At 52.9% G+C, this 57,671-nt stretch carries 46 protein-coding genes (2 of these 46 running past the window's edge); 32 read left to right on the plus strand and 14 right to left on the minus strand.

Annotation, left to right across the window (positions count from 1 at the left end; translation table 11 throughout):
- Positions 1-225: the 5' portion of a glycoside hydrolase family 2 protein gene (locus AC0LWF_RS15480; RefSeq protein WP_474652430.1), read on the minus strand. Its footprint begins 2,088 nt before the window's first position; only the first 225 of its 2,313 coding nucleotides appear in the window; it begins with the start codon at positions 223-225; the stop codon falls past the left edge of the window.
- A gap of 173 nt (positions 226-398) precedes the next feature.
- On the opposite strand from AC0LWF_RS15480, the gene AC0LWF_RS15485 reads away from it, so the two are divergent.
- The 3 genes from AC0LWF_RS15485 to AC0LWF_RS15495 are packed head-to-tail and all read left to right on the plus strand — an operon-like array spanning position 399 to position 4,167.
- Positions 399-1,940, plus strand: a complete 1,542-nt coding sequence (locus AC0LWF_RS15485; protein ID WP_474652431.1) for a spore germination protein — start codon at positions 399-401, stop codon at positions 1,938-1,940.
- On the plus strand, positions 1,937-3,031 hold the full coding sequence (locus AC0LWF_RS15490; protein ID WP_474652432.1) for a GerAB/ArcD/ProY family transporter: 1,095 nt from the start codon (positions 1,937-1,939) through the stop codon (positions 3,029-3,031). The genes AC0LWF_RS15485 and AC0LWF_RS15490 overlap by 4 nt, the downstream gene beginning before the upstream one ends.
- Positions 3,028-4,167 (plus strand): Ger(x)C family spore germination protein, encoded by a 1,140-nt coding sequence (locus tag AC0LWF_RS15495; protein ID WP_474652433.1) that lies wholly within the window; start codon positions 3,028-3,030, stop codon positions 4,165-4,167. Before AC0LWF_RS15490 ends, AC0LWF_RS15495 begins: the two co-directional genes overlap by 4 nt.
- 172 nt (positions 4,168-4,339) lie before the next feature.
- On the opposite strand, the gene AC0LWF_RS15500 is transcribed toward AC0LWF_RS15495, so the two are convergent.
- Positions 4,340-6,277 (minus strand): glycoside hydrolase family 36 protein, encoded by a 1,938-nt coding sequence (locus tag AC0LWF_RS15500; RefSeq protein WP_474652434.1) that lies wholly within the window; start codon positions 6,275-6,277, stop codon positions 4,340-4,342.
- 271 nt (positions 6,278-6,548) lie between these two features.
- Between AC0LWF_RS15500 and AC0LWF_RS15505 the strand changes: the two genes are divergently transcribed.
- The 5 genes from AC0LWF_RS15505 to AC0LWF_RS15525 all read left to right on the plus strand — a co-directional run bounded on the left by AC0LWF_RS15505 (position 6,549) and on the right by AC0LWF_RS15525 (position 12,346).
- Complete coding sequence (locus AC0LWF_RS15505) at positions 6,549-7,322, plus strand: creatininase family protein (protein ID WP_474652435.1); 774 nt, start codon at positions 6,549-6,551, stop codon at positions 7,320-7,322.
- A complete protein-coding gene (locus AC0LWF_RS15510) occupies positions 7,295-9,208 on the plus strand; it encodes a DUF8034 domain-containing protein (protein ID WP_474652436.1) in 1,914 nt (637 codons plus the stop codon). Before AC0LWF_RS15505 ends, AC0LWF_RS15510 begins: the two co-directional genes overlap by 28 nt.
- Before the next feature lie 17 nt (positions 9,209-9,225).
- The gene (locus tag AC0LWF_RS15515) at positions 9,226-10,176 is read left to right on the plus strand and encodes an aldo/keto reductase (RefSeq protein WP_474652437.1); all 951 of its coding nucleotides are present in this window, start codon (positions 9,226-9,228) and stop codon (positions 10,174-10,176) included.
- A gap of 13 nt (positions 10,177-10,189) precedes the next feature.
- Positions 10,190-11,275: a Gfo/Idh/MocA family protein gene (locus AC0LWF_RS15520; protein WP_474652438.1), complete on the plus strand. Its 1,086-nt coding sequence runs from the start codon at positions 10,190-10,192 to the stop codon at positions 11,273-11,275.
- Between the two features lie 324 nt (positions 11,276-11,599).
- The gene (locus AC0LWF_RS15525) at positions 11,600-12,346 is read left to right on the plus strand and encodes a phytanoyl-CoA dioxygenase family protein (protein ID WP_474652439.1); all 747 of its coding nucleotides are present in this window, start codon (positions 11,600-11,602) and stop codon (positions 12,344-12,346) included.
- A 275-nt stretch (positions 12,347-12,621) separates the two neighbouring features.
- Here AC0LWF_RS15525 and AC0LWF_RS15530 read toward each other — a convergent pair whose 3' ends face one another.
- Positions 12,622-12,909, minus strand: a complete 288-nt coding sequence (locus AC0LWF_RS15530; protein ID WP_474652440.1) for a hypothetical protein — start codon at positions 12,907-12,909, stop codon at positions 12,622-12,624.
- A 190-nt stretch (positions 12,910-13,099) separates the two neighbouring features.
- Here AC0LWF_RS15530 and AC0LWF_RS15535 point away from each other — a divergent pair, with 190 nt between their 5' ends.
- The 3 genes from AC0LWF_RS15535 to gntK all read left to right on the plus strand — a co-directional run bounded on the left by AC0LWF_RS15535 (position 13,100) and on the right by gntK (position 16,941).
- Entirely contained in the window at positions 13,100-14,536 is a 1,437-nt protein-coding gene (locus AC0LWF_RS15535; RefSeq protein ID WP_474652441.1) for a serine hydrolase domain-containing protein, read from the plus strand.
- Between the two features lie 139 nt (positions 14,537-14,675).
- Positions 14,676-15,383 carry a DNA alkylation repair protein gene (locus tag AC0LWF_RS15540; RefSeq protein ID WP_474652634.1) on the plus strand — a complete coding sequence of 236 codons (708 nt, stop codon included), beginning with the start codon at positions 14,676-14,678 and terminating at the stop codon, positions 15,381-15,383.
- 22 nt (positions 15,384-15,405) lie between these two features.
- Positions 15,406-16,941: a gluconokinase gene (gene gntK / locus AC0LWF_RS15545; protein ID WP_474652442.1), complete on the plus strand. Its 1,536-nt coding sequence runs from the start codon at positions 15,406-15,408 to the stop codon at positions 16,939-16,941.
- Here gntK and AC0LWF_RS15550 read toward each other — a convergent pair.
- From AC0LWF_RS15550 to AC0LWF_RS15560, 3 genes are all read right to left on the minus strand, one after another.
- Complete coding sequence (locus tag AC0LWF_RS15550; protein ID WP_474652443.1) at positions 16,938-17,483, minus strand: hypothetical protein; 546 nt, start codon at positions 17,481-17,483, stop codon at positions 16,938-16,940. The two genes, gntK and AC0LWF_RS15550, sit on opposite strands and share 4 nt — an antisense overlap.
- A 913-nt stretch (positions 17,484-18,396) precedes the next feature.
- A complete protein-coding gene (locus AC0LWF_RS15555) occupies positions 18,397-19,470 on the minus strand; it encodes a M42 family metallopeptidase (protein WP_474652444.1) in 1,074 nt (357 codons plus the stop codon).
- 107 nt (positions 19,471-19,577) lie between these two features.
- The gene (locus AC0LWF_RS15560) at positions 19,578-22,145 is read right to left on the minus strand and encodes a sigma-70 family RNA polymerase sigma factor (protein ID WP_474652445.1); all 2,568 of its coding nucleotides are present in this window, start codon (positions 22,143-22,145) and stop codon (positions 19,578-19,580) included.
- Positions 22,146-22,298: 153 nt separating this feature from the next.
- Here AC0LWF_RS15560 and AC0LWF_RS15565 point away from each other — a divergent pair, with 153 nt between their 5' ends.
- The 4 genes from AC0LWF_RS15565 (at position 22,299) to AC0LWF_RS15580 (ending at position 26,693) form a co-directional block, all read left to right on the plus strand.
- On the plus strand, positions 22,299-23,180 hold the full coding sequence (locus AC0LWF_RS15565; protein WP_474652446.1) for a GyrI-like domain-containing protein: 882 nt from the start codon (positions 22,299-22,301) through the stop codon (positions 23,178-23,180).
- Between the two features lie 452 nt (positions 23,181-23,632).
- Complete coding sequence (locus tag AC0LWF_RS15570; protein WP_474652447.1) at positions 23,633-24,856, plus strand: enolase C-terminal domain-like protein; 1,224 nt, start codon at positions 23,633-23,635, stop codon at positions 24,854-24,856.
- A gap of 3 nt (positions 24,857-24,859) precedes the next feature.
- Positions 24,860-25,720 carry an NAD-dependent epimerase/dehydratase family protein gene (locus AC0LWF_RS15575; protein WP_474652448.1) on the plus strand — a complete coding sequence of 287 codons (861 nt, stop codon included), beginning with the start codon at positions 24,860-24,862 and terminating at the stop codon, positions 25,718-25,720.
- 232 nt (positions 25,721-25,952) lie between these two features.
- A complete protein-coding gene (locus AC0LWF_RS15580; protein WP_474652449.1) occupies positions 25,953-26,693 on the plus strand; it encodes a Bax inhibitor-1/YccA family protein in 741 nt (246 codons plus the stop codon).
- Positions 26,694-26,971: 278 nt separating this feature from the next.
- Here the strand turns inward: AC0LWF_RS15580 and AC0LWF_RS15585 are convergent, their stop codons facing one another.
- A complete protein-coding gene (locus AC0LWF_RS15585) occupies positions 26,972-28,699 on the minus strand; it encodes a response regulator (protein ID WP_474652450.1) in 1,728 nt (575 codons plus the stop codon).
- Positions 28,680-30,491, minus strand: a complete 1,812-nt coding sequence (locus AC0LWF_RS15590; protein WP_474652451.1) for a sensor histidine kinase — start codon at positions 30,489-30,491, stop codon at positions 28,680-28,682. The genes AC0LWF_RS15585 and AC0LWF_RS15590 overlap by 20 nt, the downstream gene beginning before the upstream one ends.
- 309 nt (positions 30,492-30,800) lie before the next feature.
- Between AC0LWF_RS15590 and AC0LWF_RS15595 the strand changes: the two genes are divergently transcribed.
- The 5 genes from AC0LWF_RS15595 to dgoD all read left to right on the plus strand — a co-directional run bounded on the left by AC0LWF_RS15595 (position 30,801) and on the right by dgoD (position 36,671).
- Positions 30,801-32,291, plus strand: coding sequence for a sugar ABC transporter substrate-binding protein (locus tag AC0LWF_RS15595; protein ID WP_474652452.1), 1,491 nt, complete (start codon positions 30,801-30,803; stop codon positions 32,289-32,291).
- 91 nt (positions 32,292-32,382) lie between these two features.
- On the plus strand, positions 32,383-33,294 hold the full coding sequence (locus tag AC0LWF_RS15600) for a carbohydrate ABC transporter permease (RefSeq protein WP_474652453.1): 912 nt from the start codon (positions 32,383-32,385) through the stop codon (positions 33,292-33,294).
- A 48-nt stretch (positions 33,295-33,342) separates the two neighbouring features.
- Complete coding sequence (locus AC0LWF_RS15605; RefSeq protein WP_474652454.1) at positions 33,343-34,695, plus strand: carbohydrate ABC transporter permease; 1,353 nt, start codon at positions 33,343-33,345, stop codon at positions 34,693-34,695.
- Between the two features lie 9 nt (positions 34,696-34,704).
- A complete protein-coding gene (locus tag AC0LWF_RS15610; protein WP_474652455.1) occupies positions 34,705-35,481 on the plus strand; it encodes an SDR family NAD(P)-dependent oxidoreductase in 777 nt (258 codons plus the stop codon).
- A gap of 56 nt (positions 35,482-35,537) precedes the next feature.
- Positions 35,538-36,671, plus strand: a complete 1,134-nt coding sequence (gene dgoD, locus AC0LWF_RS15615; protein ID WP_474652456.1) for a galactonate dehydratase — start codon at positions 35,538-35,540, stop codon at positions 36,669-36,671.
- 308 nt (positions 36,672-36,979) lie between these two features.
- Here dgoD and AC0LWF_RS15620 read toward each other — a convergent pair whose 3' ends face one another.
- Positions 36,980-37,534, minus strand: a complete 555-nt coding sequence (locus AC0LWF_RS15620; protein WP_474652457.1) for a DUF402 domain-containing protein — start codon at positions 37,532-37,534, stop codon at positions 36,980-36,982.
- Between the two features lie 151 nt (positions 37,535-37,685).
- Between AC0LWF_RS15620 and AC0LWF_RS15625 the strand changes: the two genes are divergently transcribed.
- From AC0LWF_RS15625 to AC0LWF_RS15645, 5 genes are all read left to right on the plus strand, one after another.
- A complete protein-coding gene (locus tag AC0LWF_RS15625) occupies positions 37,686-38,099 on the plus strand; it encodes an acyl-CoA thioesterase (RefSeq protein ID WP_474652458.1) in 414 nt (137 codons plus the stop codon).
- A gap of 107 nt (positions 38,100-38,206) precedes the next feature.
- Positions 38,207-39,586 (plus strand): class II fumarate hydratase, encoded by a 1,380-nt coding sequence (gene fumC / locus AC0LWF_RS15630; protein WP_474652459.1) that lies wholly within the window; start codon positions 38,207-38,209, stop codon positions 39,584-39,586.
- A gap of 146 nt (positions 39,587-39,732) precedes the next feature.
- A complete protein-coding gene (locus tag AC0LWF_RS15635; protein WP_474652460.1) occupies positions 39,733-40,698 on the plus strand; it encodes an aldolase catalytic domain-containing protein in 966 nt (321 codons plus the stop codon).
- A 167-nt stretch (positions 40,699-40,865) separates the two neighbouring features.
- A complete protein-coding gene (locus AC0LWF_RS15640) occupies positions 40,866-41,663 on the plus strand; it encodes a phytanoyl-CoA dioxygenase family protein (RefSeq protein WP_474652461.1) in 798 nt (265 codons plus the stop codon).
- Between the two features lie 156 nt (positions 41,664-41,819).
- Positions 41,820-42,425: a hypothetical protein gene (locus AC0LWF_RS15645; protein ID WP_474652462.1), complete on the plus strand. Its 606-nt coding sequence runs from the start codon at positions 41,820-41,822 to the stop codon at positions 42,423-42,425.
- An 82-nt stretch (positions 42,426-42,507) separates the two neighbouring features.
- Here AC0LWF_RS15645 and AC0LWF_RS15650 read toward each other — a convergent pair whose 3' ends face one another.
- Entirely contained in the window at positions 42,508-45,438 is a 2,931-nt protein-coding gene (locus AC0LWF_RS15650) for an MMPL family transporter (protein ID WP_474652463.1), read from the minus strand.
- 265 nt (positions 45,439-45,703) lie between these two features.
- Here AC0LWF_RS15650 and AC0LWF_RS15655 point away from each other — a divergent pair, with 265 nt between their 5' ends.
- Positions 45,704-46,282: a TetR/AcrR family transcriptional regulator gene (locus AC0LWF_RS15655; protein WP_474652464.1), complete on the plus strand. Its 579-nt coding sequence runs from the start codon at positions 45,704-45,706 to the stop codon at positions 46,280-46,282.
- A gap of 882 nt (positions 46,283-47,164) precedes the next feature.
- On the opposite strand, the gene AC0LWF_RS15660 is transcribed toward AC0LWF_RS15655, so the two are convergent.
- Positions 47,165-47,467, minus strand: coding sequence for a hypothetical protein (locus AC0LWF_RS15660; RefSeq protein WP_474652465.1), 303 nt, complete (start codon positions 47,465-47,467; stop codon positions 47,165-47,167).
- Positions 47,468-47,625: 158 nt separating this feature from the next.
- Here AC0LWF_RS15660 and AC0LWF_RS15665 point away from each other — a divergent pair, with 158 nt between their 5' ends.
- From AC0LWF_RS15665 to AC0LWF_RS15690, 6 genes are all read left to right on the plus strand, one after another.
- Positions 47,626-49,038 (plus strand): vWA domain-containing protein, encoded by a 1,413-nt coding sequence (locus tag AC0LWF_RS15665; RefSeq protein ID WP_474652466.1) that lies wholly within the window; start codon positions 47,626-47,628, stop codon positions 49,036-49,038.
- Between the two features lie 184 nt (positions 49,039-49,222).
- On the plus strand, positions 49,223-49,909 hold the full coding sequence (pxpB, locus tag AC0LWF_RS15670) for a 5-oxoprolinase subunit PxpB (protein ID WP_474652467.1): 687 nt from the start codon (positions 49,223-49,225) through the stop codon (positions 49,907-49,909).
- An 11-nt stretch (positions 49,910-49,920) separates the two neighbouring features.
- Entirely contained in the window at positions 49,921-50,979 is a 1,059-nt protein-coding gene (locus AC0LWF_RS15675) for a 5-oxoprolinase subunit C family protein (RefSeq protein WP_474652635.1), read from the plus strand.
- A gap of 28 nt (positions 50,980-51,007) precedes the next feature.
- Positions 51,008-51,805 (plus strand): LamB/YcsF family protein, encoded by a 798-nt coding sequence (locus tag AC0LWF_RS15680; RefSeq protein WP_474652468.1) that lies wholly within the window; start codon positions 51,008-51,010, stop codon positions 51,803-51,805.
- Between the two features lie 63 nt (positions 51,806-51,868).
- A complete protein-coding gene (locus AC0LWF_RS15685) occupies positions 51,869-53,995 on the plus strand; it encodes a putative bifunctional diguanylate cyclase/phosphodiesterase (protein WP_474652469.1) in 2,127 nt (708 codons plus the stop codon).
- Positions 53,996-54,020: 25 nt separating this feature from the next.
- Positions 54,021-54,434 (plus strand): gamma-glutamylcyclotransferase family protein, encoded by a 414-nt coding sequence (locus tag AC0LWF_RS15690; protein ID WP_474652470.1) that lies wholly within the window; start codon positions 54,021-54,023, stop codon positions 54,432-54,434.
- A gap of 14 nt (positions 54,435-54,448) precedes the next feature.
- Here AC0LWF_RS15690 and AC0LWF_RS15695 read toward each other — a convergent pair whose 3' ends face one another.
- From AC0LWF_RS15695 to AC0LWF_RS15705, 3 genes are all read right to left on the minus strand, one after another.
- Positions 54,449-55,189 (minus strand): hypothetical protein, encoded by a 741-nt coding sequence (locus AC0LWF_RS15695; protein WP_474652471.1) that lies wholly within the window; start codon positions 55,187-55,189, stop codon positions 54,449-54,451.
- Between the two features lie 334 nt (positions 55,190-55,523).
- Complete coding sequence (locus AC0LWF_RS15700) at positions 55,524-56,561, minus strand: ribonucleotide-diphosphate reductase subunit beta (RefSeq protein WP_474652472.1); 1,038 nt, start codon at positions 56,559-56,561, stop codon at positions 55,524-55,526.
- A gap of 199 nt (positions 56,562-56,760) precedes the next feature.
- Positions 56,761-57,671, minus strand: the end of a protein-coding gene (locus AC0LWF_RS15705; protein ID WP_474652473.1) for a ribonucleoside-diphosphate reductase subunit alpha. 1,315 nt of this gene lie beyond the right edge of the window; the window shows 911 of its 2,226 coding nt (coding positions 1,316-2,226); its start codon lies off the right edge, out of view — the gene reads right to left on this strand; the stop codon is at positions 56,761-56,763.

Below are 57,671 nucleotides of genomic sequence, written 5' to 3' on the forward strand. Positions count from 1 at the left end.
CCATTGATAATATTCATATTTGCTATAGCGATACACGTTCTGCCCGAAGAACGGATCTTCCTCGACTTCGGCTCTAACCAAATCGAGTTCCACATTTCCAGGTACAGACGCCTCTATGACCGGCCAATGGAGTGCTTTGACATCCGCTAGTACTGCTGGCATCTCACCTTCTTCCAAGCCGTAGTGCAATTTCCATTTTCCGTTTAACGTTACGCTTTGGTTCATTACGATCCTCCTTGAAATGTAAGCGGTTAATTCTAGTTTTATATTACAACAAATTCAGTCTTTAAAGGCGGAATGATTGCTATCAGTCAACGGATCATAGGAAATGCATAAATTATCCATTCCAAAGCACACTAACTGAAGCGCAGACTATTTTTCGAGGAGGTGATACGGCAGTGGGATTCTTTCGCAGCATTCTGAGAGGGAAGCGCCGTCCGCGTAAACCGTCATCACTTCCGCCTGCCCAGACGCAAGCGGTCCAGCCGCTCAGCACGGAAATGGAAAGAGATATTAAGGAGCTGCAGGCATGTCTCAGCCAGTCGCCTGATTTAGTTACTCGCCGCTTTCCGATCAAAGCGACCGGTGACCGGGCCGCTCTCATCTATCTGGATAGCTTAACGGACAAGGTAGCCATCAATCATGATGTGCTTAGGCCTCTTATGCATGAAACGGCGGCCGACCCCCAAATCGAGAATATCGTCACCGTTGGCCGCATCAAGCAAGCAACGGATCTCAATCAAATCGAGAAGGACATTCTGCAGGGAGCAAGTGTCTTGTTCGTTGAGAATACGGGAACTGCTTATCTATTAGATACGCATGGATGGCCGCAGAGGGCAATTGAAGATCCGCAATTGGAGGCTTCGCTCAAAGGCGCTCATCAAGGCTTCGTGGAAACAAGCGGCCAAAATATCGCGCTCATCAGACGATATATTCAAAACCGGGAAATGAAAACAATCGAAATTCAAGTCGGGGAACGAGGGCTGACCACGGTCAGCATCTTATATTTAGCGGACGTGGCGAATCCGGAAGTGCTGCAGGAATTGGTCGATCGGATTAAGCAAGTAGATATCGATGCCATTCTGTCTACCGGAGAGCTTGAAGAATACATCGAAGATAATCCGTACTCACCGTTTCCTCAATTCACGACAACCGAGCGTCCAGATTCCGTCGCTTCGCAAATTTTGCAGGGCAGGCTAGCGGTGGTCGTGGATAAGTCGCCAGAGGCGCTGATAGGTCCGGCTAATTTTGCAATGTTCTTCCAAAGCATTGATGATTACAGTATTCGGTGGCAGGTTTCATCGTTTATTCGGCTCCTTCGGTTTGCGGCGTTCTTTGTCACCATATTCCTGCCTGCTTTCTATATCGCAGTCATTTCCTACAATTTCGAAGTTATTCCTCTTAAGCTGCTGTTGTCGGTAGGACAATCGAGGCAAGGCGTTCCGTTTCCGCCGATCATTGAAGCATTGATTATGGAGCTCACGCTCGAAATGCTGAAGGAGGCTGGGATTAGACTTCCGGCGCCAATCGGGCAGACTGTTGGCATCGTTGGCGCGATCGTTATCGGACAAGCGACCGTACAGGCGGGAGTTGTCAGCAATATCATGGTTATCGTCGTATCGCTGACGGCGCTGTCCTCGTTTATTATTCCGAATAATGATATGTCCGCGGCGATCCGTTTAATCCGCTTTCCGATGATGCTTGCCGCATTCTTATACGGGCTTCTGGGCGTCGGCATCGGCATGCTCCTGGTGCTCACACATTTAATCGCACTGGAATCGCTCGGCACCCCTTATTTTGCTCCTTTCAGTCCGCTCCGGTTCGCGGATATGAAGGATACGCTCATTCGGCTGCCGATGTGGAAAATGCTGAAGCGGCCACTCAGCTCGAGAGCGATTCAAAGGCGCAAGCATGGCACAAATCGAGGTGGAAACGGTTGAAGAAATACGCATTGAATGATGTCACGCTTTTTCAATACATCTTTATGATCCATGGCTCGCAAGTGGGGTTCGGCCTGATGTCTCTTCCGACGGTATTAGCCAAGAGTGCAGGAACGGCTGGCTGGATATCTCTCCTGTTTGGATGGGCCATTGCCGTCCTTGCCAGCTTGGTCATCACTCATGTCATGAAGAAGCATCCCGATCAAACCGTGTATGATCTAATCCCCTGCTACTTCGGCAAGGTGCTCGGCGCCATCATGAATGCCGTAATCATTGCGTACTTCATGTTCGGTTTTTGTATTGCTTTTATGGCATTGGTCGGTTTTTTCAAAGTCGAGCTGCTCGCGAATACGCCGAACTTCTTGATGGCGCTGCTGTTCTTAGTGCCAACATACAACCTTGCACGCAATCAAGTGCGCATACTCGGCAGGTACGCGGAAATAAGCTTCTGGGGCTTTTTGTGGCTGCTGCTTATCTACTTGTACCCATTGAAGAATTCCCATTGGCTGCATATGCTGCCGATTCTTAAAGAGGGCTGGGGGCCTGTGCTGCAAGGCGTCCATACGACAGGGCTTTCCTTCCTTGGTTTTGAGATCAGCTTCGTTCTGTATCCCTTCCTGAAGCATAAAGAAAAAGCAGCTTTAGGTATTGTCATAGGGAACAGTATTACGCTGCTCCTTTACTTAATCGTTACCATTATCTCCTTTTTATTCTTCTCGCCCGACGATATACTCTCGTATCAATATCCGACGTTGAAAGTATTGAAAGTAATGGAGTTTCGCTTTCTGGAGCGCGTCGAGATTGTTGTTCTCGTGGCTTACGTTTTCTTGGCAATTAGAGTGTGGACCCATTATTTGTTCGCAGCGACATTCGGGCTCAGCAGGCTGGCGGGGAGGGATGACCATGTACCATACGTGAAGCTAATCTCCATCGGAATGCTCCTGCTCTTAATGTTCTACAAGCCATCGTTTCAAGAGTTGAAGCTGTTTTTGGATTGGTTTGGCACATCGGGCTGGATCATCGCTTTTGCTTTTCCGGTCTTCCTGCTCGGTTATACAAGTATTGTCGGCCGTAAGGGAGCGATGAGATGAATCGGCTTTACCAAATCGGACTTGTCCTGTTATGTATGCTGCTGCTGCCCGGCTGTTATGATCAGATGAATTTGGAGGATGCCTCGATCTCCCTCATGATGGGGCTCGACGTGGATAATAACGGCCAGCTATTGGTTTATGTGCAAAGTCCTGTTTTTTCCCGAGAGGCAAAGGAAAAGACGGAGACGGTAGCTGTAACTGCCGATACGATACGGCTTTCACGCGCCAAATTCAATGCGGTACTAACCGGGATTACGACCGGAGGGAAGCTGCAGACGATCTTAATCGGCAAGCGGCTGCTTCAGCAGAAGGACTGGTTTACCTTATTCGATATCTTCTATCGCGTTCCGAAGCTGACGGAAACGCCGAGGGCAATCGTCGTTGATGGATCTGTAAATGAGATTTTTGAATTTAAGCCTGCGGATAAGCCGCGTCTCTCCTTGCATATGAGCAAGCTGATCGATACATCGAACCAGACGAATATCACCGTATTAACGAACTTGCAGGAGCTGCGTCGGCAGATGAAAGAGAAGGGCATGACCCCTTCCTTATCGCTCATAAAGAAAGAGAGGGATAATATCTTCGTAACGGGAACCGCGCTCTTAAATAAGAAGGATGCGATGGTGGATCAGCTTTCTCTTCAGGAAAGTATGCTTCTGTTGATTTTACAAGATCAAATCCATGGCATACCTTCAATGGTTATCGTTCTGGGTTCTGCCAAGGATGAGGAGGACAGCGACAAAGTAGCTACGATTAAGGACGCCATTGCATTCGATGTGGCCTCGTACAAGAGAAAAGTGCGTACCGCGGTAGTGAACGGGAAGTTCCAGTTTGATATTGATTTAAAACTCAACATTGTCATCACTACATTGCAGATGGTGAATCTTAATCTTACTAGGAATAACAAATCCGAAATTGAGAAAATCATTGCAGCCGAGCTTACGAAGCAATTCGAAGCGTTAATCCGTAAATGCCAGACAAGGAAGGTCGATCCGTTTGGATTCGGACTCTACGCACGGGCATATCAATATAAAAGTTGGAAGAACGTTCAGAATGAATGGGAGAATGCGTTCGCAGATGCGGATGTCCGTATTCATGTGAAGCCGGATATTAAAAGCATCGGCGTCACGGAATGATGGGAAGGCAATTAACCCCGTCACCGCTTCACCGCGGAAAAATGACGCTGAGAGAACAAATATGCTCTCTCAGCGCCAAAACCAACTCGAAAAACTGCCGAGAGAACCTATACATTCTCTCAGAGCAGGTCAAACCCCGCTCGCCGCGGAAAAATGACGCTTATTATATGCATTATTGCTTCCGATAAAAGTACAGCTTGCTCTGCCTGTATTGCCCGATCTCGACCTGCAGTGATTGCAGCGCTGCCCCGCGAATGACTTGGATCTCATTGCTATCCGCGTCCTCCAGCTCGTAATTCGCCTCCGCATCGATGCCATGCAGCTGGAAGCTCGCAGTTACAAAAGGGCTCTCCTGCCTGCGAAAAGCAGCGACGATACCTTCTCCCAAGTCCGGACGGTCCATCTGATACGCCAGCCATACCTGCGGGGAGATCGAGCAATCCGTGAACGGATAGAAGTCGCCTGCGAAATAGGCTCTTGCCCGGCTAAATTCTTGCAGTCGATCGCGAAGCTCATCGACAGGGAAATCCGGTACGACCGTACCATCGGCTTGAAAATACGGAGATAGGCCAACGGCGGCAGAGAGAATGCTTCGCGCGTCATAGGCCGCCGCTGATCGAGCCGCTGTTCCGCTGAGCGGGATCCAATACGATAATCCGAAGCCATGCGTTTGCGCGGCGATCGGGTCGGATGGGACGCACTGCACATCGCTTCGCCAGAGCGGGATGCTGCGTGAAGTCGTCTCGATATCAATTCGGCGTCCGCCGCTTGCGCAGTTGTCGATGATGAGGCCCGGGTGTCGACGCAGCAGCTCATCCCAGAACGTGTACAGCCCTTGTACATAATGCGCTTCCGCAGCGCCGATACGATCCGGCGTGTCGAGGCTCTCCCAATAGGGGAGCGGGTTGAAATTGAAATCCTGGCGGAACAGATCAATGCCGTGCTCCGCTATAAGACCCGAAATCATCCCAATCAGCCATTCCAACGCTTCCGGCTGCCCAAGGTTGAGCAGCAAGCTTTCTCCCTCCACCTTGTTGCCGACATACCACTCCGGATGCTCAAGCGTAATCGGTTTGCCGTATATCGCGCGCTCCGGCTCCATCCACAGCAGGAACTTCATGCCGGCCACGCGAGCTGCATCGCTCACTACTTTGATGCCCTCCGGGTAATACTTCCGGTGATAGTTCCAATCGCCGGCTTGACGATACCATTCTCCGGTAAACTCGTCGGAGGTGTCGCTGTCCGCAGCGCCGTACCAGCCTGCATCGACCCAATAGTAGTTATAGGGCAATTCCAGCTCCTTCACGGCGCGAATCCGTTTGAGGTGAACAGCCGTCTCCGTTCCGCCCCATGAGCCGACCGTGATCGGGCCTGTAATCGGCTCGCCGTTCACCTTCGGCGTTTTGTGCGACATTATAAAACGGCGAAGCTTGTTCTGTCCGTCCATTCGGCTGCTGCCAGACCATGGCACGAGAACGATGCTCGGCAAGCGAATCTCTTCCCCTGGCTGCAAGGAGAGGCGAAGGTGCGCTTGACCGGCGCGAATGGCAAAACGGTTATGAGCGGGACAAGTCAGCTCCGCCGACCATTGCCCCGACCAACCAATCGCGATGATGAGTCCTTGATCCTCCTGCTGCAGATTGAAGAAGGGCAGGACGCCATTCGAAGAGCGACCTCCTACGGGCGCGAATCGATGGAGCTCGCGGTCTTTCATTTGGACACGCTGCGGCATGAAGTCATCATATTGATTGCTTGAGCCTTTCGAATAATGCAGAATCGCGTCACTGGAATAAGGCAGCTCATATTGCAGGTCAATTGCTCTTACTTGCTCGAGAATCGGCAAGCTCTTGTCGGAGCAGTTGCGGAAGTAAACAACCCATTCGCTAATTCCGCCGTCATAGCTTTTGCTTGCTACTTTGCATTGCAGCCCCGTCATCCCATCGTCGTACAAACGCTCATTTACTGTAACCCCGTCGCTGTTCGTCGTCTTCTCGCTCATCGTAAACCGTTCCATACAGATCTCCGACGGCTCGCCGCCATAAACGAACGAGAAGGGCATCATACTGCCGCTGAAATATTCGGTAATCGGACTGCCTAGCTTTCGCTTCACGCCTGTAACCTCCCTCACGATTGGCCAAATTCTCCACTAGTGTAAACGTAATCATTCGCATAGACAAGATATTTTGTTAACAAATATTTTGAATGGTAAACATTTTATCGAAGTAGCTGCAAGTGGCTTAAACGCACTCGAATCGCACCGTTGCAGCCGAATGTGCGCTTAAGACACTTATGTAACAAAGAGTGACTATCGCCGGCTTAGGGGCTAGCGCTATAGTGTAATCGCGAGGAAGCTTGATTACCAGTTGAAAGGGGAGCAGGCGATGTATTTGACACGTATGCGGCCAGAGCAAGTACGTGAAGCGGTGCGGGAAAACCTGCCGCTCATTATGGGCTCGGGCGTCGTGGAATATCATGGACCGCATCTGCCGATTGGGACGGACGCGATGATCGCGAGCCATATTTGTACGGAAGTGGAGAAGCGAATCCCATGCGTCGTGGCACCGCCGATTGCGTTCGGTCCGACGATGTCGTGGGCAGCCGGACCGGAAGATGGGGAGATCGACTTCGACCCGGCGCCTTTTGAAGCCTATGCGAAGGAGCTGCTGAAACGGCTGCGGATGATCGGCTTTAAGCAGATTTATATTATCCAGCATCACCAAGGCATGGATGGATTGCAGGCGCTCAGCCTGAGGCATGCGGCTGCGGAGCTTACGCGCGAAGAGGCACTTAGCTGGGGTCACTCTTGGGGCTGGCGGGATCCGAGCACGCTGCCGAACCCGAATATTTTCGGGACCATTCAGGTTGCAGGCATTGATACGTATTTGCGCTATCCGGCGGACAATCCTGGACCGATGCCGATCGGCCATGCCGGCAAAGGAGAAACGCAACTCATTCAGCATATCGATCCCGAGACGGTGCGTATGGAGGCGCTTGGTACGATTGAACCCTCGACGCTGCCGGAATGGATGATGGATGCGAAGGAAGCGAATGCGGATGAAGCGAAGTACTGGCTCGAACTCTGTGTAGAAGGCTGGATTCGCCATATCACTAGAGCAGGAGGAGAAGGATGGACAGACGCGCACAAACGATTGTAGCTGATTTGCCATTCGGCCAGCCGCCGAAGTGGGCGCTCCTGGAGCGTCAGTTGATTGATCTCATGAATGCGGCGATCGATCCGCTGCTGGAGAAGTATGTTTATTCAGACGGCACGATCATGTGGCCGACGAAGGAGGATCACGTCGGAGTCGACGCGCTGGATGATGCGTACGAGAGCTTCCACAATTGGCCGCTTTTCTACTTGCTGGGCGGGGCAGACCGGTTTCTGGATCTGTCGCATAAGGAGTTCGACGCGATCACCGAGCAGTTCACGAGATATGATAGCGGGCACGGCCACCCGATGGTCGTGAAGGAATATGAGCAAGGCTACGACTGGTTCCATCAGGGTGAAGGCTATCTGTTCTTCTACCTGCTCTGTCTCGCAGATCCTTCGAATGCGCAGAACATTGAGCGTGCAAAAAGGTTCGCCGGCTTCTATATGAACGAGGACCCGGATGCGCCGAACTATGACGAGAAGCATAATATTTTGCGGAGCGCGCATACCGGCAGCAAAGGACCAGGCCATCGGAACTTCTCCGGCGAACCGTGGCATTACGATGATTGGAAGAAATGGTACGGTCTCCCGTTCCTCGACGTGCCAGGCGTGGAGACGGTCGATGACTTGAAGGAGCATGACAAGGCGGCGCTCATGGGCGCGGCGATGAAGGAGCGGCAGGCTTACGGAGATGTTGCGGTTAATTTGGCGGTGACGACGATGCTTGCGAACGCCTATCTGCTGACCGGCGAGGAGAAGTACAAAGCTTGGATTCGCGCCTATGTGGACGGTTGGGTAGAGCGGACTGCTGAGAACGGCGGCATTTTGCCGGATAACGTCGGGCTGTCTGGCGAAGTGGGCGAACATAACGGGGGAAAATGGTACGGCGGCTACTACGGCTGGACATGGCCGCATGGCTGGGAAACCGTCGGCGATGCGGCAGTTATCGCGGGTCAGAATGCGATGCTGCTGTTCCAAGATGCCAATTATCTCGATCTGCCGCGTTCGCAAGTCGATCAACTGATCAAGCTTGGTGTCCGGGACAATGGAACGCTGTACGTACCGCATAAGAAGGGCGATCCGTTCGAGCGGCCGCCGTACAAATGCGAGCCCGCGCTGAAGAATGAGCAGGGCGAGGTATACAGCAATGACGGCTGGTTCGAGTACTTGCCGATGGACTCCCGCTATATCGCCCATCTGTGGAACATGTCGCGGGACGACGCGGACCTCGCGCGACTAGCGACGATTCGCAATAGCACAGCGCGGGACTGGGAGCGGGTGAACATGCTCCGCAAGAAGGATCAAGGCGGGCATGAGCAGGCGTGGATCAGCTACTTGCAAGGCGACTATCCCGAGTATCCGGAAGAAATTCTGATGCACAATATCGAACAAGTATATGGACGGCTCCAATTCATGAGAGACGACACGCAGGATCCGTCCACATATGGCGACTGGTATTTGCAGGTACGCAATCCGGTGACGGCGGAAGGGCTGACGCAGCTGACGCTTGGAGCGCCGCTGCCGGATTATAACGGCGGTCTGCTCATGGCAAGCATCAGATACGCGGACTTAGAGCGCGGTCGACCGGGCTTGCCGGCAGATGTCGCCGCGCTCGTCGAGCATATGGATGCGGAAGGGCTGACACTCAAGCTGGTCAACCTAAGCGTGTCGCAGAAGCGGGAGCTGGCGATCTATGCCGGGGCGTTCGGGGAGCACCAGTTCACAACCGCTGCGTACCGGACGCGGAGCACGGATGGCGACGGTATGGAGGAAGCCGTTATTAAAGCTAACGTGCTTGAGGTGACGCTTCTGCCGGGCAGCGAGATTACGCTGCATCTCGGTGTGAAGCGGTTCGCGCTTGATCCTTCCTATTCAGTGGGCAGTCAGTAGAGGAGTTGAATAGAAGCATGGACATGGCGGCAGAAACAGGCCAGTTCAAACAAACAATAAGCCGGTACTGGCTGCAAACAGCAGCCGGCAACCGGATTCCCTATGGCGTTGGCTGCGCGTGGCTCGGCCGCGGCGCGATGGATACGGAGACGATGGACCGCGAAGCGGCGGTGCTGAAGCTTGCATATGATAGCGGCATTCGCTATTTCGATACCTCGGTCGCTTACGGCGAGAGCGAGCGTATCGTCGGCCATTTTCTCGCTCAGGCGAAGCGGGAGTCGCTGTTCCTCGCCTCGAAGGTGCGCGTGCGCGAGGATGTGACGGTGAAGGAAGCGGTCGCGCTTGCAAAGCTTAGTCTGGAGCAAAGCCTGCTTCGCCTGCGAACGGATTATATCGATCTCTTTCAGGTACATGATCCGAACGTGTTAACGAATGTGCTCGCAGAGGAAGGCGTGCTGCACATGCTGCTTGAAGCGAAGGCGCGCGGCGTGATCCGAAATATCGGTCTCGCGACAAGACAGCATGATCTGCTTGCGGTTGCCGCGTATCACGGCGAGTTCGATACAATCTTGACCTATTCGGACTATACGCCGGTTGATCCGACCGCAGCGTCGGTAATTGCCGAGGCAAGCGGCCTTAAGCGAGGCGTCATTAATGCTAGTCCGCTCTTGACAGGCTTGCTCTGCGGATTGCCGCCGATGGAGGTCGACATTCCACGCGGCGTTCCCGAGCTTGCGCAGCGGCAGAGGCGGGCGAGCGAGTTGTATGACCTATGCGCTGCGAATGGCGTATCCATAACGGACGCCGCGCTGCAATTCCCGGTGCGGCAGCCGCAGATTGATATTACGCTGTCGGGACCGAGCATCGCCGCGGACGTGACGAATACGATTGCATCACTGGAGCGGCCGATACCGGAGTCGTTCTGGCAGCAGGTCGAGCAGTGGTACAATCAGCTGCCGCAAGAGTAGGAGGATGTGAGGAATGGCCATGGAGAGGGGTGCGCAAACAGAGCAATCACAGCAAACAGAGCACGGCAAGGGAGCCGCGATGCCTTCGAAACGAATACTCGTGCTCGGCGCGGAGAAGCTTGGGGAATGGAGCAGGCGGCCCTACTTGGAGGTGGCCGGTGTCGTTGATCTGTACGGCGAGAGAGAGCGGCTTCCTGCTGAAGATCGGATCTGGCTGGACCGTTATCCGGTCTATCCGGATGTGGACACGGCGCTGGCACAGTCTGCGGCAGAGCTCGCGGTCATCATCGTGCCGAATGATTGCAAGAATACGATCGATGCGGAGCGAAAGGTGCTGGAGCGGGGGCTAGACTTGGTCGTGCAGAAGCTTCGGCTCGATAGCGCCGAGGATATGTGGGAGCTTGTTCAGCTTAGCCGCCGCAGCAGCAGTGGAGGTGGAGGCGGCAAATTTATCGTCGGTGAATTTTACCGCTATCTGGCGAGCATTCGGACGATAAAGGCGCTGCTGCAGGACCATTCCGTCGTGGGCAAAGTCGAGTATGTCGTCTGGACCTGCACACTGCCGCTCACTTCGAATGTGCATAACCGATGGATGTCGAGCTACAAGCATGTGACGCTGGAGGACTTATCCTATCATCATTTTGGCACGCTTCATTATTTGCTCGGCTTTCATCCGTTGACGCTCTACGCGCAGTCCTATAAGCCATCCTGGGCGAAGGTCGGAACGCTGCCGATTGCCGCAATGCAAGCGAAGACGTCGGAAGGGTACCGGCTTCATTATTTGACGACATGGGGATCACGGGCGGAGCCGACGGACTATCTAGGCGATATTCGCATAGAGGGGGAGAGGGGCACGATTGAGCTGAAGGGCGGACGTGTCTCGATTACAGGGAGCAACGGGGTCGTGCGTGAAGCAGAGCTGCTGCCTGCGCGGTACGAAGGGTTTTTCGGTATTTTCGACCATCTGAATGATGTATGGCAAGGGAAGGATACACGCATTGACGAAAGTCCTTACACGATTGAGCAGTTCGAGCCTGTGCTGCGGACGATGTACAGCGCCGTACGGTCCGCGGAGACGGGAGAAGCGGTGCTGCTGTAAGTGAGCTTATGAATAGGTATGCCTTCTCGCAAGATGTGCGCGGGAGGGCATTTTTGCTTGATGCGGTTAAGTGTGAGATAGAGAAGGAAAGTTAACTTACTCCACGAAGTAGATAAGATAGGCTAAGAATCAACGCTCAAAGGAGTACAAGCTCGAAGTGGAAGGTGAGAGTGCGAAAAAGTGACTCTCACGCGCGAAAAAGCGCGAGGAGCGAGCTGGGAGTAGGAAAAGGCGTCTCTCAGAGTGGGTGGCAGCGAGAATCCGCGGGAGCTGGAAGTTGTGAGCTTGTCATTGCATTTTAACTCACCGACTGGAGGAACGAACATGATTGTATCGCATAAAGAAGTGGAGCAATATAACCGAGATGGATTCGTGCTCATGAAGAACCTGTTCTCTAAAGAAGAAGTGGACTTGTTGATCCGTGAGATTGAAGGCGGGGATCGCGTTGCGGGAACGACACACAGCACTGAAGATCGTTCCGGTCTGAAAGCCAAGCTTGCCATCTGGTTCGAGCTCGGAGCAGACGCATGGTCGAGTGTTTCGATCTGTCCGCGTATCATCAACAATGTGCGTATTTTGATGGGGGAGGATGCAGCCTTCTTCCATGGTAAAGTCATGCTCAAAGAGGCCAGATCCGGCGGAGCTTGGGAGTGGCATCAGGATTACGGTTATTGGTACGATCAGGGATTCCTATATCCGAATATGATGAGCGTCTTTATCGCGCTTGATCACGCAACTGTGGAGAATGGATGCCTGCAGGTGCTTCGGGGATCCCATAAACTTGGACGGCTGGAGCACGGTAAAGTAGGTTCTCAGACAGGAGCTGACTGGGGCCGTATTCATCAGGTACAGAACATGTTTGATCTTGTGCATTGCGAGATGGAGCCAGGCACGGCGCTGTTTTTCCATAGCAATCTTCTGCACGCCTCCGCTCCGAACATGTCAGATCGCCATCGCCGCACATTTATTACCTGCTACAACGCGACAAGCAATCCAGTGCTGCAAGGGGAATCTCTCAAATATTTCAGCTCTTGTCCGGTAGGTTCGGATGATTGGCTGGCGAAGCTGTAATGAAGATAACATATGAAATCAAGACAATGGATGAATTCAGAAAACTTCCATTAATATGTAAAATCAGTCTTATACTATTTTTCTTGGGAGCGGCTGGTTTTATTGTTTCAGTCATATCTAGAATGCTTGAGATTGAGTTTCTGAATCGGATGCATGGAATTCCTTATTCGATCGGAATGATGCTATTTGGTTTTGTAATCACAATCCTTTTTGATAAAGATAGCTCGAAAAGAACGGAAATTGGTAGGATGGGACCCCATTAACAACTGATCTCACTAACCGATCACCATCTCCACCGTTTCCCGCACCTGCACAACGACGATGCCGATACCGCACAGCAGCAGGATGAGCGCGATGATCAAGCTCGGACGAAAGCCGCCCAAAAACACATCCCAGACAATTAGGCCCCAATCGAGCCACCACCAACGCAGCTGCCCGTCGTGCTTTTCCTTTTTGTACTGCCGCACATGTGTAGCGATATCTAACCAATACCAGCGAATAATGATCATGCCAGCTACCAGCATTCCAATGCCAATCATCCAAGAAATGATGTAGTCTTTCATGTTAAGTTAAGGCCTGCCTTCCGCTCTACTTAACCAATCAGTATTTCCAAAAGAAATCATTTAAGTAAAGAATCCGCATGGAATCCGCTGCCAGCTGAGTGCTAGAATAGAGTTATCAGTCATCTTATGCGTAACGAATGTTCATTCAAAATCATTGGAGGCGATTATCATCACACGTACGGAACTGCGTTTGCCCCGAACAACCCCGGAGGCGGTCGGTATTCCATCCGCTGCAATTGCTTCACTGCTTGATGCATGGCGCAAATCGCATCTCGAGCTGCACAGCATGATGATTGTACGCAACGGGCAAGTGGCGGCTGAAGGCTGGTGGGCTCCATACTCGCCGGAGCTGTCGCATATGTTGTTCTCTCTTAGCAAAAGCTTCACGTCAACCGCGATTGGCCTCGCCGCCGCCGAAGGGCTGCTGTCTTTGGACGATGCGGTTATCTCGTTCTTCCCCGAAGTGACACCGCAGGAGCCTTCGGCTAACTTGAGTGCGATGCGCGTCCGCCATCTTCTCATGATGGGCACCGGGCATGAGGTCGATACGATGCAGGCACTCGCCTTCGCGGAGGACGGGGATTGGGTTCGCGCTTTTGTGCAGGCACCGGTGGAACGTGAGCCGGGTACGCATTTTGTATATAACAGCGGGGCTACTTACATGCTCTCGGCAATCATTCAGAAGGTAAGCGGGCAGAAGCTTCTCGATTACTTGCAGCCGCGGCTGCTTGACCCGCTCGGCATTACGGAAGCGACTTGGGAAGCCTGTCCGCGCGGCATCCATACCGGCGGCTGGGGCATGACGCTGACGACGGAGTCGATCGCCAAGTTCGGACAGCTGTACTTGCAGCGAGGTGTGTGGGATGGCAAGCGCATTCTCTCGGAGGCTTGGGTGGATGAAGCAACCTCGAAGCATATCGACAATGGCGATGATGAAGCGAGCGACTGGGCACAGGGCTACGGTTACCAGTTCTGGCGCTGCCGTCATGGCGCGTATCGGGGCGACGGTGCTTTTGGTCAGTTCTGCATCGTCCTGCCGGAGCAGGATACAGTCATTGCGCTGACAAGCGGAACGAACGATATGCAGGGCGTGCTGGACGGGATTTGGACGCATTTGCTGCCAGCGTTGACGGGTGAGAGCCCGGCTGTGACGGCAGGAGATGCGGAGGCTTTAACCGCCAAGCTTGCATCGCTCACGCTCGAGCCTCCACGGTTTATCGCTCATGAAGCTTCCACGGAATCGAAGCTGAATGGCAAAAGGTATACGCTTGAGGAGAATTCGATGGGGTTGACCGCACTTACCGTTCGGTTCGAAGCGGATGCAGCGCTCGTTACATACGAGAGTAGTGAAGGCGATTTCGTCCTCCGCTGCGGTCGCGGCGAATGGGCGGAAGGCCATGGCATTCTGCCGCAAGGTGCTCCGTTCCAGCGCGGGCATAACCTGCGCATGATGTCGAGCTTTACTTGGCAGCAACCGGATAAGCTCTTGATTACAGCTCGATATATCGAAACGCCTTTTTATTTAGCTTCAGAGTTTCAATTTAATGAAGATGCGCTCGTTGTGCAGCAGAAAGTGAACGTCTCTTTCATGCCGCCTGAGCCGCCAACGCTACACGGCAGAAGCTAATTATAGAAACCCTTTATCGTCTTGGTTACGGCCGGACGGTGGAGGGTTTCTCTGTTATGCTGCACGTTTGTACCCTCCTGGGGAGCCGTGCTATAGTTGGAGATATGTTTCATTAATAGGGACAAGCGGGTGAGCGAAAATCACGTACGAAGAAGTGATGCAGCATTTAGCTGAGATGGGATCGGAGCAGACGAAGAAAACACTCGTGAATCACGGCGCTCGGGAGCCGTTTTACGGAGTGAAAGTTGGCGATTTGAAGAAGTTAGTGAAGCCAGTTAAGAAGGATCAAGCGCTAGTGCTTTCGCTGTACGACTCTGGTGTCAGTGATGCCATGTATCTCGCCGGACTAACCGTGAATCCGAAGGCGATCACGAAGGAGCAGCTGCAGAGCTGGGTGCGAGGTGCGTATTGGTATTTGCTTGCTGAGTATACGGTAGCGAGCGTGGCGGCGGAGAGCTCTTTTGCCCGCGAGCTGGCGATGGAATGGATTCGGTCGCCGGAGGAAATGATCGCAGCATGCGGCTGGAGCACCTATGCGAACTACTTGTCGATAACGCCGGATGAGCAGCTCAACATGGAAGAAATACGTAAGCTGCTGCACGAGGTGCGGGATCGCATTCATGAGGAGCAGAACCGCGTCCGCTATACGATGAACGGTTTTCTAATCTCGACTGCGGCGTATGTGAGAGAGCTGCACGAGGAAGCGATTGAAATCGCCGAAGCGGTCGGTAAAGTGCACGTCAACGTTGGCAATACGGCCTGCAAAGTGCCCTTTGCCACTGAATATATTACGAAGATGGCCGGAATGGGCAAAATCGGCATTAAACGCAAAACCTGCATTTGCTAGCAGAGGGAGAAGGTTAGGGAACATGACGATGGGCTATATGATAGGCGTCGATATCGGAACGACGAGCACGAAAGCAGTGCTGTTCGAGGAAAATGGTACTGTCGTCACTTCGGCGCATGTGGAATATCCGCTATTCACGCCGACGCCGGCGGTTGCCGAACAGAATCCGGAGGAGATTTTTTCCGCGGTAGTGTCTACCGTTAAGCAAGTGATGCAGGGCGTTGATGCAGGGCAAGTGTTGTTCGTTTCGTTCAGCTCGGCGATGCACAGCGTCATTCCGGTGGATGCTGATGGCACGCCGATTATGAAATGTATCACTTGGGCGGACAACCGCAGCGCAGCATGGACGAAGCGCCTGAAAGAGGAGATGGGCGGACACGCGATCTACTTGCGCACAGGTACGCCGATTCATCCGATGTCTCCAATTACGAAGCTGCTCTGGCTTCGCCATGATGAGCCGGACATCTTTGCACGCGCTGCGAAGTTCATCTCAATAAAAGAATACATATTTGCCAAGCTGTTTGGCGTGTATATAGTCGACCATTCTATCGCTTCGGCAACAGGGATGCTCAATCTGGAGCAGCTCGATTGGGATGACGAAGCGCTCCGTATCGCTGGCGTAAAGGCAGATCGGCTGTCCACACTCGTGCCGACAACGCATGCGCAGCGGGGACTTAAAGGCGAGTATGCTGCTGCGATGGGACTGCATGAGGATACGCCGTTCGTCGTCGGAGCAAGCGACGGCCCGCTCTCGAACCTGGGAGTCGGCGCGGTTGACCCCGGCGTTGTTGCCGTTACAATCGGGACGAGCGGCGCCATTCGGACGCTTGTCGATAAGCCGGTGACCGACCCGAAAGGCCGTTACTTCTGCTATGCGCTGACGGAGCATAAATGGGTCATCGGCGGGGCGGTCAACAATGGCGGTATTATTTTCCGTTGGCTCCGGGATGAGCTAGCGGCTGCTGAAGTCGAGACCGCGAAGCGCCTCGGCATTGATCCGTATGATGTGCTCACTCGTATTATGGAGGGCGTTCGCCCGGGTTCGGATGGTCTTATTTTCCACCCGTATCTGACAGGAGAGCGGGCGCCGCTGTGGAATCCCGATGCGCGCGGCTCCTTCTTCGGCTTGACACTGCACCATCGTAAGGAGCATATGATGCGGGCCGTGCTTGAAGGGATCAACTATAATTTGGCGGCCGTGCTCGCGGCGTTGGAGGAGACGATTGGGAAGCCGGTTCGGATTCATGGGACTGGCGGCTTCGCTCGTTCGGCGTTGTGGCGCCAAATGATGGCGGATGTGCTTGGTCAGGAAGTGATTATACCGGAGAGCTTCGAGAGCTCCTGCCTCGGGGCGGTTGTACTGGGACTTGTGGCGACTGGCAGAGCGGATTCGCTTAGCATCGTCTTGCAGATGACGGGCTCGAATTACTCGCACACGCCAAATAAAGAAGCAGCAGCCCAATACAGGGAGCTGCTGCCGATTTACATGCGCCTTGCGGGCAAGCTGGAAGAGGAATATGCCAGCATTGCCGAGTATCAGCGCCGATTGTTTCTCTAGAAATCGTGGTTAATGGCGATAATTCCAATGACTTGCTGCTCGTCGGAGCTGCCGCCGAACCAAATATCACCGTTGCCGACCATGACGCCTTGGTAATTGACGAATAGCTGGTCGACGGATTGATTCGCAATCGCTTTTTTCACAGGCTCGGTTATGATCTCATCGTAATGCTGCACGAAATCAGCCCGTGTCTGATAAAGCTCTGTGCCGGACTTGCTGTTCACCCTCAGCGGGTACAGAATGTGACTGGCAACTTCGGCTTGATCGCCGTCCGCGATGGCATTCTTGACCGTATTAAATACGTCGATGAAGTCATTCGGATTACGAATGCCCGCCACTTCAAAAGGATTCGTCCCTGACTCGATGCGATCAGAGACTGTCGTCGGATCCGCCGATCTGAGCGGCGCAGCCGTATTCGCGTCGTTATTGTCAGCGTGACCGCAACCAGCAGCCAGCACAAGCATTGAAGCGGTTATAAGAACGGCTGCCGAGAGCCGGAGCCAGACATGTAGACGATTACCAACTTTGTTGTTCATTTCCATACACCCTTTCCTCCTTATCCTTTCACTTATTGGACGAAAGGATGCAGCGTAATGTTACGAGGTTATAGCTAGAAAATAGTGGTGGCAGCGTGGTGGCAAAGCAGAGTGCCCAAGAAGTTCCTGTTGCCAGGATTCTTGGGCACTTTTGTTTGTTGCAGCGGGTTGTAGCTTGGTCGCCGCAGTTTCGTGAGCTGGAAAGCGGAACTTTGCACCCGAGAATCCGAGAACCCGTGAATCGTCGAACCTGCAAATCCGTGAACCTGCGAACAGTCGAACCCGCAAGCCCGCAAGCCCGCAAGCCCGCAAGCCCGCAAGCCCGCAAGCCCGCAAGCCCGCAAGCCCGCAAACCCGCAAACCCGCAAACCCGCAAACCCGCAAACCTGCAACGCTAAAGAGTAAATTCTCTAACGGAACTCAGAAGCGCTATTCGCCTCAAAACGCACGCTACTAAATTCTAACGAATCTCAGCGATGCTATCGCGCCTCAAACAAGGGTGAAATAAGCAATTTTCCCTGAATAACGCTTCCTGGTTCCGTTAGAAACTCAAATTCAACGAAAATGACCAAATAGCGCTTCCTGAGTTCGTTAGAAGGGGAGGCAGACGAGGGGGCGGAACGTTTGAAAGTTACTTTGTAGACAGGCGATCACTCCACCGTGCCGTTCACCGCCGTAGCCGTTCCCCCGCCGTAGCAACTCCCCCGGGCTGCAGCACAGTAACTTCGCTAACGGAACTCAGAAGCGCTATTAGGCCCAAAACGCACGCTAATAAATTCTAACGGAACTCAGCGGTGCTATTGCGTCAAAAACAAGGGTGAAACTCGTGATTTCCCCTTAATAAAGCATCCTGGGTCCGTTAGAAGCCGCTCATATCACAAAAAAAGCCGCCACTTGTTGCTAGTGGCGACTCCTTTTTCTAAGCACGGTCAACAATCGTTTCGTAAGTCGACCGGTCACAGTTCTCAACCAGCTTCACGAGCAGCTCCTTCGCTGCGTCGTAGTCGTCCGTGTGGAGAACGGATGCGGACGTGTGAATGTATCTCGCACATACGCCAATGACGGTCGACGGGATGCCGATGCCTTGCGTATGGACCGCGCCGGCGTCCGTACCGCCTTGCGAGACGAAATATTGATATGGAATCTTGTGCGTGTTTGCCATATCAAGCACATACTCGACCATGCCGCGGTGCGTCAGCATGGTTGGATCGTAAATGCGCAGCAGCGTGCCTTTGCCCAGCTGGCCGAACTGCGACTTGTCGCCGTTCATATCATTCGCCGCGCTCGCATCCATCGCGAAGAACAGGTCCGGCTTAATGAGCGAGGATGCTGTCTTCGCGCCGCGAAGGCCGAGCTCTTCCTGTACCGTCGCGCCGGAGTAGAGCACGTTCGGCAGCTGCTTGCCCTTCAGCTCCTTCAGCAGCTCGATGGCAAGGCCGACGCCGTAGCGGTTATCCCATGCTTTTGCCATAATCTTCTTCGGGTTCGCCAGCGGGGTGAACGGGCAATATGGCACAGCTTGCTGGCCGATGCGCACGCCAACCTCTTCGGCATGCGAGCGGCTGTCTGCGCCGATGTCGATGTACATGCCTTTCACATCAAGCGGCTTGCCGCGCGCCGATTCGTCGAGCAGATGGACCGGCGTCGTGCCAATAATGCCTACTATTGGGCCGTTATCGGTCATCACTTGGATGCGCTGCGCCGGCAGCACTTGGCTAAACCAGCCGCCAAGCGTCTGGAAGCGGAGCATGCCGTTCTCGGTAATGCCCGTAATCATGAAGCCAACTTCGTCCAGATGGCCTGCCGCCATAATGACCGGACCGCTCTCATCGCCCCGCATCACGCCAAAAATACTGCCAAGTCTGTCGGTTACAATCTCGCTCGTATATTTCTCAATTTCTCCGCGTACAAAGCCTCTAAGCTCTCGCTCGAATCCGGATGCCGCTTGAAAATCGGTGAGTGTCCTCATTAGTTCCATCGTATCTTGATTCATGGGTACAGTACCTCGCTATTCGTTTAATCTATGGACCACTATCATTTTAAACCTTTTGGCAGCACGGGTAAACTTTAGGCAAAGGAACTGATCGATTTAGAAGCCATTCAGGCCAGAGCAGCAGCTGCGGGACTCATCAACTGAATGACAATTTCATGTCCATCCGGGTCGGCAAGTACCCATTTACGCAGGCCATCATCTGCCTCTCCGATTGTACGCGAGACGTTAATGCCTGAATCGCGCTGCCATGCATAGAACGAGGAAGCATCCTTAGCTTCCAGCTGCAATCGCGCTGCTGCATCCGGGGAGCTTAGCTTGTCTATGAATCGAATGCTGCGCATCACAATCTCCTCACCGATAAGCTCGCTGTAAGCGCTGGCCGACGCCGCTACGCTTTTCACCGCAAGTACGAAGGGGGCTTTGGCAACACCAGCACGCAGAGCATGGTTGTCGCAAGTCCGCCTTGCAGCGGGGAAAGATTCCGCGAGCGAGTGGCTGCCCATCATTATCTGATGGCCCTCCGCATCTGCTGCAATAAAAATATCGGTGAAGGGACCGCCTTTATCGAGAAAATTGATGATGGTCCATTTTTGCCGGAGCGCCCGTTCATAGGTTTCATCCATATCGGGCACGCGCACATAGTAAGCGGGCTTCCAATCGGCATGGTTAAGATCGAGCCGCTTGTCCATCAAGACGAGCCATGTATCTGCCCCGAGGGGGAGCAGGCCTATTGGATTGTTAAGCTGATCCGGCTTCACTTCGACTCCGAGCAGCGCTCCATAGAACCGCATGCTTGCTTTCAAATTACCGCACATGTACACGACGCCTTCAAACCTGCCATCCGCTTGCTTGGGTAGAGCGGGCTTGGGACGGTTTCCGCCGAACGAATAGAAAGGGCTAAGCGGGATATGATGCACGGGCGGCAGATCGGCGCATAAGCTTGAGCTTAGTCTAATGATCAGAAGCTCGGACAGCAGCTCGCGGAGGATGCCGATCGCTTCTGTTTCCTTACCCTTAGCCTCACGAAGCAGCTGTAAGGCTTGCTTGCGAAGCTCCGGCTGGCGGGGAAATCCGCCATGAGGGAACGGGAATAATTGTGCGAGAGCTGCGAATGATTGCTGAACCGCATCATATGCGAGTTCGGCTTGACGAAGCAAGCTTGTAATCTCGCCATGATTTTCCGACCATATCGGATCCGCTCGCCGCTCTGCCCAGAACGTCGCAGCATGCTTGCGAGTCCATACATATAACGCAATATTGGAGGCGTTCCCCAGAGGATCTATCGTGCTGTTCTCGAACGCGGCAATCCATTCGTCATAGGCAGCCAGACCGTTCAGGCAAGGCATGAACGTATGATCGCCTCCGTCTGCATGGCGAATGACCCGTTCAAGCAAGCGAATCAGCTTATGCTCGGGCCGCTGGTATTCACCGCCGAGCTCGCCATCAAGCACATAAGCATACAGCTCGCGTGAAATCGCATGATCGAATTTCGGATTCCCGTGATACAGCGTTCGATAAGGAACCTGGCCGCTTCTCTGCGGATCCGCTGCGAGCAGTACTTGATTCTCATCGTCGTAGCCGTAGACAATCGCCAAATCATAGGACATTGCGCTCGATAGCAGCGCTGGATATCCTCGGTCGATGGAATCACGAATCATGTCTAGCGTATAGAGGAAATTTCGTGTTTTGTGAGCGCTTGAGGCTGCGTTCTTGAAATGCTGATAATCTACATAGTTCGAATGATAGCCGAGATTAAGCAGCGCATTAGAGATAAACGTGTCCCAATCCCACAGCATCGGACTTTCCGCGCCAATCGTATGCCTTAGCACGTTAAGGTTGAAAGCATAACCGGAATAACCCATTACCTCCGCCATCGACACCTTGGAACCAACTGCCCGGAGCAGGTGATAAAAGGCATTCGCAAAAGCGACGCCTTGATGAGAGAGCGGCTCGTCTTGGATGGTTGGCTTGTTTAATACAACCGTCCGGCTGCCTCCCCTTGCACTCGTATGGACACGGATTTGTGTTCGAATATCGAGTTCAATTCGGCTATCCTCTGCTTTGCGCCGGATGCGGGAAAGCGTCTTATGTATCGTGTTGACGTTCGTATCGAGGCTTTCCGCGATTTCCTGCGGGGACAGCTGTTCATAGAAATGCTTGACGAATACGTCCCGTTCTCTCGGTCCCAAAGCGCGGATCACTTCCGGCAGCCACTCGGCGAGCGGAGAGTCTGCAATAGAAGTAGAGGTGGAACTCGTACCGCTTGCGGTTTTGCGTTTCGCATAGTGATGAAGCGCGGTATCCAGATCGCCCCAGTCTTGCGGTTGGTCATTGGATACGAGCGTTGTCGGGGCAAGCAGCGATGTAAACGTGCTCTCCCGGGCATGCGGTCCTCCGCGGCGCAACTTCATCAAAGCCTGGTTGCGGACGATCGTTCGAAGCCAAGGAAGGAATTTAGACAAATCCGTCACGGTGCCCAGCTTCAAAAATGCCCGAATAAGCGCTTCCTGCACAATATCCTCGGCCAGATGAGTATCCGGCGTCATTTGTTTGGCCCACTGGAACGCCCGTCCGCGATGCCTTGCCAGCAATTCCTGATAGGCGTCGGTACTGCCGAGCCGAGCACGCTCAATGAGCATTTCATCCGAGGCGCCGTCTATGTTTTGAACATCCATGTGTAGAGTCTCCTGTTACGTATGGTCGGTGGTCTTTAAAATGACTTTCGCCAAAAGGATTTATTTTCCTGTAAAATTTTTTCTAGTAGGTCAGGTTCATAGAGTCATGTGGCATCTATAAAAGTGTGGGATAAAAAAGAGGAGGTTGTCACGATGATCACGAAGCCATTGAACGCAGCGCATATGCCGGTTGTAGCTTCTGTAATCCCGACTATTTATGTAACGAATCTGCAGGATGCACTGGAATGGTACTGCCGTTGTCTGCATTTTAGAGTGCTGGCCTATAACCCTCATTTCGCGACGCTCGAGATGTCGCCAGGGCGAATTTGCTGGATCAACCAGGATGCGTCGAAGATCGGGCAGGGACAGAACAACTTCCATGTGAGAGACGCGGCTGCCTTGCATGACCACTTGCAGCGGGAGGGTGCTGACGTTGATCCCCTTGAAATTGGTGTGGCGGATACCCATTGGTATACGCTGCGGGACCCGGATGGCAATTCCTTCGGGGTGTGGAGCGGATTGTTTGGCTTGAACGAGACGGACAACGTGAACCGGCCGGATTTTCCGAAATTGTGGTCATATCGGTTCGAGAAAATGCCGTCCAAGCGCTGCGTCGGTATCCCTGTGACCGTTGATGTGGATCATCCGCAAGCGGCTATTGCCGCAGCGGCCGAGCGATCAAAGCTAGGGGAGCGATTGCTGATCGTGAATCCGATTCTCGAGCGGTATGCCAGCGTCAAGCAGAACCGTCTATGGGTATGCAGCGAGCTGTCGATAGATGCTGCTGTTCCGGACGGACTAGATGAGCTTGTTATCCCGGAGCAAAATTACGCGGTATTCACGTTCAAGCGTGATCAGGACAATTTTCGCAGTCAATATTCCGATATTTATCGGTGGCTGGGTCAGCAATTCGGCTTCCTGAAGACAGAGCCGGGGGCGGCTGGGGCATATCATTTGGAGATGATGCTCGAAGATCGCATTGATGCTTACATCCCTTATGCGACTGGACCCGACGAGACGCATGACTATGACTAAGTTTGTTCTTCACCAAGCCGTCAATCCGGGGATGTACGGCCTCTCTCATCCGTTCAAGGCGGGCTGTACTTCGATGCATTCTGTTACACCGATGTACGGCAATTGCTAGAAGAGATAAGGGCGAAGAATGTTCCGATTGTAAGAGCGCTTTTGGAGGATAGGTAACGCCAAATACAGAAGAAGCCTTCCAATCTTCAAGATCGGGAGGCTTCTTTTCTATTGCTGGATGATGCTAGGGAAATTGTGATCAAAATGCGGATTAACCCCTTTATACAAGTTTTGGAATTGATTACAATAGGGGAAGGTACTTTCCTTGACATCATTGGCTTCTCTTCTAAAATGTAAGCGGTTTTATACAGCTGGCAGCGGCACGACGACATCGAATGGATCAGACCCCTTTTGCAGCGAGATGCACTTACAATCTTTCCTAATAAGATTCGGAGGTAGCGAACGTGGCCAAAATTACAGGCGTGAAATGTATTCGCACAAGGCATGACGGCAGCTGGACGATCGTGAAGGTGACGACGGACCAGGATGGTCTCTATGGAATCGGCTCGGCGACCGATATTTTCAATCCCGAGGCGGTCGTTCAGGTGGTAGAGCAGCTCTTTGCTCCGCTCTTGATCGGTAGAGACCCGAGCCGGATCGAGGATATTTGGCAGACGCTGCATCAGAGCGGTTATTGGCGCCATGGCTCCATTACTCAGACCGCAATCGGCGGCATTGATATGGCGCTGTGGGATATTAAGGGCAAAGAAGCGAACCTGCCCGTATATCAACTGCTTGGCGGCGCATGCAGAGCGGCAGTGCCGTGCTATGGTCATGCGGACGGTCGAGATCAGTCGGAGCTGGAGGAAGCGGTGCACCGATATAAAGAGGAAGGCTATACTGTCATTCGCTGTCAGCTCGGTTCTTACGGAGGCGGAGGCTTCCTGAAGGACAGCGAGGCGAACTTGCCGGATCCACACTGGTCTACTGGCGCGACATTTAATGAAACGACCTACTTGAACGCCATTCCGGACATGTTCGAGAAGCTGCGCGTGAAGTTCGGAAACGATATGCAATTCACGCATGACGTGCATGAGCATTTGACGCCAATTGGCGCAGTGCAACTGGCTAAACGGCTGGAGCCATACAGCCTGTTCTTCCTTGAGGATGTGCTGCCGCCGGAGCAGATCGGCTGGTATCGCCATCTGCGCCAGCAGTCGACCACGCCGCAAGCGGTCGGCGAGCTGTTCGCCAATCCGCACGAGTGGACGGATCTCATCGTCGAGCGGCTCATAGATTTCATCCGCGTGCGCGTCTCCAAAGCGGGCGGCATCAGCGCTTGCCGCAAAATCGCGGCGCTCGGCGAGAACTTCGGCGTCCGCACAGCATGGCAGGAGGGCGGCGAGAACGATCCGGTGAACCAAGCGGCGGCTGTTCATCTAGACCGAGCGGTCTGGAATTTTGGCATTCAAGAGATTAATCATTTCAAAGATGCGGAATGCGAGGCGTTCCCAGGGCATGTCGTGCGCAAGGGCGGCTATCTGTATTCAGCGGAGAAGCCGGGGCTTGGCGTTGATATCGACGAGGAGAAGGCGGCGCTGCTGGTCGACGAGAAGTGGAATCGCAGGGCGTACCACTTCCCGTACCCGACAGATCGTAAAGCGGATGGGACGCTTGTTCGTCCATAAGGAATGGAGGCGATTGCTATTAAGACCATCGCAGTAACGGGAGCGAGCGGCAAGCTTGGCGTTCGCGTCGTAGAGGAGCTGCAGCGGCAGGGCTATGAGGTCGTTGCGCTGGATACCCGCCGCAGCGACAAGCTGCGCTGCAAGCAGGTAACGGTGAATTTATCTGATCTTGGACAAGTGATTAGCGGCATTCATGGTGCGGATGCAATCGTCCACTTAGCGGCGATTCCGTCGCCAACGGGCTATACGTATGAGCATATTTTTGCGAACAATGTGATGTCTACATACAATGTGCTCGAGGCGGCATCGATTCTCGGCATCAAGAAGGCGGTATTAGGCTCGAGCGAATCGTCATACGGCTTCTGCTGGGCGCCGACTTCATTCGACCCGCACTATTTGCCAGTCGATGAAGCGCATCCGCAGCTGCCGCAGGAATGCTATGGGCTCTCGAAGATCGTTAACGAGCAGACGGCGGAGATGTTCTATCGCCGGGACGGGATGCAGGTTGTGGCGATGCGCTATTCGATGATCACAACGGAGGAGGAGCTGAAGTGGCATCGGCAAAGCTTTTCCGACCCTTCTCGCTTCAAAAATATACTGTGGAGCTACATCCACGTGGATGATGCCGTCTCCGCAACGATCGCGGCGCTCACTGCCGAAGGTCTAGGCTATGTATCGCTCGGCATTACGAGCAGCGATACGCTTAGCGATTGGGAGACGGAGCGGCTGCTCGCGGAGTATTACCCCGAGGTGCGCGACCGTCGGAAGCGCTTCGAGGGGCGCGAAGCCATTGTGAGCAACGCGCTAGCCGGGCGTTTGCTGAACTGGAGCCCGGTGCGTTCGTGGGCGGATGTGGAATCGTAGTTTGCGATTGTGAGTGTGAGTCTCGCTTGCTCCGGATGGAGCAAGCGGGGCTTTTATTGCTTTATAGCAAACTTGGATGACCTCATATAGGGAATTAGCCATTGATGGGAGCTACTCCTGGGCAGAGCCATTTTATCTCCCGCCAATATTGTTAGAGCTGAAGTGGCATGAAATAGAGAAGACAATGCTATAATGGTGACAAGCTTACAACTTTCGAAGAGGTGATGGAATCGTGATAGGTCGCAGCGGGAATCCAACGTTGAATGACAAAACTTTTGAGAAAACAGGTAATTACTCCAGCACGAACCGGATGACTATTAACGGGACGGTCAACAAAGCGTTCATCACGCTGGCGATTCTACTTGGCGGCGCATTTGCTACTTGGTCGATGTACTTCGATGGCAGGAATGTGCTGCCGTTCGTTGTGGCAGGTGCGATCGGAGGGTTTATCCTCGCGCTAGTCATTAGCTTCAAGCCAACGACTGCTCCGTTCCTCGTACCGATCTATGCGGCACTCGAAGGCTGCTTCCTCGGCGCATTGTCAGCGGGCTACGAGAACAAGTACCACGGCATTACGCTGCAAGCCGCGCTCATAACGATGTGCGTGTTCTTCGCGCTACTAGTTGCATACAAGACGCGGCTGATTCGAGCGACGGAGAACTTCAAGCTCGGCGTCTTCGCAGCAACCGGCGGCATCGCGCTCGTCTACCTCCTGAGCATGGTTCTCGGCATGTTCGGCGTCTCGGTGCCTTACTTGCATGACAGCACGCCGCTTGGCATCGGCATCTCGCTTGTCATTGTCGTTATCGCAGCACTGAACCTCGTGCTGGATTTCGATTTCATCGAGCAAGGAGCAGACCAAGGCGCGCCGAAGTACATGGAATGGTACGGCGCGTTCGGCCTCATGGTAACGCTAGTATGGCTGTACATTGAGATTCTTCGTTTGCTGGCGAAGCTGCGCAGCCGCGACTAGCGGGATGTGGTGATTAAATGCAAATATCCACTTATTTAGGGCTCAACAGCGTTTTCGGCGAAAATAAGTGCAATTATCCGCTTATTTCTTGCTCCAGATCGCTAAGTCTCCCATCCTACCTCTAATAAGTGGATTTTCGCACTTATGAATGAGCATTGCCTCGAAACCATCTCAAATAAGTGGATATCTGCACTTATTTTTGATTGCAGAGTAGTGTGTATTTTCTCGACACTTCAAAAAGCCTCGTACCTTCCAACGCGGAAGGTACGAGGCCTTTTTTATACCCGATAAGCCGACGGACTAACGCCCGTCACCTTCTTGAACACGTTGCAGAAATAGTTCTGGTCCTCGTAGCCGACCAACTGCGAGATGCGCGCGATCTTCAGCGTCGTTGTGCGGAGCAGCTCCTTCGACCGTTCGATTCGCGCTCGCGTGACATAGTCGTTGAAGCTGATGCCGACGACGCTCTTGAAGCGCTTCGAGAAATAATTCGGGTGAATATAGTAGTTGTCGCTCACCCATTGCAACGATAAGTCTTCCTCATAATGCTGCTGCACATAGTGCTGCACATGCTCTATAATCTCGTCGCAGGAGCGCTCGACGCCGCGGTCGAGCATGCTGCTCAGCCGCTCCAGCTGCTGTTCGATAATCGCAATAATATCGCGCCAGTCCGTCAGGCTCTCGAGACTCGCAATCGGCGTGCCGAGACTCCAGTTCGGCAGGTCGATTGCCGTCTTGGCGGCATGCTTGCGGAGCATGTGAATGATCTCGGTGTACAGGTATTCTACCTGTTCATACCGCGCGTCCGGCGACTCCGCGAGGGAGTGGAACAGCTGCGCCGCATAGTCCAGAAACTCGCGGTGCTGCCCCTCCTCCAGCATGGCGGTCAACCCGCGCTCTGCCTGGTTCAACAGCTGCGGATATCCCGCCGTGGCTGCCCCGGAAGCCCCGGCAACTGCGGAAGCGCCGCTCGCATTATTCGCTTTATTCCCTCCGGAAGCGCCACTCCCGCCATTCGCACCAGCCGCGCCTTTCGTTCCAGCCATTCCACTCCCGCCATTCCCGCCAACCGCTCCACCACCCGAATCCACATAAACATTGCCATTGCCGAACAGCAGCCGGTTCTGCAGCGCCTTCCTTGCTTCCATGCAGGATAGCCGCAGCTGAGTCAGCTCCTCCTTCACGCCGCCGACGCCGATGGAGACGATGAGGCCGAGATGCTGGCGAATCCAGCTGACCGTCTGCGTGAGCGTCTCCCCAATGCGTCCAAGGTCGAGCGCGTCCGCCTGAGAGCCGAGGAAGACGACAATCTCTTCCGAGTGATAGGCATGCTTGAACGCGATGACTTCAATCGGCAGCACAGCGAGCGCATTCTCAATGCTATTCTGCACAGCGAAGCGGGCAAGCGGTTCATCATTTTCACCAAAACGCGAGGTCTCGTTACGGTACACGATTCGTACCGATGCGCCTGTGAACGAGTGGCTTCGCACCAATCCAATCGGCAGCCCGTCCCAGCGGGCATCCTGCTCCGAGATCAGATGCGTCAGCTGGAAATCGAGCGGCTGCAAATTGCTCTGGCGAATCATCTCATTCAGCTCATTAAGCTTGGAGCGATCAGCCTCCTGCCGCCGCTCCGCACGCAGTTCCTCGACGAGTCCCGCCAGCAATACATGCAGCTTCTGTTTGTCGATTGGCTTGAGCAGATAATCCTTCACATTATAGAGCAGCGCCTCGCGCACATATTCGAACTCATTGAAGCCGCTGATGATGACAAACTTCACGTTCGGGAAGTTGACCCGCGCCTGGTTGATGAACTGCAGTCCGTCCAGACCGGGCATTCTGACATCGGTAAGGACGATATCCGGCTGGCAGTTTACCAGCTGGAACATCGCTTCGAACCCGTCGCCAGCCTCTCCGGCAAGCTCAAGGCCGAGTGTCTGCCAATCAATCTTGCGAATCAGACCTTCCCGCAGCAGCGGCTCGTCTTCAACGATGAGTACTTTCATCCGCTTCATCTCCTCCCGCAGTCTGCTTCGGCAGCACAAAATAAATCCGTGTGCCGACGCCAGGCTGACTGTCAATTTCAACCCGCGGGTCGCTGTCGTAGTACATTTGTATGCGCCTAAATACATTCGCAAGTCCGATCATGGTGCGGGAGGAGGACTGTCTGGACACGATATCGCTCGTATTGCTCAGCTTGCGGTGGAAGAGCTCGATCATGGCGGGGTCCATGCCAACCCCGTTATCCTCCACGATAATTTTCAGCCGAGCTTCATCGAAACTGCCGATCGTGACATGCACCGACTTGAAGCCGACCTTCTGCTCCAGGCCATGAATAATCGCATTCTCGACTAGAGGCTGAATAAGAAACTTGGGCAAAATCAAATCTTCAATGCCGGGCTCCACATCAATCTCATAAGCGAACTGCTTAGCGAAACGGATCCGATAGATGGACAGATACTGGTCCAGATGCGTAACTTCCTCCTGCACCGTTGCCAGACTGCCGCCGTTCAGGTTATAGCGGAGCATGCTCCCGAGCGCAATACAAATATAGGAGACTCGCTCGTCCCCATCAATGGAGGAGATGCTGTCGATGGTGCTTAACGTATTGTAGAGAAAATGCGGGTTAATCTGCGTTTGCAGCGCCTTAATCTCGGCCTCCTTCTTGAGCAGCTCCGTCTCATAAACTTTGGAGATGAGCGTACTAATCTCGGAGGTCATCTTATTAAAGCTATGCTGGATGGTAGACAGCTCGTCGTTGCCCCTCACTTCGATCGTAGCTCCGAAGTCGCCCATTTCCACCTGTTTCATCTTCTTATTGAGCTCTTTCAGCGGACGGGTTACGCCTGCGGCAATGAGCGAAGCGAGCAGCATCGCAGAGAGGGAGCTGATCATGGCGACGATGATGAGCGTGTTGCGAAAGGTATCCACCTTCTGCAGCACTTGCCCCAGAGGAACACTGCCGATGATGATCCAGTCGCCGGCATTCAGTCTTTCATAATAGCCAATGAACGTTTTACTCTCATTCACAAATCGAAAATTAACGTAATCATTCGACTTCTGCGCCTGCTTATAGGCAGCGAAGAGCGGACTTCTTGCAAGGGTCTTGCCAATATCCGCTTTATTTTGCGTATAGATGATGCGTCCGGCGCGGTCTGCAATGTAATACTTGCTGCCGTTGTCGTTTTGCAGGCCGAGTAATATGTTGTCAAGCACGCCGGGGTCCATATCAATCTTGATATAACCGATCGGACGCTGCTCATTCATCATAATGCGTTTGAGCAGTTGAATATAGCTGACGGATTGGACCGGAGTCACGGTTGTGCTGATGGTCGTATAAGAGACGGACCAGAACGGGAAGCCATCCATTTGGAGCGCCTTTTGATTTAGCTTCGCCTGTTCCTGATCCAGCAGTTGTTTGACACTCGGGTTGTAATAGTAGTAGCTGGATAATTGCGTCCCGTCCAAACGGGTAATCGAAATGAAGGAGATGAGCGGATTTTGTACCTTCTGGGAAGCTAGCTTATTGCGGTAATATTGTTCATTGTCGAAGTTCGGGGGACCGTCGAGGAATTTCTGCAGCGATGTATCGCTGAAATAGCTGTAGCCCGTATTCGAGATCGTCTTGAAATGGAGATTCAGCGTGTCGACCGTTTGCTCGGTCATCTTCTCAAGGCCTTGCAGGGTAGAGGCTTCTAGCTCGCGGCTCATGATGCGGTAATAGGAGTAGCCCATGATGATGGCAGTTAGGCTGATGACGATGAAGAAGGAGAGAATCATTTTATTGCGGAACTGCATGGTAAGGAACCCCCTAACATCTGTAACCGCTTTCCTTTGCGGAAAGTATTCGACAAATTCAGATGGTTTCCTTTTTTTAAAATATAAGAACGTATAAGTCTCACCTTATACGTCTGTCTTATATTTCACCGCGAAACGTTAGCTTTACCGCCGAAGGACGGTGCCAGCCGTTTACGCTTTAGGCGTTCCCTACTCTAGAAGTTGCTTAAAATATTGCTAACCGAATGTTAAGATATTACATAGAAAGCGCTATCATTCGAGCCTATACTTGAGTTGTAAATGAGATAATCATTCGAGGGAGGCAGTCAATTGAAGAACAAGTTGAAGTTCAGAACATGGTCAAGCTTGGCAATTGTTCTCGTCTTAATGCTCATCGTTTCAGCTTGTGGGGGCGGCAATAACGGCAACAACAATACTAGCTCGGATACAAGCAATAACTCTGGCACGACGGACAATACTGCAACGACGAACGACTCTTCGAACACGAATGCGACGACAAACAACACATCGGATAATGCGGCAGCTACAGATAACGCAGCTGCAAGCGGCGGTACTGTCGACATTACAGTATGGGATCAGCCGAATCCGGACGATACGATGAAATCAGTGAAAGAAGAAGTGTTTGCTGATTTCGAAACGGCGAATCCGGGCATTAAAGTGAAGCACGAATTGATGCCGCAAGGCACGAACGACCGTGAAGTATTCGTAACGGCGATGGCGGGCGGCAACGGCCCGGATGCGTACCACGCGGCTCACTTCCCGATCATTGGAGACTGGGTAGGCCAAGGTCTTGCTCTTGACTTGACTCCTTACTGGGATAGTTATGAGGACAAAGATAAATTTATTGCATCTTCGATGCAAGCAGGTACAATTGACGGCAAAGTATACGGCATTCCGCACGATATTTACGTAACCGGCTTGTTCTGGAACAAGAAGATGTTCGAAGCAGCGGGGCTTGACCGTGATACGCCTCCTGCGAACTGGGATCAGCTGGTTGAATTCGGCCAGAAGCTGACGAATACGTCCAAGAAGCAGTACGGCATTACGCTGCTTGGTATGGAATGGGCGGACTGGTGGTTCGAGTACTATGTATGGCAAGCAGGCGGCGATCTGACGCATGTGAATGACGACGGCAAAGTGCAATTGGCGTTCACCGAAGATCCTTCGGTTCAAGCGCTGCAATTCTATAAAGATCTCAAATGGAAGTATAAAATCGTACAAAACAACGTGCTCCAAAGCTACCAGGATAATATGAACGATATTTTCCAAGGTCGAGCGGCCATGTCGAATGCAGCATCCGGCGGCTTCGGCGACTACGTTGCGCAAGGCATGGATCTGAACGATGTAGGCTTTGCTCCATATCCGGTAGGTCCTGGCGGCAAAGGCCCAGGCCAAATCGGCGGCGCTTACTGGATTATCAATCCGAAGACTTCCAAAGAGAAGCAGGACGCAGCTTGGAAATACATCACTTACATGAACTCCAAAGAAGTAGCTGAGAAATATCTCACATTCCAGCAAGACAACGGTATGTTCCCGAACCTGCTGTCCGTTCGCAGCGACGTGGATCCTTCGCAATTCGCGAAAGACATCTCGCCTGAGCTTGTAGCGGCCGCGAACAAAGCAGCATCCGACACGCATCTCGAGTACTTCCTGAAAGAGCGTCTGACTCCATATGTCGTTAAAGCGGTTCAAAAAGCGCTGACAGATGAGAAATCAGATCCGAAGCAGCTCCTCCAGGAAGCGCAAGATGCGGCGCAAAAAGAAGTTGTCGATGCGTATAACGCATCCGTGAAGAAATAAGGCAGCGTAACAAAGGCGGAGTCGATCGGCGGGCACTTTAGGTGCTAGCTGCGCTGCTCCGCCTGCCATTTCGAAGGGAGGGGTCAATACGTTGAAAACAGCTATAGAGCAGCAGCCTCAGATGCAAGTGCGGGTCAGAACCCGTTCAAGGTTTAAGATCTCCTGGACATCGGTCGCTTTCCTGACTCCGGCGATTGTTTGTTTTTTGCTGTTCAAGTACTATCCGCTCATTCAAGCCGTCTATATGGGCTTCTTCGATTATAAAGTCATCAACCCGCCGGGCAAGTTCGTCTGGCTGGATAACTATAAGTATTTGATCCATTCGACCGAGTTCTGGAATGCGCTCAAGAACACGTTCGCGTTCTTCTTTATTTATTTCATCCTTACGTTCTGGGTGCCGATTGTACAGGCGGTGCTGCTGAACGAGATCAAATTCGCGAGCAAGACGCTCCGCTCCTTGTACTTGCTGCCGACGGCGGTTCCGGCGGTTGCCGGCTACCTGCTGTGGAAGTGGCTCTATAATCCGGATTACGGCTTACTGAACTATCTGCTTCACTTCATCGGTCTTGGTCCTTATGGGTGGCTCAATGATCCTGCTACGGCAAAGTGGTCGATCGTACTGCCAGGCGTGTTCGCGACAGGAATGGGTATGCTCATCTACTATTCCGCATTGCAAGGCATTCCAAGCGAGAATATCGAAGCGGCTAAGATTGACGGTGCAGGTCCATGGCGCCGGATGCGTTCAATTGTATTCCCAAGCCTGAAATTCATTATTGGCATTCAATTTATTTCGTTTATATCCGGCGTCTTCTTAACGTTCGACCCGATGTACATCATGACAGGCGGCGGTCCTGCGAACAGCACGCGGACGCTCTCCATGCTCGTCTTCAACAGCTCCTTCAAAGAATTCCGCTTTGGGGTGGCAGGCGCGATCTCATTCGTCATGTTCGCCATTATTGCAATTATTACGTATGTGCAGATTAAGATATCGAATCGGGATTAGAGCTTACGCGAATTGCGAGATCTGCGAGAATTAGGAGATTTGCGAGATTTGCGAAGCAGGAAGGAGCAGCTCATGGCTAGACGCGGACGTATTAAGGAGAAAGGCGGACTCTCCGTCAAGATCGTCTCTTACACGGTTGCTATTATTTTCATCCTATCGTCGATCGTGCCGCTGGTCTGGATGATCAGTTCGTCGATGAAGGACAACATCTCTATCTATAAGTTTCCTCCGACATGGGTTCCAGAGGTGCCGAAGACGGTCAGCGTAACGTTGAATTATGACGGCACGGATTTGAAAAAGGCCGACTACGAGCTAGATGCGATGGAAGCGATCTGGTTCACCTGGAAACGAATGCAGAACGAAGCTGTCGGTGCGATGAAGATTACAGGCGTTAAAGACGGCGTCGTCGTCTATAAAGCATCCATGCCTGCATATAAGTTTACGGTGGGACGATCTGAGATTGTCCCGACGATGATCGCCACTCATGCGATTATGAAGAACAAGCTGCAAAAAATTCATAACCTTAAGCTGACGACTTTCGATTACAAAGGTGATGGCGGCAAGTACAGCGGGGATACGACGATTGCCGCAGCGCTGCCTGAGCAGGCGACTAATGCATTGAAATGGCTGTCCGAGTCCAAAGTGGTCAAGGGCAAAGTGCTGACTATCGGCGAAGTAAGCGACTGGAAGCGGCTGTTCGACAACTATATCGTGCTATGGGAGATGACCGGCGGCGCGGAAAGCAAGACGGGTACCGCATCTTACGGCTTCCCGCACTTCTTGCTGAACAGCGTCATCGTTACTGGGCTAACGATTATTTTGCAGCTCATTATCGGCGGTACGGCAGGCTATGCGCTTGCGCATCTCGTTCGCAAAAGCCTCGGCGGCTGGCTGACTCTCTTCTTCGTCGCGACGATCATGATCCCGGAGATTGCGATTCTCGTTCCGCTCTATCTCACGATGGATAAGCTGCATTTGGTCAATACGCTGTGGGGCATTATTTTGCCGCATACCGCTTGGGGGATTGTTATCTTCCTGTTCAAAGGATTCTTCGAGCAGCTGCCCGGCGAGCTTCTGCAAGCAGGCCGTATTGACGGTGCCAGCGAGATCAAGATCTTCTACCGCATTGTGGTGCCGATGTCGGCGCCGATCTTCACCGTTGTTGCCGTTATGACGTTCATCGCGGTATGGAATGAATTTTTGTGGCCGCTCGTCGTTGCGCGGACGCAGGATGTGTGGACGTTTACCGTTGCTCTGAATGACTTCCAGCAGCGGAGAAGTCTAGGATCCAACGTCATTATGTCAAGTCTCGTTATCGCAACGATTCCGCTTATGCTTATCATTACGTCCTGTCAGAAGCTGATTGAGAAAGGCGTTTCTTTCACAGGGCTCAAAGGGTAGGAGATCGCTTTGGAACGTAAAGTGGCTTTAGTAACCGGTTCGGGACGCGGTATTGGCAAAGGGATTGCGCATGCTTTTGCCGAAGCTGGTTACGACGTGTGCGTCAACTATAACAAGAGCGCTGATCAGGCGGAGGAAGTCGTCGAGCAGCTGCGCGGGCTTGGCGTCAAGGCAGAGGCGGTGCAAGCGAACATTGCCGATCTGGACAACGTCGCTTCGCTCATCGAGCAGGTGGAGAGTCGGTTCGGAAGGCTCGACGTCCTCGTGAACAATTCGGGCATTACGCGGATGAAGCCGTTCCTCGAGACGTCTCCAGAGCTGTTCGACGAGGTGGTACACACCGACTTTCGCGGCTTGTACTTCTGCTCGCAGCATGCGGCGCGGCTGATGGTGAAGCAGGGTACTCGCGGCGTCATCATTCATATCAGCTCGAATCATGCAGAGGGCAACTGGGCGAACTCGACGGTGTACGCGGCGTCGAAGGCTGCGGTGAACAAGCTCGCGAAGAACATGGCGCTGGATCTTGCTCCGCACGGCATTCGGGTCGTCGGCATTGCCCCTGGCTATACGAAGAATAGCTGGGCGGATGGAAGCGAACGCGTGCAGAAAATGATCGAGAACATCTCCTCGCGCATTCCGATGGGACGGTTCTGCACACCGCGGGAGGTTGGAGAGGCGGCGGTGTTTCTAGCCTCCGACAGCGCGGGCTATATGACGGGAACGACGATCTATATGGATGGCGGCGCTCTGCTTCCGGTGTGGGCGGAGAAGGGCCATAACGGCTAACGGTACGACGGATGCAGCTTGGTCAAAGTCAATATGAAGCAAAGGAGATCCGAATTGTGAAAATAACAGAAATGAAGCTCTACCATGTCAAGCCTCGCTGGCTGTTCCTGAAGATTGAGACCGACGAGGGGATCGTGGGCTGGGGTGAGCCGATTGTTGAGGGTCGCGCCCTGACCGTTGCGACGGCAATTGAAGAGCTGAAGCGCTATCTGATCGGCGAAGATCCGCTGCGTATTGAGCATCACTGGCAAGTGATGTACCGCGGTACGTTCTACCGCGGCGGTCCTGTGCTCGTCAGCGCGATCAGCGGCATTGAGCAAGCATTGTGGGATATTAAAGGCAAGTTCTACAACTTGCCTGTCTATGAGATGCTCGGCGGCCGCGTGCGCGATAAGATCCGCATGTACTGCCACTGCGGAGGCGCAACGCCTGAGGAGTTCGCGGAGAACGCGAAGAAGCGGGTCGCGGCGGGCTTTGACGCAATCAAGACCGGCGTCGATGCGCCTGTGCGCAACGTGGATTCGCTCGCCTTCGTGGAGAGCCAAGTGAACAAGTTCGCGGCTGCGCGCGAAGCGGTTGGCAGCGGCGTCGATATTGCAATTGACTTCCACGGGCGAGTCAGCCCGGCGATGGCGATTCGATTGGCGGCTGCGCTGGAGCCGTATTATCCGATGTTCATCGAGGAGCCGTGCTTGCCGGAGAACGTCGATCAATTGCTGCGCGTCGCGCAATCGACGAGCATTCCGATCGCGACAGGCGAGCGGCTGTTCACGCGCTGGGGCTTCCGAGAAGCGCTGGAGAAAGGCGCAGTCGCGATCGTGCAGCCGGATCTGTGCCATGCCGGCGGCATCTTCGAAGGCCGCAAAATCGCCGCCATGGCGGAGACTTACTACGCGTCCATCGCGCCGCACAATCCGCTCGGGCCGATCTCGCTCGCGTCCTGCTTGCAGCTTGATGCGTGCACGCCGAACTTCCTCATTCAAGAGCATCCATCGATGGCGGAGAAGTGGGATCTTGGCGAAGGCTATCTGAAGAAGCCGTTCGAAGTGATCGACGGTCATGTCGCGATTCCGCAAGGGCCGGGACTTGGTATCGAAATCAATGAAGAAGCGCTCATCGAACGCAGCTTCGGCGGGGACTGGGATACGCCTCGCCTCGCGTACGATGACGGCTCGTTCGCGGAGTGGTAATGGAGTAGAATAAGGCCGCCCCCTCTCTAGTAGAGAGGGGGCGGTTTATTTTGTATTCGACTGAAACTGCCCTTTGACTACAAGACTCCTCGCAGATCCGCTAACGGATGCCACGCACGCTATTTAGCTCACGTAGCTCTTTTTAAATTTTAACGGTTGTCAGCTACGTTATTTAGCGATTTTAGCAGCAGACTGCCTCGATTAGGGCCAAATAAGTCATCTGACAACCGCTAGATCTCCAGAAGGATGATTTTTGTTCAAATAAGCGCTGTCACATCCCGTTACGTTACAGAGGCAGCAGTGGCAAGCTATGGCGTAACCTGCTGCTTCATATACTGTTCTTGTATTCTTTTCAGCTTATCATCAGGGAAGGTTCGTGAATTGAGTTCAGACAGAACGCTATGCAGAGACTTCAAGCTGCATGATACCTGCTCAGGTGGCGTTACTCCCAAGCTTAGCCCTAACTCGAACTCGTCCATATCCATAACATGATAACTGCCATCGACGTTCACTGAGATATCGATAAACAGGTCGTAGACGCAGAAGAAGCCGGGTTGTACTTCCTGAATTTCTACAACATCAATTAACCACCATGGATATCTTTGTTTGTGATTCATTGAGAACTGAAGTCCTCTATCTATGCAATAAATAATAATAAAGTTGTCATCGTTATCTGGTGCTGGAAGTTCGATTAATGTGGTCTCATCATATCTAATAAAACGGTTACGATAGTTACGAGCACGCTTTACTTTAAGATCTAGCGCTTGCTGAACAACCTCAGGTGTGTTTTTCCGTATGTCATCGGTATAGTCCAATCCGCCATGCTCTCTTCCGACATGATTCCAAAAGATTCGCAAATCCATAGGTGCACCTCCAATAGGTAGGTAGTCATTCTATCTATCCTATCTCTGGAAGAAAGCGGCAGCAATAGAACATTGTAAATTTTGACAACTGACCTGCTTCTCGCTAACATGAAGGCAACGAAACGGCGGGCAAAGGAGCATGTGATCTGCAATGGAAGCGAACCTAGAGCTAATCGTCCGTTCCACGGAGATTGATGTGAACGGGCATGTGAATAACGCCAAGTATCTCGAATATTTGGAGTGGGGAAGAGAAGAATGGTACGAGCAGGCTGAACTGCACTATAACGTATTCCTTGGGATGGGCATTCAAACGGTGACCGTTAACATTAACATCAATTACCGCAAAGAGTGCAAGCAAGGCGATAAGCTGACTGTCACGACATCGCCGGAGCAGGCCGGCCGCACAAGCTACGTGCTGAAGCAGCGGATCATGAATGACCGCGGGGAGCTGTGCGCCGATGCGCTCGTGACGAGCGTCACGATGGATGTGGACACGCGCAAGAGCCGGGAGCTGCCGCAAGTGCTGCGAAGTCAATTCGAGGCCGTATCGGAGCCGGAGAAATAGGAAATCATGGAACAGAGGGCGATGCTACACGGCATCGCCTTTTTCATAGGCTATAGAGATGGATCGGACCGAAGACCGAACACGGAAGACCGAAGGAGGAATCAACGATGGACTACCGGATGGAGCGAGACTCCATGGGTGAAATTGCCGTAGATGCGAACCGGATGTGGGGCGCTCAGACCGAGCGCAGCCTGCACCATTTTAAGATTGGCACAGAAAAGATGCCGCGGGAGCTTATCACCGCATTCGCGTTCTTGAAGAAAGCGGCAGCAACCGTCAACAGTGGACTTGGCAAGCTGGATGCGAAGAAGGCGGAAGCGATCGCGGCTGCCGCTGACGAAGTAATCGCAGGGAAGTGGTTGGAGGATTTTCCGCTCTCCGTATGGCAGACAGGCAGCGGCACGCAGTCCAATATGAATGTGAATGAAGTCATTGCCCGCCGAGCAGCCCAGCTGCTCCAGGAGCAAGGCGCGACGGACGCGGCTGTACATCCGAACGATGACGTGAACCGCTCCCAGAGCTCGAACGACACATTCCCGACGGCGATGCATATCGCAGCGCTTATCGCGGTAGAAGACGCCGTACTTCCGGCGATAGCGGAGCTGAAGGCAACGCTCGCGGAGAAGAGCCAAGCGTTCGCCGACATTATCAAGATTGGGCGCACGCATCTGCAAGACGCGACTCCGCTCACGCTTGGGCAGGAGATTAGCGGCTGGGTGCGCATGCTCGAGAAAGGTGAGCGCAACGTGAAGCAAAGCCTCGAGGAGCTGCGCGAGCTGGCGATTGGCGGTACGGCTGTTGGCACAGGGCTGAACGCCCCGCCGGGATTCAGCGAGAAAGTCGCTGCAGCGATCAGCGATCTCACAGGCAAAGGCTTCATCAGCGCGCCGAACAAGTTCCAAGCGCTAACGAGCCATGACGAGATCGTCTTCGTGCATGGCGCCTTTAAGGCACTGGCGGCGGATCTGATGAAGATCGCCAACGACGTCCGCTGGCTGTCGAGCGGCCCGCGCTGCGGCATCGGAGAAATTCGGATTCCAGAGAATGAGCCAGGCAGCTCCATCATGCCGGGGAAAGTTAATCCGACGCAATGTGAAGCGATAACGATGGTCGCTTGTCAAATAATGGGGAACGATGCGACGATCGGGTTCGCGGCAAGCCAAGGCAATTTCGAGCTGAACGTATTCAAGCCGGTCATCATTCACAATTTCCTGCAGTCGGCGAGGCTGCTGAGCGACGCGATACGCTCCTTCGATGAGCATTGCGCTCGCGGCATTGAACCGAACCGCGAGGCCATTGCCCGCCATCTTAGCGAGTCGCTTATGCTCGTAACCGCGCTGAATCCGCACATCGGCTACGAGAATGCGGCTGCAATTGCCAAGGCGGCGCATAAGGAAGGCCTGACGCTGCGAGAGGCTGCGATTCGGAGCGGGCTCATTGCGGCAGAGAAATTCGACGAAGTCGTTCGTGCGGAGGATATGGTTTAGCATTCTCTACTGCTAGCATGAAACAAAATTTTCTAATTGGGTTATGCTAATAATTCGTGCAAATCTGACAAATTGACTTTGCGTTCATAGCCAATATCAAGTATTATGGTTAGAAAAGATCTGGCTGCAAAGGAGACTATCGTGCTATGAATGCTTCGAAGAAAAGTAACTGCAAAATCGTCGACTGTACGATCCGCGATGGCGGACTCGTCAATAACTGGGATTTCAGCGTAGAGTTCGTTCAGCACTTATACAATTCGTTGAATGAAGCTGGCGTTGAGTATATGGAAATCGGCTACAAGAACTCGCCGAAGCTGCTCAAAGGTGCTGAAGGCGCAGGTCCTTGGCGTTTCCTGGATGACGACTTCTTGCGTAAAGTCATTCCGCAGAAGCTGAACACGAAGCTGTCGGCGCTCGTCGATATCGGCCGTGTAGACGAGAATGATATTTTGCCTCGTGAAGAGAGTATGCTCGATCTGATCCGTGTTGCTTGCTACATTCAAGACGTGCCTAAGGCGCTTGAGCTTGTTAACGTATTCCACGAGCGTGGTTATGAAACAACACTCAATATTATGGCGCTCTCCAACGTTATGGAGAACCAGCTGCTTGAAGCGTTTGAACTGATCGAAGCAAGTGTCGTAGACGTGGTTTATGTTGTAGACTCGTACGGCAGCTTGGATCCGAATGACTTCAACTACCTGGTTAGCAAATTCCAGAAGTACTTGCCAAGCAAGCGTCTTGGTGTGCATACGCACAACAACATGCAACTGGCATTCGCGAACACGCTTATCTCCGTTGAGAAGGGCGTAGAGTTCCTCGACGCTTCCGTATACGGCATGGGCCGTGCAGCGGGTAACTGCCCAACTGAGCTGCTCGTTGCTCACTTGAAGAATACGAAGTACAACGTGCGTCCAGTTCTGGACATGATCGAGAAATATATGATTCCACTCCGTGAGAAAGAAGAGTGGGGCTACATTATTCCTTACATGATTACTGGCATGCTGGATGAGCACCCTCGCTCGGCGATGGCGCTTCGTGACTCCGCGGACAAAGATAAAGCAGTCGATTTCTACGACAAGCTGACGACACCGGAAGTGCTGCACAGCAAGTAATCTAATCACATATCCAACACGAGACGGCAGAAGGCGATAGACCTTTTGTCGTCTTTTTCGTGTGCGGTCATGCTTCGTTGATTTCCCACATACACGTAATAGAGACTCCGTTCGAATCAAGCGAATAAAGCGAATAAAGCAAACCTTATCAGGAGGCCCAGATACAGATGAATGATGAAACCAAGCGGGGGACAAGCTTAGACTCGGTGGATTTGCAGCAGCATATCGAGCAGTTCAACCGGGATGGCTTCACGCTGGTACGTAACGTACTAAGCGAAGAGGAAGCGGATGAGCTTCGGCGGCAGCATCAACATATCTTCGAGACGACAGAACCGGACGGATATGGCGCCAATCTGCGGACCAAAATGTTCGAGCGAGGCGAAATCTTCCTCCAGCTCATCAATAAGTCGCCGACTGTGGAGTTTGCAGAAGCCGTGCTTGGCGCGAACTGCCACATGTTCTCGAACAACGCGCTCTATACGACACCGGGTACAGGCATTGATTTCTGGCATGTGGATGAAGATTTGTTCTTCCCGATTCCGGAGGACGCTGAGCTCGATCCGCGCATTACGATGCCGTGCTTCATGTTCAGCGCCATGTACTACCTGACGGATGTAACGGAGGATATGGGGCCGACACAGCTTGTGCCGGGCAGCCATCGCAGCGGCAGGCATCCGGCTTCTCCGAAGGAGACGCCATACTACAATGGCCAGGGCCCCGTATCGATTCTGGCACGCAAGGGAGATGTACTATACTTCAACGGCCAAACCTGGCATCGCGGCGCCAAAAATGAAAGCGACCGAGTCCGGCAAGTCCAGCAAGTCACATACGGCAGACGTTGGGTTTCGCAGCGATTTTATCCTTTTATCAACTATGTGATGCCGCAGGAAGTGATAAACCTTGTGGAAGGAAACCCGAGGCTGAAGCGGCTGATGGGCTTTCATCCGCGCGGGCCGTACGGGTGAACTTATCGAAGGACAGCACGGAGCAATTCCGTGCTGTTTTTATATGATTCGACTCTTTTGCACGTCCGTATTGAAATTTGGTAGGGGTTCCATTACAATAAAGTCCATTCTATACCATGATTGGCGTTACTGAAGTTGAGAGGGAGTGGCTGTGACATGGAGAATACATTAGCGCTAATCAAGGGGCGTTTGGAAGCACGCCATACTTTGCCGGCATTGTCGCCGAAGCTTGCGTGGGACTCAGCGCTCGATGATCAAATTGCGGACTTGCCGCTTGAAACAACATTAAAGACAAGAGCTGCCGAGGCTGCGCTTATCGCGCTTCGGGCAGGAATGTATCTGCTCAATGATAATTTGGACGCTTCGCATTCGCAGTCGCAGGAAATTGAGGATGACGCGACAGGCGCTTACTGGCACGGCATTATGCACCGTATGGAAGGCGATTACTCGAACGCGAACTATTGGTTCAGCCAAGCAGGCGCTCATCCCGCGATGGAGAAGCTGCAGGTGCGGGTAGCAGATTGGATCCAGCACAGCGTCGTTCTTGGCGATCTGCCAGACGGACAGATCCGTGACGCCTTGCTTCTTATGAAGCAGCAGGTGCGCTGGAACCCAAATGCATTTACGAGCATGGTTGCGCTGCAGGAGAGCGGAGCGCTCTCGGAGGAGACCAGAAGCGCGATTGAATATGTGCAGCATCTAGAGCTGCTAGAGCTGTTTGACTATACCTGTGAAGCGGCTAAGCGTGTATTGGAAGCTTAAATAAGTTAGATCTCCGAAGAAGAAGGACCTCAAAGCCACGTCATTTGCGTGGCCTTGAGGTCCTTCTTCATCTGTATAACAACTATAATGTTAATTTTGGGGCTTGCTTCGGCTTACCTTTTACCGCTGCCTCTCCTTCAGCATCGGCTTCTGTCTGTGGCTCTGCAGCCAGCTTGCGGAACGGCCACCAGTTCGCTTCACCGAACAAGTTGGCGAGAGCCGGTACGACCAGTCCCATGAACACCGTCGCGTACAGGATCAGCCCGATTACGATGCCCGCACCGATCTGCAGCAGCGTATTAACTCCCGAGAGCATCAGTGCAGCGAATGTGCCGCCCATGATGACGGCTGCCGAAATAATAACGCCGCCGGTCGTCGACATCGCCTTCGTCATCGCATACGTAATGCCGCGCGGCCGGTATTCTTCTTTGAACCTTGCCATCAGGAAGATGCTGTAGTCAACGCCAAGCGCAACGATGATGAGGAAGACGAAGAACGATGCGCTCCACGACAGCCCTTCCTTGCCAAGCAGATCGACGAAGATGAATTCGACGATACCCATCGTCACAAGGAAGTTGAAGCCGAGTGACAGCAGTACGTAGAGCGGCGCTATAATCGAGCGGAGCAGAATCATGAGCACGATGAAAATACCGATCAGCACGTACGAGCCCGTTCTCATAAAGTCTGTCTTCGAGATGTCCTTGAGCTCATTGATTTGAGCTGATGTGCCGGAAATATATAGTTTAGCCCCTTTAATGGAGCCGTCATCGAGGCTGCTGTGCAGTGCAGCGCGGATTTGTTCCACGGTCGTTAGCGCCTCTGGCGAATAAGGGTTCACGGACAGCACGACATCAAGCTTCGCGGTCTTGCCGTCCTTCGAGATGTAGTAGTCAAGAGCTTGCTGCATCTCTGGCGTATCAAGTGCTGCCTGCGGCAGGTTCCAGCCTGGAATTTGGCTGTCTCCGATGGATTTCTGCGCGTCGCTTACGGTTGTGAGGCCACTCGAAATATCAGCAAGGCCTTTCGCGCCATCCTTAAGACCGCTCGTTAGTTCTTTGAGGCCGCCGCCGAGCTTCGCTGTCCCGTCGGCTGCATCGTTCTGCCCGGCTGCGAGCTGGCCGAGACCGCTCGTGACTGATTGCACGCCGGGATTCAGCTTCGTGAAGCTTGCCGAGAGCTGGCTTGCTCCGCTCTGAAGCTGATGTAAGCCGCCTGAGAGCCCTTTTTGCTTGCCGAGCAGCTGCTGCATCTCAGGCTCTTTGGCAAGCTCAGGATATTTCTTCAGCAGCGCCTGAAGGTTGCCGTTCATCGAATCCGAGACGTCTGTGCTTTGCTTCAGTCCGCCGGACAGGCTGCCTGCTCCTTTGGACGCTTGCTCCAGTCCGCCGTAAATTTGCTGCAGCCCTTTCTGGGCTTCGGTTGTTTTGGATGCCATCGTACGAAGTCCGTTCGTCAGCTTCTGAACGTCACCTTGACCGCTGCCCAGCGAACCGCTGGCATCTTGAAGACCTCTGGCTACTTTGTCGACGCCGTCTTTCATCTGCTGAAGCGCATCGGAGGTTTTTGTCAGCTGGTTTGACACGGTCAGATCCTTCAGCTGCTCGCCGAGCGGGCGGACCGCGCTGCGTACTTCTTTGACGCCGCTTAGCTTCGCGACGCTTGCGCTTGCGGTTTCAAGTGCGGCAAGCGCTGCCGGAGTTCGCATGGATGATGGCGATGTCAGCGCGACGGACAAAGGGAACACTTCGCCGGAGCCGAAGGAATGCTCGACTTGACGGAACCCTTGAACGGAGCCGAGCTTCGGATCGATTTCGGCGAGATCATCGAAAGAACGTTTGTTATGGTAGAGCAGCGTCAGCGGTGTCAACAGCAAGACGGTTACTACCAAGATGGCAACCGGTCTGCGTGCAGCAAGGGAAGCCATTCCTTTCCACAGCTTCGATTCGCCATGACCTTGGCCCGCTGCTTTGGAAGGCCAAAATGTCGCTTTGCCAAACACCATCAGCAAGGCAGGCGTCAGCGTCAAACCTGCAATAAGCGTAACCGCCACGCCGATCGCTACGCCTACTGCCGACTGGTAAAGTCCGAACTGTGCGAAGCCGATCAGGAAGAACGCGACGAACACGGTGCTAGCCGAGTAAGCGACTGTCTTGCCGACTGTCCGCATCGTTCTGACGAGTGCTTCTACTTTATCCCCGTCATGTCCGAACTCCTCGCGGAACCGCTGAATGAGCAATATACAGTAGTCGGTGCCTGCTCCGAACATGACCGCGATCAGGAACGATTGGGTGAAGGAGGAGACTGGCATGCCGAAATGCGTCGCCTCCGCTACAAGGCCTGTCGTAATGACGAGCGATAGACCGATCGTAATGAGCGGGATGAAAGGTGCGACCGGGGAACGGAAAACGATAAGCAGAATAACAAGGACAAGCACGACGGTAAGGAGCTCCGTCTTCTTCAGTCCCTCCTCCGAGCTGCTTTGAAAATCTTTCCCGATCGGCGCGCTGCCCGTCAGCTCAACCTTAGTGCCGCTTGGGGCACCTTCGACCTTGGAGGCTAAAATATCGACCGCTTCTTGCGTGAGCGTATCGTTATCCGCATGCGTGAAGCCGACGATGACGAGTTCCGTCGTGCCGTCCTTACTTTGGAACTTGGATGCAAGCTCCGGCGTTTCATATGCCGATTGCACGGATTTGAAGCCTTGATCTTCCTTCAGCCTGGAGAGCTCATCGACTTTGGCTTTCAGCCAGCTGCGATCCTGCTCCGTAAGGCCGTTTTCCCTCGAAAAGACGATAATGGCGCTTGATTTCACCGTTGTCTCCGGATTGATCCGCTCAAGCAGCTGTTTCGCAACGACTGATTCCGAATCAGCCGGGATGAACTTCTGCTCCGTTTGGCGGACGATGGACTGCAAATTCGGCAGCGTTAATACGGAAACGACTGTAATGACGAGCCAGCCGATAATAATCGCCCACCTTGCTTTGGCAAGTCCGCGGATTAAACGTTCTGTCATTTCTGAATTCCTCCCCTAACTTCGTATTCTCTAAGTTTAGTTATAGCGCAACGGAAGAACGGAAGTCAATATTTTTGGACTGACGGTCATAATTATTTCACATTGTTATTTTGTAGATATATCAGGCATATAGAAGTTCTTATACGAATATGTTTCATCATTATTTATTAGAAAGTTATACCGACGGTCATGTAATGTTTACGGTAAGTAGGGGCTATGCTACAATAAAATAGAGTAAAACGCAGAAATGACGGAGGAACGAACGATGAAGCGCGAGCTCAAGAAGGAACAGACGCGCCTACGCATCAAGGAAGCGGCGCTTGATTTGATCGCGGATCATGGCTATGAAGCGACGACGGTCGAAGAGATCGCGAAGCAGGCTGGTGTTGCGAAGGGCACTTTTTTTAACTATTTCTCATCGAAGGATGAGCTCATATGTGATTTGCAGGCAGTATTCGCCATGAATGAGGTCTCGAAGCTAAAGGATCAGCCGGGACCGCTCGTACCGCGGTTTCAGTTATTGATCTTCCAGCTCGTCAAAGAGTTTGAGCTGAGCAAGACGCTAACGCGAGCGCTCTTCCAAGCGATGTTCGGCAGCCAACGTCAGCTGGGGTCGCACAATCGTTTGCTCGACTCGCTCAAGGAGGTGCTACTCCCGCTTATCCGGCAAGGCCAGGACAACGGCGAGCTGCGCCGCGATATGCCAGCCGAGATGATTGCCCAGCAGGCGTTCCAATCCTACTTCGGCACACTCATCATCTGGTCGATGGAGGAGAACGACGAGCCGCTCGATAGTCGGATGGCGATGGCATTCGAGCTGTTTTTTAGAGGTATTACGGTATAACAGTACTGATGATGTGTTTATGGGACATCGGCTTCATCCTAGTTGGGATGAGGTCGGTGTTTTTTTTTTTGGTTGGAGCGGAGGTGGGAGTTGCTGAGAGGGAGAAACGCGGTGGAGGGAGTAGAGAGGGACCTCAAAACCGAAAGAGTATCCCCTAGGGATACACAAATTGACGGGGAAGTGGGGGAATGGACTAAAGAGAGTACCCCAGGTATCTACATTGGCGGGAAAGTGGTGGAATGGACGAACGAGAGTACCCTAGGGATCTACTTTGGTGGGAAAGTGGTGGGAAGCCGAAAGAGTATCCCCCAGGGATACACATTGGCGAGAAAGAGGTTAAAAAGCTGATAGAGTATCCCCTAGGGATACTCTTGGTAGGAATGGGCCAGAATGCCAACAGAACATCCCTTAGTGCTCCTCTTTCGAAACAAGTAGCTGGTCTGGTGGACTACATTGGTGGAAATTAGGTGGAATGAGGAGAAGTAGCTGGTTAGGTGGACTACATAGGTGGAAATTCGGTGGGATGAGTAGAAGTAGCTGGTTTGATGGACTACATTGGTGGAAATTCGATGAAATGAGAGGAAGTAGCTGGTCTGGTGGACTAACTAATTACACGTTCATTGCACGAGATACCTCACTAGTAACCAGTACCCCTCTTAAGCAGAAAACCAGAAAAAACAACCCAAAAGGAGTACCCAGTACCCATCTTGAGGAGAAACCCAGCAAAAACAGCCCAATAGGAGTACCCAGTACCCCTCTTACTCAGAAAACCAGCAAAAACAACCAAAGAGGAGTAGCAGGTACCCCTCTCCTGCGCCGCATACAAACGAAAAAAACGCAAGGAGAGGTCCTCGTCTCGACGAGTCCCCTCCTCTACACTTTTTAAAACCCCGCCAACTCGCCATCGCCACGGATCGCTGCTGCGTTGTGCTGGACGTTGGGATGGAAGTAGCCAAATGCGTTGAACGGTTTGCCACCTGCAGTGATCCCTGCAAGCTCAACGCCGATCTGCTCGGATTCGTTGAACATACGAAGCAGCGACGTCTGCGTCATTCCGTCAATCTCGATATACCACAGCTTATAGCCCGTCTCCGTGACAACAACGAGCTGGGCAGCCGTGAAGGCAAGCCGCGTGGTGTTCTCGTTATAAGTGATACTAAGCTCCGCCAAATGATACGTTTCCAAGGCAGCAAGCCTCCTTCCTTCTCGCAAAAATAATCTTCTCCCGATTGTAATGTCCCCCCTCACATATTGCAACAATTGCCCAATACACTACGTCGAGAGTGATAAGACGCCGTTTACAAATATTGGAGTCTGAACTTGCCACTCAAGGGGGAATAGGTATGCAACAACCAATGAAGCGATTCAAACTAAAGAGAGAAAGAAATCAGAAACGCGCAGCAAAGCTCAAAGTAGGCCTATTACTGGCAACCGCGCTCTTTACACTAATGACAGGATGTTCTTCCAGCAATAACAATCAAAATAACAGCTCTTCGGCAAACGCTTCGAATACGGCGAAGGACGATTCGCGGAACGCAGCTAGCTCGGATACTGCAGACAACAGCAGCACTGACAGCAAAGCGGACAACAGCTCCAGCAGTAGCTCGAACTCGAATTCCAGCACCTCTGACAGCACAACCGCTCCAGACAAACCAGCTGCAGACGACACAGATCGTACAGACACTAAGGATTCTCACGATGAATCTGGCAACTCGCAATACGACAGCTCTCAACCGGGTCAATTGACAGCGGGAGAATGGGATGACCTGAGTGAGTGGAAAAGGTGGAAGAAGCTGCTTCATGGCAATGAAGGGGCAGATAACGAGTCGTACTGGTCGATGTTTCCGGAGAATCGGCTAGAGGTGATCGTGACGGGAGGCGGCAAGCCGGTGCCTGACGCCGATGTCAGCATCGTGGATGAAGACGGTGAGACAATCTGGGAAGCGCACACGAATATGGACGGAGAAGCGTATGCTTTTGCAGGCATGTTCGATGAGCAAGGGACGGACGACACGTACGGCGTGGTTGTACAATCTGGCAACAGCGAGAAACGCTACGAGAATGTGCCTATTCCAAGAGACTCTGCCTTGAAGATAGATCTTGACGCTGCATCCAAAGTACCGAACGCGCTTGATCTGATGCTCGTCGTAGATACGACGGGCTCAATGGAAGATGAGCTGAACTATCTTCAAACAGAGCTGAAGGACGTCGTCAAGCGAGTCGGTCAGGACAACGGACAGCAGCTGGATATTCGAGTGAGCGCGAACTTTTACCGGGATAAGAACGATGCGTATGTCGTGCGTGATTTTCCGTTTACGGGCGATATTGTTGAAGTTGTGCAGCAGCTTGGGCAGCAGAAAGCGGCAGGAGGCGGAGATTTTCCAGAGGCGGTGGACCAAGCGCTGGAGAATGCGATCAATGAGCACAAATGGAGCAATGACGCTAGAGCACGCCTGTTGTTCCTCGTCATGGATGCCCCTCCGCACCATGATCGCAAAGTGACGAAACATATGCACGAGCTGATTGAGACAGCAGCTGCCGAAGGCATACGGATCATCCCGGTCGCATCTAGCGGTGTGGATGTCAGCACGGAGTATTTGATGCGGTTTATTGCGGCTGCAACGGGCGGTACTTACTTGTTTCTAACCGATCACAGCGGCATTGGAAATGACCATTTGAAGCCAGCGGTGGGTGAGTTTGAAGTGAAAGCGCTGAACGATCTGCTCGTCGATGTAATCAATCGTTATACTTCGTAGAAGATAGGCTCCTTTTGTCGGAAAATGTTTTAGAAAAGTGTTAAGAAGATGCTGGACAAAAAGGGCTGTAATGGTACAAACTAGAGGGTAACAACGTAGTGGGAATTACTTTCCAACTTATATTTGCAATGCAGAAAATTTGAGAAAAATGGTGAATTTTGTGACCTCGGCGGATGGATTGAAGATGAGTATTATACCGCTTGGTGACCGTGCGCTTGTCATTCAGCTGCCGCTTCAGCATGAGAATCAGCCCGTATGGCAGCAAAGTGCAGCGATAGCGGAAATGCTTCGTTCAGCAAAGCGTAGCTGGATTATAGATGTTGTTCCGGCATATACGACAGTAACCGTCGTGTATGATCCTCTGCTGCGCTTATTTGAAGAGGGTGTTGCCGAGGTGCGATCGATTGTACAGGGTCATATACAGCCTGCGGATGCTTTGCTTCCAGAGCCGCGAGTGATCGAAATTCCCGTTTATTATGGCAAAACAGATGGGCCTGACCTGCTGCAGTGCGCGAAGCGGGCTGGGATGAGCGAGAACGAGTTTATTAAACGGCATGCTGAAGCGGTGTACCGGGTGGCGATGATCGGCTTTATGCCCGGGTTTCCGTATTTGACGGGATTGCCGCCAGAGCTTAGCCAGCCGCGCCGGTCCTCGCCGCGTAGCGTCGTTCCGGTCGGGGCAGTCGGCATCGCAGGCGGACAGACCGGCGTTTACCCGTTGGCTACGCCAGGGGGCTGGCAGCTAATTGGGCGTACGCCGCTAAGTTTGTTTGATCCGAAGCGAGCGGAGCCGATTTTGCTGCGGATGGGGGATGTCGTTCGATTCGTCCCCTTTGCTGAGGGCTCGTATGCTCTGGGAGAGTCGCGATGACAATATTCGTTATGAAACCGGGCTTTCATACGACGGTGCAAGATTTGGGACGTCCCGGCTGGCGCCGGGGCGGCATACCGGAGGGCGGCGCGATGGACCGCATTGCGCTGCGGATTGCGAATATGCTTGTCGGCAATGCCGAAGGCGCAGCTGCGCTTGAATTGACGCTCAGCGGGCCGCAGCTGCGGCTCGAGCAGGATATGCTGATCGCTGTGACCGGCGCGCAGATCTCGCCGACGATCGACGGCGAGCCGCTCCCGCAGTGGCGGCCGGTATGGGCTGCCGCAGGCGCGGTTATCGCCTTCGGCCAAGCGACCAGCGGCTGCCGGGCCTATGTCGCCGTCGCCGGCGGCATTGACGCGGCGCCCGCACTCGGCAGCCGCAGCACGGACACGCGCGCCGGCATCGGCGGCATCGCGGGCCGCGCGCTTCGCGGCGGCGACGTGCTCCCCTGCGGCAGCGAAGCCGACGCCGCAGGGCGCGCACGCGCGGCCGCGTGGCGCGCTTCGCTCGCCGCGCGTGCCGCCGCCGGGGCCGAGGGCCGCCGCCCGAACTGGGCGGCCCCGGCCTGGTTCGCGGCTCCGCCGCGAACGCCGCTGCTGGCTTCGCCCAGCAGCAGCGACAAGCATGGCACCACGGTGCTTCGCGTGGTGCCTGGCGCCGAGTACGGGCAGTTCCGCGAAGCGGCCCGTACGGCGTTCATGCGGGAGCGCTACCGCGTTGCTCCCGCCTCGGACCGAATGGGGGTCCGCCTGGATGGCCCCCCGCTTGAAATCTCGGACAGCGCGGAACTGCTGTCCCATGGCGTCATCGCCGGCACGGTGCAAGTGCCGCATGGCGGGACGCCGATTATATTAGCCGCCGATTGTCAGACGACCGGCGGCTATCCAAAGATTGCGCACGTCATCAGCGCCGATTTGCCTGTGTTTGCGCAGTGCAGGCCTGGCGATTGGCTGACATTTACAGAAGTGACATTAGGCGAGGCGCAGCGTATTCTGCTTGACCAAGAACGCGAGATGCGGCTGCTTGCCGCAGCCATTCGGCTGCGTAGCCGCATTCAACTTATTTGAGGTAAAGAATGGAGCGCTAATTGCCGATATGACTATTGATACAGGTATGATTCGAGCGAAGAGAAGCATAGATTTGAATTGTGATTTTGGCGAAGGCTATGGCGCATATTCGTTTGGCCAGGATGCAGCGCTCCTTAAGCATGTGACCTCCGTGAATATCGCCTGCGGCTTCCATGCCGGCGACCCGCACACGATGCGAGAAGCAGTGGAACGGGCCGCAGGCGCGGGCGTTGCCATCGGCGCGCATCCGGGCCTGCCTGACCGGCTCGGCTTCGGCCGCCGGGAGATGGCAGTCAGCCCGCAGGAGGTCTACGATTTGACGCTCTACCAAATCGGAGCGCTGCAAGCTTTCGTTCAAAGCATCACCGGCGGCACGCTGCGACACGTGAAGCCGCATGGCGCACTCTATCATATGGCCGGCCGCAACCCTGCCCTTGCGGAGGCTTTCGTGCGCGCCGTGAAAACATTCGATGCTTCTTTATTGATATTCGGGCAATGGGGAAGCGAGCTGCTGACAGCTGCGGATAAACAGGGGATGCTTCGTGTATCGGAAGTGTTTGCCGACCGCACCTATCAGGAAGATGGAAAGTTGACGCCGCGCGATATGCCAGGCGCGTTGCTTAAGACTCCGGACGCTGCGCTAGCGCAGACGCTCGCCATTCTTACCCATGGCAAGGTCAAGACAACATCAGGTTTGGAGACGACCGTACAGGGAGATACCCTTTGCCTGCACGGTGACGGTCCGCATGCCGCCGAGTTTGCCGCGATGCTGCGTCAAGGCTTGGAAGGCGCTGGTGTTGAACTTCGGCCGCCGCATGCCTATTAAGAATATCTATTCATTCGCGACAGACATGCAGACAGCAGTGGCTTTTTGTTGAAGGAGGACATCATGTCAATAAACCGGGCGGAAAAAATAACGATATGGACGGCATTGGTCGCCATCTTCAGCTTTATCCTTGTGCGTTGCTTACATCGTGAACTCTTTATGGCAATTCCAGAACGGATGTATTTATTCGTTCATTCTGGCATGGAATTTATCGGCTTTGCCATTAGTTTCACGATGCTTGTACTCGGCTGGTTATTTTTCGCCAAATCATTATCGAAACATCGGCTATACACCGCCGCCTTATTTAGTGCAATCGGCTTGTTTGATCTGTTGCACGCGCTAACCTCGAGAGGGATGCCCTACTATATGACGGCAGGGGAGACGACGATATCGTCGCTGTTCTCCGATACCGCTCAGGTAGTCGGCGCTGTTGGCTTGTTTGTGATTTTCCGCAAGAACGATGCGCCTATTCGAGCATCACATCGGTTGCCAGCTTTCGCCTTGTCGCTAGGCCTTGCTGCAACAGTTGCTGTGTTCTATTACATGATCGCCGAACAGTCATCGGTACCTGTGTTAGCTGGCAAGCCGCTTGAATTGCTGCGCTGGCTTGTACATTTTGTCATTATTTTCGCCTACATAAGCACAATTACGATGGTTTTGTATTTGAATCGGACCGAACGTCCGCAAGCTCTACTAACGATCATACAGTCGCTCGTATTTTTCACGATCGCGAGTCTGCAATTCATCCTTGGCTCTAATATTCATGGCAGCGATTTAGTATTCGGACATCTTTATAAGCTTGCTGGCTACTACTTTCTAATGAAGGGGATCTATTACGTAACGATCTACGAGCCGTTCAAGCAAGAGAAACGGTCAGAATCTCGCATTAATTATTTGGCTTACCATGATGAATTGACAGGCTTGTCCAACCGCCGGTTGCTCAAGGATAAGCTTGAAGAAGAGCTTACGCGCGCCAAAGTGAATGAGAGCCGATTGGCTGTTTTCCTGTTTGATATCGACCGATTCAAGAACGTCAACGATGCGCTAGGCCATTCATTTGGCGATCAGATGCTGCTTGCTGTATCCGATCGGTTACGCTATGCCGCGGGTAAAGGGAATCATCTGTTCCGAATGGGCGGGGACGAGTTTGTTATGCTGATGCCGGACATTCAGGAAGCAGAGGACGAACGTGTCGAGAAGCAGGCAAAGGCGATTATGGGGCTCTTCGATGCGCCGTTCGTGCTTGGCGATGCGGAATATCATATTACGATCAGTCTTGGTATCTCCTTCTTCCCGAAGGATGGCGAGAGTGTCGAGGTGCTGCTGAAGAACGCAGATACTGCCATGTATAGCGCCAAAGCGCACCGTAACGAATATAGCAGCTATGAGCCGGAGATGAACCAGAAAGCGCATGATCGGCTGCGTCTGGAGAGCGACCTGCGCAAGGCGATCGAGCAGGAGCAGTTCTCCCTGGCTTACCAGCCGCTCGTTAATCTAACCACGGGCCAGGTGGTCGGTGTCGAAGCGCTTGTCCGCTGGAATCACCCCAAGCGGGGACTACTGCCGCCAGGCGAATTTATTCCGCTTACCGAAGAGAACGGACTTATACTCCAGCTCGGTGAATGGGTACTTAAGGCAGCGTGTAAGCAAAATGTTGCTTGGCAGCAAGCAGGATTACCGCAGATGATGATGTCCGTCAACTTGTCCATGCGACAGTTCAGGCAGCATCAGCTCGCGGAACGGATTAAAGATATTTTGGTGCAGACCGGCATGCCGCCACAGTTTCTCGAGCTTGAGATCACCGAGAGTATGACGAGTGATGTCGAGTTTGCTGCTGAGACGCTAACAAGCTTGAAGGAGCTTGGTGTGCAGATTAGTATTGACGATTTCGGTACAGGCTACAGCTCGCTAGTCTCCTTGAAGCGGTTTCCGATCGATAAGCTGAAGATCGACCGTTCGTTTGTCGGTGATTTATCACAGGGCGGAAGTGACGCAGCAATCGTTTCAACCATTACGACGATGGCGAAGAATCTGAAGCTGAAAGTGACGGCTGAAGGCGTCGAGAATGACGAGCAAATCAAGTTTTTACGTGACAGCAATTGTGAGGAAGCGCAAGGATTTTACTTTACGAAGCCGATTCCGGCGAACTTGTTCGAGAATTGGTACAGGCACCGCAGTCAGTCCGCGTAATTTAGCCCCAAGGAGTTAGTTGATCATGCACGAACGACTTACTGCGGTATTTATTTACGGTTCATTACTGCCAGGGCATAGCAATCATCATGTGGCGGCGGATTATATCCACGCCTCGCGGCCTGGTGTCATTCAGGGACGGCTCGTTGATTACGGGCCGTATCCGGCATTGCTCCGTGATGATAAAGCGCGTGAAAGCAGGTTGGTCGTGCGCGGGCTGTGGGTGGATGTGAATGAATTAGGGTTGAAGCGAATGGATCAGCTGGAGCAGTTTCTAGGTATTGAAGAGGATAATGACTACGATCGGATCTGGGTGCAGGATGTGGATTCGCCTGCTATGAGCGGGTGGGTGTATGTGTGGGAGTCGCCGCGTGGCTGCCCTGCAATTGAGGAGCCTTATTGGCCTGATTACTTTGCCCGCAAGTTAGGGCGGATCTGACGCGGCGTGGTTACTTAATCATTGAGAGATGGCGAAGTCGATGTCATCGTTATACGTATTGTTGAATTACGCTCAGCCGTCGTGCTGAGCGTTTTTACGTTATTCATCGTATGGATGATCCCGAAGGCGAGCAGCATACAAGCCATCGTATAGATGATGACACGTTTTATCGTATGAATGAGCGCTGTTCCATCATCACGATGAATGGTTCTGCGGCGGATGGATTGACGCCAGATCAGCAGTGCCGGCGAAGCCAGAATGAGCAGTCCGACAGCCAAAGTCAGTTTACGGTATTCCATACCGATTGGAAAGACGTTAATGGCGGCATAGATCAAGGCTTCCACGACAAACGCTTGAATAGGTACAACGAGAGCCACTTCCGAGGCAGCCCGGCGTTTCGTGCGGTTAGCCATCTCTGTACTGTTCTTAGGCTGCAGATGGATCAACTCCAGCAGGCGAGGGACTGAGAAGAAGGCAATAGCCGCTGACGGCAGTGCAATTAATGTGACGAATAGCAGTAAATTATCAAGCACGAACCATTCACGGTAGGAATATGTCGCAATGAGAAGTATCATTTTGCCGATCGCTAGAAGTGTCATGGTTGCGAGCAGAATTAACGTAACAAAGGCGGTGCGTTTCAAGCTTTCCATCGTCTTGCGGAAAGCAAGACTGCCAGAGGCCAGTCCGGCGAACAGAGCTAACAGGAGTAGTACAATTACAAGAACGGCATTGGTCACATAAACTTTCTCGGACATGATGATTTTCCTCCTTCTCCACGTGTTCTTCCATTATTCAGTGTACAAGGAAGTGATAATTACCGTGAATTGGCTCTGGTCTAGTTTCTCGGCTAGACGTTAGTCTAGTTGTGAATGATCGCGTTTTCGAGTACCTTCCGGTAAGCTCGATTATAGGATGCAGATTGTATCGTCAATTGATGAATTGAATAATCGTCCAATTACTGATGGATTACTTACCCGCACGTCCAAAAAATTTCTTATCCTTATTGTATCACGAAGAAGCCAAATCAAGTATGTTGTACACATAAAAATCAAAAAGACTGCCATGTGGAATCGGCAGTCTTCGTATGCTTTACAGGTCGCCCCAGTTGAGGTTGGACGATTTGCTGTAGTTGGTTACCTTTTGTTCGAAGAAGTCGGTTTTCATGCCGTTCATGTTGCTGAAGCTCTCAACCCACTTCATTGGATGCTCCACGATTTCTGGATATAGGATATCCAGGTTCAGCTTGCGCAGACGCTCGTTGGAGAGGAACTTGATGTAGCTCTCGATAATCTCGTCTGTCAAACCAGGAATTTGGTTGTTCGTAATGTATTTGCCCCACTCGATTTCATGCTCAACAGCTGTACGCATCATTTGGCGCAGCTCTTCGATCAGTACCGGTGTGAACAGCTCCGGGTTCTCCTTACGCACTTCACGGAAGATCCCTTGGAATAATGCAAGATGAGTCAGCTCATCACGCTGAATATATTTGATTTCGGACACAGTCCCGAGCATTTTACCTTGACGGCCAAGCGCGTAGAAGAAGCTGAAGCCGCTGTAGAAGTAGATGCCTTCGAGAATGTAGTTCGCCATAATTGTCTTAAGAAGGTTTTGCGACGATGGGTTCGCGATAAAGTTCTCATACAGGTCCGTAATGAAACGGTTCCGTTTGAGCAGGTTTTTATCTTCACGCCACAAGTTATAAATTTGGTCACGTACTTCGGGAGAGACGACGCTATCCAGGATGTACGAGTAGGATTGGCTATGAACTGCTTCTTGGAACGCCTGTACGGTTAAGCACAGGTTAACCTCAGGTGCTGTAATATACTCATTAATGTTCGGCAGGTTCGCCGTCTGAAGCGAATCAAGGAAAATCAGGAAGCTAATAATTTTATCGTAGCTGTTACGCTCGGAGAGCGACAGGTTTCTATAATCCTTTGCATCCTGAGCAAGTGGAATTTCTTCTGGAATCCAGAAGTTATTCATCATTGTGCGGTACATCTTCGTTGCCCAGTCATATTTCACGTTGTTAAGCTCGATCAGGTTCGTCGTGTTTCCGCCAATGATACGGCGTTTACCCCAATCCCGGTCGCCTTCTTCGTTGAAAAGCTTCTTCTTCTGCAGATCCATAAAATGGGCTGCCTCCTTCTGCTTCCTCATGTAGCTGCTTAGTTTATTATTTGAGAATGGGAGCCCTGCGGTCCGGATTGAGTCTCCAATCGCTGTTGTAGTTCGGATTCAACGGATTCAATAAAACATTTAGAGGTATGAATCCGACTACAAAGGCGTTTCCGACTTCAATCCGGCCCTCCGGGCTTATATTCTCGTATTAAGCGCTGCAGCTTACACAATCTTCGACTTCAAGGCTCTTATTACGGCAGTAGTAAACGGTTTTCAGGCCGTTCTCCCATGCTGCCATGTAGAGATCCATAAATTCCTTCGCCGAATAGTTCGGCGTAATGTACAGGTTGAACGATTGCGCTTGGTCGATATGGCGCTGACGACGACCCGCTGCGCGGATGCTCCAGTGCTGATCGATGTGATGCGCTTCTTTGTAGAACCAGAACGTTTCTTCGTTCAGGTTAGGCGCTGTTTGCGGGATGACCGCGTTCTTCTTCTCTTCGACGAAGAACTTGTTGAAGATTGGATCGATACCAGCCGTCGAACCAGCGATAAGCGAAGTGGACGCTGTAGGTGCGATTGCGAACATCCACGCGTTGCGGACGCCGTTCTCGGCTACATCCTTCTTCAGTTTCTGCCAGTGTGGGGCATCGTAACCGCGACGCTCGAAAAATTCGCCTGTATGCCATTCGCTGCCTTCAAATACGCGGTAAGAGCCTTTTTCCTTGGCAATTTCCATAGATGCTTTGATGGCATAGTAGTTGATCCATTCGTACAGCTCATCAGCACGGTCCAGATGTTCCTCGGATTCCCATGCAATGCCGTTCAGCGCAAGCCATTGGTGGTAACCGCTTGTGCCAAGGCCGACTGCACGATACTTCTGGTTCGTAATCTCCGCTTGCGGGATTGGGTAATGGTTCAAGTCGATAACATTATCCATCATCCGCATTTGGCAGGATACAACCTCTTCAATTTCCTCAAGCGTCCTTGTACGGCCGAGGTTCAAAGAGGAGAGGTTACATACGACGTAGTCGCCGCTCTTCACTTGTGTCGAGATAATGCCGTCTTCATGCGTCGTCGTCAAGTACTCAGTCGCGCTCATGTTCTGGCAGATCTCTG

This window comes from Paenibacillus sp. sgz302114 (assembly GCF_056120345.1).

Excerpts from the sequence above, each read along its gene's own strand:
- AC0LWF_RS15495 (WP_474652433.1), top strand. The coding sequence starts at position 3,028 with ATGAATCGGCTTTACCAAATCGGACTTGTCCTGTTATGTATGCTGCTG.
- AC0LWF_RS15505 (WP_474652435.1), top strand. The coding sequence starts at position 6,549 with ATGTATTTGACACGTATGCGGCCAGAGCAAGTACGTGAAGCGGTGCGG.
- AC0LWF_RS15510 (WP_474652436.1), top strand. The coding sequence starts at position 7,295 with ATGGACAGACGCGCACAAACGATTGTAGCTGATTTGCCATTCGGCCAG.
- AC0LWF_RS15515 (WP_474652437.1), top strand. The coding sequence starts at position 9,226 with ATGGACATGGCGGCAGAAACAGGCCAGTTCAAACAAACAATAAGCCGG.
- AC0LWF_RS15520 (WP_474652438.1), top strand. The coding sequence starts at position 10,190 with ATGGCCATGGAGAGGGGTGCGCAAACAGAGCAATCACAGCAAACAGAG.
- AC0LWF_RS15525 (WP_474652439.1), top strand. The coding sequence starts at position 11,600 with ATGATTGTATCGCATAAAGAAGTGGAGCAATATAACCGAGATGGATTC.
- AC0LWF_RS15530 (WP_474652440.1), bottom strand. The coding sequence starts at position 12,909 with ATGAAAGACTACATCATTTCTTGGATGATTGGCATTGGAATGCTGGTA.
- gntK (WP_474652442.1), top strand. The coding sequence starts at position 15,406 with ATGACGATGGGCTATATGATAGGCGTCGATATCGGAACGACGAGCACG.
- AC0LWF_RS15550 (WP_474652443.1), bottom strand. The coding sequence starts at position 17,483 with ATGGAAATGAACAACAAAGTTGGTAATCGTCTACATGTCTGGCTCCGG.
- AC0LWF_RS15555 (WP_474652444.1), bottom strand. The coding sequence starts at position 19,470 with ATGAATCAAGATACGATGGAACTAATGAGGACACTCACCGATTTTCAA.
- AC0LWF_RS15560 (WP_474652445.1), bottom strand. The coding sequence starts at position 22,145 with ATGGATGTTCAAAACATAGACGGCGCCTCGGATGAAATGCTCATTGAG.
- AC0LWF_RS15565 (WP_474652446.1), top strand. The coding sequence starts at position 22,299 with ATGATCACGAAGCCATTGAACGCAGCGCATATGCCGGTTGTAGCTTCT.
- AC0LWF_RS15575 (WP_474652448.1), top strand. The coding sequence starts at position 24,860 with ATGGAGGCGATTGCTATTAAGACCATCGCAGTAACGGGAGCGAGCGGC.
- AC0LWF_RS15585 (WP_474652450.1), bottom strand. The coding sequence starts at position 28,699 with ATGAAAGTACTCATCGTTGAAGACGAGCCGCTGCTGCGGGAAGGTCTG.
- AC0LWF_RS15590 (WP_474652451.1), bottom strand. The coding sequence starts at position 30,491 with ATGCAGTTCCGCAATAAAATGATTCTCTCCTTCTTCATCGTCATCAGC.
- AC0LWF_RS15620 (WP_474652457.1), bottom strand. The coding sequence starts at position 37,534 with ATGGATTTGCGAATCTTTTGGAATCATGTCGGAAGAGAGCATGGCGGA.
- AC0LWF_RS15625 (WP_474652458.1), top strand. The coding sequence starts at position 37,686 with ATGGAAGCGAACCTAGAGCTAATCGTCCGTTCCACGGAGATTGATGTG.
- fumC (WP_474652459.1), top strand. The coding sequence starts at position 38,207 with ATGGACTACCGGATGGAGCGAGACTCCATGGGTGAAATTGCCGTAGAT.
- AC0LWF_RS15635 (WP_474652460.1), top strand. The coding sequence starts at position 39,733 with ATGAATGCTTCGAAGAAAAGTAACTGCAAAATCGTCGACTGTACGATC.
- AC0LWF_RS15640 (WP_474652461.1), top strand. The coding sequence starts at position 40,866 with ATGAATGATGAAACCAAGCGGGGGACAAGCTTAGACTCGGTGGATTTG.
- AC0LWF_RS15645 (WP_474652462.1), top strand. The coding sequence starts at position 41,820 with ATGGAGAATACATTAGCGCTAATCAAGGGGCGTTTGGAAGCACGCCAT.
- AC0LWF_RS15650 (WP_474652463.1), bottom strand. The coding sequence starts at position 45,438 with ATGACAGAACGTTTAATCCGCGGACTTGCCAAAGCAAGGTGGGCGATT.
- AC0LWF_RS15655 (WP_474652464.1), top strand. The coding sequence starts at position 45,704 with ATGAAGCGCGAGCTCAAGAAGGAACAGACGCGCCTACGCATCAAGGAA.
- AC0LWF_RS15665 (WP_474652466.1), top strand. The coding sequence starts at position 47,626 with ATGCAACAACCAATGAAGCGATTCAAACTAAAGAGAGAAAGAAATCAG.
- pxpB (WP_474652467.1), top strand. The coding sequence starts at position 49,223 with ATGAGTATTATACCGCTTGGTGACCGTGCGCTTGTCATTCAGCTGCCG.
- AC0LWF_RS15675 (WP_474652635.1), top strand. The coding sequence starts at position 49,921 with ATGAAACCGGGCTTTCATACGACGGTGCAAGATTTGGGACGTCCCGGC.
- AC0LWF_RS15680 (WP_474652468.1), top strand. The coding sequence starts at position 51,008 with ATGACTATTGATACAGGTATGATTCGAGCGAAGAGAAGCATAGATTTG.
- AC0LWF_RS15685 (WP_474652469.1), top strand. The coding sequence starts at position 51,869 with ATGTCAATAAACCGGGCGGAAAAAATAACGATATGGACGGCATTGGTC.
- AC0LWF_RS15690 (WP_474652470.1), top strand. The coding sequence starts at position 54,021 with ATGCACGAACGACTTACTGCGGTATTTATTTACGGTTCATTACTGCCA.
- AC0LWF_RS15695 (WP_474652471.1), bottom strand. The coding sequence starts at position 55,189 with ATGTCCGAGAAAGTTTATGTGACCAATGCCGTTCTTGTAATTGTACTA.
- AC0LWF_RS15700 (WP_474652472.1), bottom strand. The coding sequence starts at position 56,561 with ATGGATCTGCAGAAGAAGAAGCTTTTCAACGAAGAAGGCGACCGGGAT.